The organism is Marinilabilia rubra (assembly GCF_003121985.1).
Taxonomy (GTDB): Bacteria; Bacteroidota; Bacteroidia; order Bacteroidales; family Marinilabiliaceae; genus Marinilabilia; species Marinilabilia rubra.
The window spans coordinates 1-57,671 of sequence record NZ_QEWP01000003.1 but is presented as its reverse complement, the minus strand read 5'-3'; the positions used below and the strand labels follow the sequence as shown (position 1 = coordinate 57,671).

45 protein-coding genes (1 of these 45 running past the window's edge) are annotated in these 57,671 nt (G+C 41.0%); 23 read left to right on the top strand and 22 right to left on the bottom strand.

Features of this window, described 5'->3' with window-relative positions; all coding sequences use genetic code 11:
* Positions 1–436 carry the 5' end (the start) of a MutS-related protein gene (locus DDZ16_RS04910; protein ID WP_109263326.1) on the bottom strand. The gene continues 1,382 nt to the left of window position 1, outside the view, so only the first 436 of its 1,818 coding nucleotides appear in the window; its start codon is at positions 434–436; its stop codon lies beyond the left edge, outside the window.
* Positions 437–691: 255 nt separating this feature from the next.
* Between DDZ16_RS04910 and ric the strand changes: the two genes are divergently transcribed.
* The 5 genes from ric (at position 692) to DDZ16_RS04885 (ending at position 6,591) form a co-directional block, all read left to right on the top strand.
* Positions 692–1,414: an iron-sulfur cluster repair di-iron protein gene (ric, locus tag DDZ16_RS04905; protein ID WP_109263325.1), complete on the top strand. Its 723-nt coding sequence runs from the start codon at positions 692–694 to the stop codon at positions 1,412–1,414.
* Positions 1,415–1,651: 237 nt separating this feature from the next.
* The gene (locus tag DDZ16_RS04900) at positions 1,652–2,095 is read left to right on the top strand and encodes an RrF2 family transcriptional regulator (protein WP_109263324.1); all 444 of its coding nucleotides are present in this window, start codon (positions 1,652–1,654) and stop codon (positions 2,093–2,095) included.
* A 568-nt stretch (positions 2,096–2,663) separates the two neighbouring features.
* Positions 2,664–3,320 carry an HD domain-containing protein gene (locus DDZ16_RS04895; protein WP_109263323.1) on the top strand — a complete coding sequence of 219 codons (657 nt, stop codon included), beginning with the start codon at positions 2,664–2,666 and terminating at the stop codon, positions 3,318–3,320.
* 412 nt (positions 3,321–3,732) lie between these two features.
* Positions 3,733–4,224, top strand: a complete 492-nt coding sequence (locus DDZ16_RS04890) for a hypothetical protein (RefSeq protein WP_232526555.1) — start codon at positions 3,733–3,735, stop codon at positions 4,222–4,224.
* A 231-nt stretch (positions 4,225–4,455) separates the two neighbouring features.
* Positions 4,456–6,591: a glycoside hydrolase family 97 protein gene (locus DDZ16_RS04885; protein WP_232526554.1), complete on the top strand. Its 2,136-nt coding sequence runs from the start codon at positions 4,456–4,458 to the stop codon at positions 6,589–6,591.
* 77 nt (positions 6,592–6,668) lie between these two features.
* Here the strand turns inward: DDZ16_RS04885 and DDZ16_RS04880 are convergent, their stop codons facing one another.
* From DDZ16_RS04880 to DDZ16_RS04870, 3 genes are all read right to left on the bottom strand, one after another.
* A complete protein-coding gene (locus DDZ16_RS04880) occupies positions 6,669–7,565 on the bottom strand; it encodes a polysaccharide deacetylase family protein (protein ID WP_109263321.1) in 897 nt (298 codons plus the stop codon).
* On the bottom strand, positions 7,552–9,438 hold the full coding sequence (locus DDZ16_RS04875; protein ID WP_109263320.1) for an ATP-binding protein: 1,887 nt from the start codon (positions 9,436–9,438) through the stop codon (positions 7,552–7,554). Before DDZ16_RS04875 ends, DDZ16_RS04880 begins: the two co-directional genes overlap by 14 nt.
* Positions 9,439–9,709: 271 nt before the next feature.
* Positions 9,710–10,318, bottom strand: a complete 609-nt coding sequence (locus DDZ16_RS04870) for a riboflavin synthase (protein WP_109263319.1) — start codon at positions 10,316–10,318, stop codon at positions 9,710–9,712.
* Positions 10,319–10,444: 126 nt separating this feature from the next.
* On the opposite strand from DDZ16_RS04870, the gene DDZ16_RS04865 reads away from it, so the two are divergent.
* The 3 genes from DDZ16_RS04865 to DDZ16_RS04855 are packed head-to-tail and all read left to right on the top strand — an operon-like array spanning position 10,445 to position 14,258.
* Positions 10,445–10,852: an OsmC family protein gene (locus DDZ16_RS04865; protein WP_109263318.1), complete on the top strand. Its 408-nt coding sequence runs from the start codon at positions 10,445–10,447 to the stop codon at positions 10,850–10,852.
* An 18-nt stretch (positions 10,853–10,870) separates the two neighbouring features.
* Entirely contained in the window at positions 10,871–11,878 is a 1,008-nt protein-coding gene (locus DDZ16_RS04860) for an NAD-dependent epimerase/dehydratase family protein (protein WP_109263317.1), read from the top strand.
* Between the two features lie 7 nt (positions 11,879–11,885).
* Positions 11,886–14,258 (top strand): penicillin-binding protein 1A, encoded by a 2,373-nt coding sequence (locus DDZ16_RS04855; protein ID WP_109263574.1) that lies wholly within the window; start codon positions 11,886–11,888, stop codon positions 14,256–14,258.
* Here DDZ16_RS04855 and DDZ16_RS04850 read toward each other — a convergent pair.
* The 3 genes from DDZ16_RS04850 to DDZ16_RS04840 all read right to left on the bottom strand — a co-directional run bounded on the left by DDZ16_RS04850 (position 14,242) and on the right by DDZ16_RS04840 (position 16,298).
* On the bottom strand, positions 14,242–14,601 hold the full coding sequence (locus DDZ16_RS04850; protein WP_109263316.1) for an MmcQ/YjbR family DNA-binding protein: 360 nt from the start codon (positions 14,599–14,601) through the stop codon (positions 14,242–14,244). The two genes, DDZ16_RS04855 and DDZ16_RS04850, sit on opposite strands and share 17 nt — an antisense overlap.
* Positions 14,602–14,850: 249 nt before the next feature.
* Complete coding sequence (locus DDZ16_RS04845; protein WP_109263315.1) at positions 14,851–15,219, bottom strand: YraN family protein; 369 nt, start codon at positions 15,217–15,219, stop codon at positions 14,851–14,853.
* A 173-nt stretch (positions 15,220–15,392) separates the two neighbouring features.
* Positions 15,393–16,298 (bottom strand): S66 peptidase family protein, encoded by a 906-nt coding sequence (locus DDZ16_RS04840; protein ID WP_109263314.1) that lies wholly within the window; start codon positions 16,296–16,298, stop codon positions 15,393–15,395.
* Between the two features lie 160 nt (positions 16,299–16,458).
* On the opposite strand from DDZ16_RS04840, the gene metG reads away from it, so the two are divergent.
* Entirely contained in the window at positions 16,459–18,492 is a 2,034-nt protein-coding gene (gene metG / locus DDZ16_RS04835; protein WP_262511935.1) for a methionine--tRNA ligase, read from the top strand.
* A 378-nt stretch (positions 18,493–18,870) separates the two neighbouring features.
* On the opposite strand, the gene DDZ16_RS04830 is transcribed toward metG, so the two are convergent.
* Positions 18,871–19,836, bottom strand: coding sequence for an HU domain-containing protein (locus DDZ16_RS04830; protein ID WP_109263312.1), 966 nt, complete (start codon positions 19,834–19,836; stop codon positions 18,871–18,873).
* Between the two features lie 231 nt (positions 19,837–20,067).
* Between DDZ16_RS04830 and galE the strand changes: the two genes are divergently transcribed.
* On the top strand, positions 20,068–21,096 hold the full coding sequence (gene galE, locus DDZ16_RS04825; protein WP_109263311.1) for a UDP-glucose 4-epimerase GalE: 1,029 nt from the start codon (positions 20,068–20,070) through the stop codon (positions 21,094–21,096).
* 1 nt (position 21,097) lies between these two features.
* The gene (rfbB, locus tag DDZ16_RS04820; protein WP_109263310.1) at positions 21,098–22,153 is read left to right on the top strand and encodes a dTDP-glucose 4,6-dehydratase; all 1,056 of its coding nucleotides are present in this window, start codon (positions 21,098–21,100) and stop codon (positions 22,151–22,153) included.
* A gap of 95 nt (positions 22,154–22,248) precedes the next feature.
* Here the strand turns inward: rfbB and glmS are convergent, their stop codons facing one another.
* The 11 genes from glmS to DDZ16_RS04765 all read right to left on the bottom strand — a co-directional run bounded on the left by glmS (position 22,249) and on the right by DDZ16_RS04765 (position 36,841).
* Positions 22,249–24,087, bottom strand: a complete 1,839-nt coding sequence (glmS, locus tag DDZ16_RS04815; protein WP_109263309.1) for a glutamine--fructose-6-phosphate transaminase (isomerizing) — start codon at positions 24,085–24,087, stop codon at positions 22,249–22,251.
* A 72-nt stretch (positions 24,088–24,159) separates the two neighbouring features.
* On the bottom strand, positions 24,160–26,145 hold the full coding sequence (locus DDZ16_RS04810) for a DUF4954 family protein (protein ID WP_109263308.1): 1,986 nt from the start codon (positions 26,143–26,145) through the stop codon (positions 24,160–24,162).
* Positions 26,146–26,408: 263 nt separating this feature from the next.
* Positions 26,409–26,861 (bottom strand): V-type ATP synthase subunit K, encoded by a 453-nt coding sequence (locus DDZ16_RS04805; RefSeq protein ID WP_109263307.1) that lies wholly within the window; start codon positions 26,859–26,861, stop codon positions 26,409–26,411.
* Between the two features lie 32 nt (positions 26,862–26,893).
* Positions 26,894–28,717, bottom strand: a complete 1,824-nt coding sequence (locus DDZ16_RS04800) for a V-type ATP synthase subunit I (protein ID WP_109263306.1) — start codon at positions 28,715–28,717, stop codon at positions 26,894–26,896.
* Positions 28,714–29,316 (bottom strand): V-type ATP synthase subunit D, encoded by a 603-nt coding sequence (locus DDZ16_RS04795; protein WP_109263305.1) that lies wholly within the window; start codon positions 29,314–29,316, stop codon positions 28,714–28,716. The genes DDZ16_RS04800 and DDZ16_RS04795 overlap by 4 nt, the downstream gene beginning before the upstream one ends.
* Before the next feature lie 36 nt (positions 29,317–29,352).
* Complete coding sequence (locus DDZ16_RS04790; RefSeq protein ID WP_109263304.1) at positions 29,353–30,675, bottom strand: V-type ATP synthase subunit B; 1,323 nt, start codon at positions 30,673–30,675, stop codon at positions 29,353–29,355.
* 27 nt (positions 30,676–30,702) lie between these two features.
* Positions 30,703–32,493 (bottom strand): V-type ATP synthase subunit A, encoded by a 1,791-nt coding sequence (locus DDZ16_RS04785; protein WP_109263303.1) that lies wholly within the window; start codon positions 32,491–32,493, stop codon positions 30,703–30,705.
* Positions 32,477–33,340, bottom strand: a complete 864-nt coding sequence (locus DDZ16_RS04780; protein ID WP_109263302.1) for a DUF2764 family protein — start codon at positions 33,338–33,340, stop codon at positions 32,477–32,479. The genes DDZ16_RS04785 and DDZ16_RS04780 overlap by 17 nt, the downstream gene beginning before the upstream one ends.
* A gap of 2 nt (positions 33,341–33,342) precedes the next feature.
* The gene (locus DDZ16_RS04775) at positions 33,343–33,954 is read right to left on the bottom strand and encodes a V-type ATP synthase subunit E family protein (RefSeq protein WP_109263301.1); all 612 of its coding nucleotides are present in this window, start codon (positions 33,952–33,954) and stop codon (positions 33,343–33,345) included.
* Positions 33,955–34,546: 592 nt separating this feature from the next.
* The gene (locus tag DDZ16_RS04770) at positions 34,547–36,001 is read right to left on the bottom strand and encodes a DUF4270 family protein (protein ID WP_109263300.1); all 1,455 of its coding nucleotides are present in this window, start codon (positions 35,999–36,001) and stop codon (positions 34,547–34,549) included.
* Positions 36,002–36,040: 39 nt separating this feature from the next.
* A complete protein-coding gene (locus DDZ16_RS04765) occupies positions 36,041–36,841 on the bottom strand; it encodes a glycogen/starch synthase (protein WP_109263299.1) in 801 nt (266 codons plus the stop codon).
* A gap of 772 nt (positions 36,842–37,613) precedes the next feature.
* Between DDZ16_RS04765 and panC the strand changes: the two genes are divergently transcribed.
* From panC to radA, 3 genes are all read left to right on the top strand, one after another.
* Positions 37,614–38,462 carry a pantoate--beta-alanine ligase gene (gene panC / locus DDZ16_RS04760; RefSeq protein WP_109263573.1) on the top strand — a complete coding sequence of 283 codons (849 nt, stop codon included), beginning with the start codon at positions 37,614–37,616 and terminating at the stop codon, positions 38,460–38,462.
* A 2-nt stretch (positions 38,463–38,464) separates the two neighbouring features.
* Positions 38,465–38,815, top strand: a complete 351-nt coding sequence (gene panD / locus DDZ16_RS04755; RefSeq protein ID WP_109263298.1) for an aspartate 1-decarboxylase — start codon at positions 38,465–38,467, stop codon at positions 38,813–38,815.
* A gap of 112 nt (positions 38,816–38,927) precedes the next feature.
* Complete coding sequence (gene radA, locus DDZ16_RS04750) at positions 38,928–40,298, top strand: DNA repair protein RadA (RefSeq protein ID WP_109263297.1); 1,371 nt, start codon at positions 38,928–38,930, stop codon at positions 40,296–40,298.
* A gap of 96 nt (positions 40,299–40,394) precedes the next feature.
* Here the strand turns inward: radA and DDZ16_RS04745 are convergent, their stop codons facing one another.
* Entirely contained in the window at positions 40,395–42,755 is a 2,361-nt protein-coding gene (locus DDZ16_RS04745; protein WP_109263296.1) for a transglycosylase domain-containing protein, read from the bottom strand.
* A gap of 292 nt (positions 42,756–43,047) precedes the next feature.
* Between DDZ16_RS04745 and topA the strand changes: the two genes are divergently transcribed.
* Genes topA through porN form a run of 7 tightly spaced genes read left to right on the top strand, consistent with a single transcriptional unit; the run spans position 43,048 to position 52,715 of the window.
* A complete protein-coding gene (gene topA / locus DDZ16_RS04740; protein WP_109263295.1) occupies positions 43,048–45,480 on the top strand; it encodes a type I DNA topoisomerase in 2,433 nt (810 codons plus the stop codon).
* Between the two features lie 30 nt (positions 45,481–45,510).
* Positions 45,511–46,692, top strand: a complete 1,182-nt coding sequence (locus DDZ16_RS04735; RefSeq protein WP_109263294.1) for an arginase family protein — start codon at positions 45,511–45,513, stop codon at positions 46,690–46,692.
* A gap of 50 nt (positions 46,693–46,742) precedes the next feature.
* Entirely contained in the window at positions 46,743–47,813 is a 1,071-nt protein-coding gene (locus tag DDZ16_RS04730) for a PorP/SprF family type IX secretion system membrane protein (protein WP_109263293.1), read from the top strand.
* 34 nt (positions 47,814–47,847) lie between these two features.
* Positions 47,848–49,176: a T9SS ring complex lipoprotein PorK/GldK gene (gene porK / locus DDZ16_RS04725; RefSeq protein ID WP_109263292.1), complete on the top strand. Its 1,329-nt coding sequence runs from the start codon at positions 47,848–47,850 to the stop codon at positions 49,174–49,176.
* A gap of 34 nt (positions 49,177–49,210) precedes the next feature.
* Complete coding sequence (gene porL / locus DDZ16_RS04720) at positions 49,211–50,188, top strand: type IX secretion system motor protein PorL/GldL (protein ID WP_109263291.1); 978 nt, start codon at positions 49,211–49,213, stop codon at positions 50,186–50,188.
* Positions 50,189–50,226: 38 nt separating this feature from the next.
* A complete protein-coding gene (gene porM / locus DDZ16_RS04715) occupies positions 50,227–51,780 on the top strand; it encodes a type IX secretion system motor protein PorM/GldM (RefSeq protein ID WP_109263290.1) in 1,554 nt (517 codons plus the stop codon).
* A 26-nt stretch (positions 51,781–51,806) separates the two neighbouring features.
* A complete protein-coding gene (gene porN, locus DDZ16_RS04710) occupies positions 51,807–52,715 on the top strand; it encodes a type IX secretion system ring subunit PorN/GldN (RefSeq protein ID WP_109263289.1) in 909 nt (302 codons plus the stop codon).
* Positions 52,716–52,953: 238 nt separating this feature from the next.
* On the opposite strand, the gene DDZ16_RS04705 is transcribed toward porN, so the two are convergent.
* Positions 52,954–54,027: a mannose-1-phosphate guanylyltransferase gene (locus DDZ16_RS04705; protein WP_109263288.1), complete on the bottom strand. Its 1,074-nt coding sequence runs from the start codon at positions 54,025–54,027 to the stop codon at positions 52,954–52,956.
* Between the two features lie 121 nt (positions 54,028–54,148).
* Between DDZ16_RS04705 and DDZ16_RS04700 the strand changes: the two genes are divergently transcribed.
* On the top strand, positions 54,149–54,889 hold the full coding sequence (locus DDZ16_RS04700) for an MlaE family ABC transporter permease (protein ID WP_109263287.1): 741 nt from the start codon (positions 54,149–54,151) through the stop codon (positions 54,887–54,889).
* Positions 54,886–55,644: an ABC transporter ATP-binding protein gene (locus DDZ16_RS04695; protein ID WP_109263286.1), complete on the top strand. Its 759-nt coding sequence runs from the start codon at positions 54,886–54,888 to the stop codon at positions 55,642–55,644. Before DDZ16_RS04700 ends, DDZ16_RS04695 begins: the two co-directional genes overlap by 4 nt.
* A gap of 31 nt (positions 55,645–55,675) precedes the next feature.
* On the opposite strand, the gene DDZ16_RS04690 is transcribed toward DDZ16_RS04695, so the two are convergent.
* On the bottom strand, positions 55,676–57,124 hold the full coding sequence (locus DDZ16_RS04690) for a S41 family peptidase (protein WP_109263285.1): 1,449 nt from the start codon (positions 57,122–57,124) through the stop codon (positions 55,676–55,678).
* Positions 57,125–57,671: the final 547 nt, after the last annotated feature.

Sequence of the window (57,671 nt, the reverse complement as noted above, 5' to 3'; positions counted from 1 at the left end):
GCCGGGTGATGGTGCGATTCAAATATTGAAAAAGGGAGCCTTTACCAAACAAATCAAAATCGCCCGATAATTCGGGGTTAAGCTCGGATAAATCTCCTCCGCCATCGAACTTTTTATATTCATGATTCAGGTATTTCAGTTCATCTTCATTGACTTTTAACCGGGCTTTGAGCATTTTTTGTTTGCGTGCCAGTTTTAGGTCCCACACAACTGCCAAAATGAACAGCACAAGAAATAATAACGAAAGCAAAAGGTAAGTGTCATCAAATCTTGATTTTACCAACCACAGTCCCATTGCCACCAGGCCTACAAATGAGAGCAGCCGGGCGGGCGGTGTAAACCTTAAATATTTGTTGAGTTTATTTAGGTGAGAGTTAATTTCCTTTATTCGCTGTTTGTAAAATTGTTTGGTCTCCATCGCCTGTAAATGTTGCATTTTTTGACGCTTGAAAGATACAACAGTTCGTTAGATTAAAGGGAAACAGGAATACAATTTATTCGGAACACAATGGATTTGATTTTCTACCGGCACCTGTTGCGCCATTGTTCCGGTAAGGTTGGCCTATGCCCGGTTTCTGGGAGTATTCTTTTTGAGTCCCATCTTAACACATATTTAAAAGATAAAAAGACCCCCTTGTCCTTTTAAACAAAAACTCTATATTTGCATCATCAATCATTAAAACAAGACGCTATGCAAATAGATGAAAATACCATTGTAGGAGACATTGTAAAGGAGAATTACAAAGCAGCACCTGTTCTTGAGAATCATAATATTGACTTTTGCTGTGGCGGTAACATTACTCTGGATGAAGCTTGCAAAAATGCTTCGGTGGAGGTAGATCAGCTGATTCCCAAACTGGAGACTCTGATGCAGGAGGAGGATTTTGATGCCCGTTTTATTCAAAGTCTGGAGTTGGATCAACTGGCCGATTACATTGAAAAGAGACATCACACGTATGTAAAGGAGAAAATTCCTTTTTTGAAGGCCAAGCTGGAAAAACTGGCCGATGTTCATGGAGAAAATCATCCCGAGCTGGTAGATGTAAAGAAAATGTTTTTCGAGAGTGCAGAGAATTTGAGTATGCACCTGATGAAAGAAGAACTGGTGCTTTTCCCCCAGGTTAGGAAGTTGGTGGCCGCAAAAAAGGGTGAGAAAGTAGATCTTAGTCAGCTCCAGGGAGTAGATTCTCCCATACAAGTGATGTTTGCAGAGCACGATGCAGAGGGTAATCGTTTCAAAACGATTTCTGAAATTACAAAAGGTTATCAGGTTCCGGATGACGGCTGCAATACCTACGAAGTGACCATGCGCACGTTGCAGGAGTTTGAGGAAGACCTGCATCGTCACATTCACCTCGAGAATAATATTCTTTTTCCAGAGGCGGTGAAACTGGAGGTAGCCTATGGTGCATAGAGCACAGTGCATGGAGAGAGTGTATGCTGCAGATAGGATTGCTAAGTGAAGAGTATGAAAGGATATTGGACCAATTATGAACGAAGAAGACGGGGTGTTGAGTTCTGCCTGATTTATCTAAAGCCCCCTGGAGTTTAGCAATATATTCTTTTTGTCTAAAGCTCTCTGCTTACTTGCTCTCTGCTTTTGTCAAAAAGTCCTATCTTTGCACAACTTCATAAACAACACATTAGTTACATGCTTTCAAAGAGTTCGGAATACGCCATAAGAGCAATGGTTTCGGTGCAGTTGCAAAACTGGGAAAATAAAAGGCCCGGAGTAGGTGATGTGGCTGAACACATCGAAGCTCCGGTGGCCTTTACAGCCAAAATTTTGCAAGCGCTTACCAAAAGCAAGTTGCTCCACTCTGCCAAAGGCAGGGGTGGGGGTTTTTTCTTTTCCGGGGAAGATGAGGATGTAACACTTTTCCAAATCATTCAGTGTGTGGAAGGAGAAGGGATTTTTCACCGGTGCGGTTTCGGGATGAAGAGTTGCAGCGATGATAATCCTTGTCCCCTTCATGATCAATATCTGGAAGTCAGGGGTGGTTATGAGAGGATTGTGAAGAATTCGACAATCCAGTCTTTAGCTGCCAAAATCCGGGACGGTAAAGCTGTGCTAAACAGTGTGATGGGGCACTGATTTTAAGCCTGCACTGAACTCATACCTTCTATTTGCTGGGGCAGGGGGCTTTGAAAAGGGCAACATTATTCACTGCGCCCTATAACTATCAACTATATTCTTCCAATGGCTAAAGGAAAACTTTTTAAAAAGCTCCACCGTTGGCCAGGGCTGATATTGTCATTTGTTCTTTTGATTAGCCAATTTCATATAATCAAGTGCAAAGAAATTCGAGTTTATTGTGAAATAACCTTGCACTTAAGTGTTTGTTGAGGTGTATTAAGGTTTCGATAGATAATAATATAAGCGTTTTTCAGCGCTCCCTGTGTAAGTTTATATTTATATTCCATTGGATGAATATCATTTGGGGAATGATCCAAATAAGTTGTATCATTGGGCATTGAAATTCGGAGTAAACCACTTTTTTCAGTCAATATTATTATCAATACTCCGTTGAAATTTCACAACATGCTTGTTCAACTGTTTGCAAGTGCATGTTGGTTTAGGTTAATTTACAGGTTATCAGTGTTTTAGTATTTGTCTTGCATCTAACCTGACAGGTGTCTAAAACTCTAACGATCTATTGATTATGACACAATCTCAACAAAATATTATTGATTCTACAGTTGCATTTGTTAGAGAAACTCTTCAGGGAGCTGAAGGTGGTCACGACTGGTGGCATATTTACCGTGTTTGGAATTTGTGCAAAACCATTGCTGAAAAAGAACCCTGCGATCGGTTTGTGGTAGAGATAGGTGCCTTGCTTCACGATATTGCAGATGCCAAATTCCATGATGGTAACGAAGAATTGGGGCCTCAGGTAGCATGTGAATTTTTGATGAATCTGGGAGTAAAATCCCATATTATTGACCATGTTCGCAACATCATTCTCCACGTGTCTTTCAGAAAAAGAAATAACAATAGCTTTAAGTCCATTGAACTGGATATAATTCAGGATGCCGACCGCCTTGATGCAATGGGGGCTATTGGCATTTCTCGTACATTCAATTTCGGTGGCTACAAAAACCGGGAAATTTACAATCCCGAAATTCCCGCCAAAGTTGGTATGACTAAAGAGCATTATAAGAATAGCACAGCTCCCACGATCAATCATTTCTATGAAAAATTGCTTTTGTTAAAAGATCTCATGAATACCCAAACAGGAAAATCAATAGCTAAAAGGCGGCATCAGTTTATGATTACTTACCTTGATCAGTTTTATGAAGAGTGGCAGGGGCGATCTTAGAATTTGTCGACGCAGTGTATATGTCTTCCATCATCATCGGAAAAATAAATTTTGGGGAATTAAGACAGGAGCTGCTGAAAAAGTCAAAAGGGCAGAATTTACAAGCCGCCCAATCGAAGTATTATTGAGATACTTCGAGATTGTGGTGGTGAATTAAATTTGGTTCTTTTGATTAGCCATTTTCATATAATCAAGTGCAAAGAAATTCGAGTTTATTGTGAAAAAACCTTGCACTTAAGTGTTTGTTGAGGGGGTAATGTTTTAATAGCTAATGATATAGGCGTTTTTTGGTGCTCCCTGAAATATAGTGCAAACAAGAAATCTCAAGTCTGTTTTAAGAACGCTTCATCTTCGAGGCTTGCCAAATAGGAGAAGAATGGAGTTTTCTTGCGGAGGCATAAAAATAATTCTTATGCAGAAATTAAAAAAACAAGGGCTCAACATTCTGAAAATGGTTCACCTTTTATTTGTGGTGATGTGGATAGGGGGTGCCATTGCTTTAACAATCGTTCTTTTTTCAGTTCATCCGGAAACCGGAGACGGGTTGTATATGAAATCACGAATCATTCAAATCATCGATGATTTTATAATTATCCCCGGTGCCATGGGGAATCTTTTGATCGGTATCATTTATGGGGTATGGACAAGGTTCGGATTTTTTAAGTTTCGCTGGATGATCGTAAAGTGGATCTTAACGGTAGCTCAGATTCTGTTTGGAACCTTTTTTCTTGGACCCTGGGTTAATGAAAATGTGAAAATTGCAGATGAACTGGGAAAAGCTGCCTTCTCCAATGATACTTTTCAGCATAATCTGGAAATGAATGCCATTTGGGGTACAGTTCAGTTGTTGTTATTACTTTTTGTACTTGTTGTCTCTGTTCAGAAGCCCTGGAAGAATAGTTAACTTTTCCGAAAACCTTTGCGGAGCTCCGGTGAAAAAATATTATCGTGCTTTTTTACATTTTTTAAGTAGTTGATGGTGTTTTTTACTTGTTGGAAGTCAGGTGTTTGTAAAGATTCTTTGATGTTTGGGGATTGCTTCATCTGGCTATGCAGTAGATATTTGTGTTACCTAGTATGGTATCTTTGTAATAGCACACAATTAAAGTTTTATGTAATCCCTAAAGTATTTAGTATGAAAAAACTTCTTTTTACTATGGTAATCTCTTTTATGGCTGTTTGGGCTCAGGCTGCTGAGCTTAAGTCGCCGGATGGCAGTTTTCATCTTTCATTTGAGGTGAAAGACGGAGTTCCCGTATATAAGTTAGACCTGAATGATCAACCGGTGGTTCTCGAAAGCCGCCTGGGTTTTGAACTAAAAGATGCAGAGAATCTTTTGGATGGATTTAAACTCACCAAAGTAGATGAAAGTTCTTACGATCAGAGCTGGGAACCGGTTTGGGGAGAAGTTAAAGAAATTCGCAATCACTATAACGAGCTGGCTGTAACTCTTGAGCAGGAAAAGACAGGCCGCATTATGATGGTGCGTTTTCGTTTGTTTAACGATGGATTGGGTTTTCGATATGAATTTCCTCAGCAGGATAATCTTACTTACTTTGTAATTACTGATGAGAAAACCCAGTTTGCCATGGCTGGTGATCATACCGCTTACTGGATCCCGGGAGATTATGACACCCAGGAGTATGATTATACGACTTCCAAGCTCTCCGAAATTCGCGGACTGATGGATCAGGCCGTTACCCCCAATGCCTCGCAAACACCTTTTTCTGATACAGGTGTTCAAACCGCATTGATGATGAAAACGGATGAAGGGTTGTATATCAACCTTCACGAAGCTGCATTGATCGAATATTCATGTATGCATCTGGATTTGGATGATAAAAATATGGTGTTTGAATCGCACCTGACACCCGATGCCGTAGGCAATATGGTATACATGCAGGCTCCCAGAACCACTCCCTGGAGAACGGTCATTGCCAGTAAAAATGCAGGTGACATCTTGTTATCTCATATTACCCTTAACCTGAATGAGCCTTGTGTTTATGAAGATGTTTCGTGGATTAAACCTGTTAAATACATTGGTGTTTGGTGGGAGATGATTACCGGCAAGAGTTCCTGGGCTTATACCAATCTTCCTTCGGTAAAACTGGGTGAGACGGATTACTCCACTGTGGAGCCTAATGATAATCATGCAGCAAATACTGCCCATGTAAAAGAGTACATCGACTTTGCTGCCAGGCATGGCTTTGATCAGGTGTTGGTCGAAGGCTGGAATATTGGCTGGGAAGACTGGTTTGGAAAATCCAAAGACTATGTTTTTGATTTTCTGACGCCATACCCTGATTTCGATGTTGTTGAACTTCGTGAATATGCCAAAAGCAAAGACGTAAAACTCATGATGCACCACGAAACTTCAAGTTCCGTTCGCAATTATGAGCGCCATATGGATGAGGCATACCAATTCATGGTTGACAACAATTACAACTCGGTAAAAAGTGGATATGTTGGTGACATCATTCCCCGTGGGGAATACCATTACGGACAATGGATGGTGAACCACTACCTGTATGCTCTCAAAAAAGCAGCAGACTATAAAATCATGATCAATGCTCATGAAGCTGTGCGTCCTACAGGGGTTGCCAGAACTTACCCAAACCTTATAGGAAATGAATCGGCCCGTGGTACTGAGTATGAAGCATTCGGCGGTAGCAATCCTGATCATACCACTATTTTGCCATTTACTCGCTTGATTGGCGGACCAATGGACTACACACCTGGCATCTTTGAACCTGATGTGAGCAAGTATAATCCGAATAATAATTCTCATGTAAATACCACCATCGCCCGTCAGCTGGCATTGTATGTTACCATGTACAGCCCGCTGCAAATGGCTGCTGATTTGCCTGAAACTTACAATAAGCATCTTGAGGCTTTTCAATTTATCAAAGATGTTCCGGTAGATTGGGATGATACCAAAGTGCTGGAAGCTGAACCGGGTGATTTTATTACTTATGCCCGTAAAGAGAAGGGAACCGGCAATTGGTTTGTTGGACGTACCAATGACGAGGAAGTCCGCGTTTCAGAAATCAGTTTCGACTTTTTGGAACCGGGTAAAAAGTATGTGGCGACTATTTACGGAGATCAGAAAAATGCTCATTATAAGACCAATCCTAAGGCATATGAGATCAGAAAATATTTGGTTACCAGTAAGTCTGACTTGAAGCAGCGTTGCGCTCCGGGGGGAGGCTATGCCATAAGTCTGTTGGAAGTTAAAGATAAAAGCGAAACCAAAGGGTTGAAGAAGTTATAAGCAATGAATAGGGCTGATTTTTAGATTTGTTGATTTTGGAGATACCCTCAAGCCAAAGCGGTTTGAGGGTGTTTTATTTATAAGCCGGAATGTCTCCTTGTCCGTTTTTGCCTGCCTAAAAATGTTTTCACAAATGCCCATAAACCGGACGATTTAACCAGTAATTCAGAGATAGACCCTTGGTCTGGCACCGAAATGCGTTTCAGACGATAAAGGTCGCATCCTGATTTGTTGAATCCTACATCTAAAGTTACGGCAGCTTTGTACCCTGCTTTCTGACAGAGTCGAATGTCTCGTTCGCTGTACTCCCCATTAGGGAAAGAAAACAGATTGCATTCAATACCTGTAATGGCTTCAATATTTTCTTTCGAAAGATTAATTTCTCTTGAAGCTTTGGCATCGTTGCATTTAGGCAGAATTGGATGAAACAAGGTGTGTGAACCAAAAGTAACCAATCCACTGGCTTGCATCTCCCGGATCTCATCTTTGTTGAGAATGACTCTTTCACTGAATTCCCTGGTTTCTTCAAAACCTTTATGCTTCAGTTCTGCCATCCGGCCGGAGTCCGATACTTTTTTTAAGGACTCCTTTTTACGGCGGTTATCAACAAATGAAAACCAGGGTAAAAACATAGTATCAATGAGCCCGCTCATCAGAAATATCGCTACCGGAGTCCGGAGTTTTTTTATGACAGGCAGTAAGTCAAAATTACTTTTCCATCCATCATCCAATGTTATAATCATAGATTTTGTTGGCAGATCTTCTGTTTTTCCACCTTGAAAATTCAGGAAATCGTCAAAAGAAATAAAGTTATACCTCTTTCCCAGTTCCAGGATCGCTTTTTCAAAAAAAACCGGATTTGGTTGGTGAAACATTAGGATGGTTACTTTTCTCTTTTGGAGAGTATTTCTTGTAAAGGCTGAAATGCCAGAATAACGAATGTTTTGAAAAAGTAGTTTGTTAAGAATACGCATTAGGTTCGTGTTCGTGTAAAGGAAATGAAACGGTAACGGTTGTGCCTTCTCCCGGTGTGGAGGTTAACTCAATGGTTCCTTCCAGGAGCAACGCCAAGCCGCGGGCATTGGTAAGTCCTATTCCTGCCCCGTCGTAAACGCGGTCGTTGGTTTCTATGGCTTTGCAAAACTTCTTGAATACCAATTCGGTTTTATCACTTGATATGCCAATGCCACTGTCAGAAACACTTATCTGAAAATGGTGGTTCGTTTTTTGGCATAAAAGCGTTATGCCGCCGGAGTCGGTAAACTTAAAAGCATTGTCCAAAAGGTACCTGATAAGTCTTTTTAGCAACGAGGGGTCGCTTGTCAGACTTTGCTCACAAGAGTCCGAAAGGGTTCTGAAAAACAGATGCGGTTTCTCGGTTTTTCGTCTGTTTTCAAATTCCTCATTAAGTTCCCATAAAACCTGTTTGATGTTTACCCTGCTTAACCGAACCGGGGTTTGCCCTTTTTCAAGTTGCGAAAAAAGCAGGGTGTCTTCAATAAAACGTACCAGTTGGTTACTATTGTATGCAATGTGAGAAAAAAACTTTTCCCGCTCATCTGCAGATGAAGCCGGGTCTGCCATAAGTTCCGAAAAACCGACAATGGCCATTAAAGGGGTACGTATTTCATGGCTGAGATTTTCAAGAAAGGAGGATTTTAATCCGTCTGATTCCTGTGCCCGTTCTTTTTCCCTTCGAAGCTTTTGTTGAGTAAGGCTCAATTCCTCAAAGTTTTTCTGCAGGGCATTCATCATTTTGTTAAAATGATTGCCGAGCTCCTCCATTTCATCTTTGGTGTGTATATCTGCTCTTACGCTTAAATCCCCATTAGTGGCTTTTCTGAATTTTATTAATAATTTCTGAACCGGATTGGTAATGTAATTACTAAAGGAAATGGCCAGAATTACAGCAACCGAAAATCCCAGTGCAAAAATGATCATTAGCGTATAAATCAGGTTATCCACACCGGAAAAAAACTCTTCTTCCGAAACAGAAAAAGCTACGGTCCAATTATTGGATAGTCTTTCAGTGGAAATGGCCCATTGGTTGGAGCCGTCTTCCATAAAAGCAAACTCATTCCCGGTTTTAACCACATTCTCTACTGCCTCCCTGTCCTTTAAAGTTACGCCCGGGGAATCATTTGATGCGTAGACAATCTCGCGGTTTTCATTTAAAAGAAAAAGGTGACCTGTTGCAAAAGTATGCACAGAATCCAGTAAAGATCCAAGCTCCGGGAACTTTATATCTGAACCCAGGCATCCAATAAAGACGGAATCGATATTTACGGCTCGTGAATAGGATATCAATTCCATTTCCCATTTTTGCCAGTAATAGGGGTCAGTCCAGGTTTGCCCTTTAGCCCGGGCATTTGTCCACCAGTCCATGGTGGGGTGTTGTAAGTCTTTTTGATTTATATCATACTCTTTAATTCTTGAATAAACCCCGTTTTGGTTTTTATCCACAAAGCTTATGGTATGAGCTCCCGGCACTTTTTCTGAATCAAAAACAATCCAAAGACTCATAGGTCTTAAAAGATGAAGGATTTCAGAAACCTGAGGGATAAACTTTTCTTTAAACTGGTTTAAAGATTGCGGATCTTTGAAGTCTTCCTGCAGATTAAAAGAACTTCGTAATGCTGCTTCAAGGGCTTTTGATGTAGCTTGCGTTTCGGAGATTTGATTTTCAATGCTTTCAGATGCCAGCTGAGTGAGTTGACGCATTTGAGTGACTGCATCATTCTGGGCTTTGTGTTGTGCAAAGTAAATTCCCGGTAAGCCTGCCAAAAGAATGGCTACGGCGACCAGAACAACCATTAGCACTATCAGTTTTCGTCGATATCCATACATTATCAGCACCCGGTTTTTTGTTAGGGAAGAATATCCAATTTAGAAAAAAATGTTCAGAGGTGCTAATAATGTATGTTAATATTTGATCGGGGACTAAGAAACTGTTTAAATTTTGTTTTTGGAGGATGTTTTTGAAGAATTGAGTTCTTAGACAAGTCAAAATTGACACGAATAGCAACGCTATTTAAGGAGATTTTGACGAAGTATAAGAGCTCAAGACCAGGAAACATCCCAAAGGATAAAACTTAAACAGTTTCTAAATCCGATTGGTTTATTGTTGCCGGAAATGCATGATTCGACTGATGTATTTTCCTAATATATCAAACTCAAGGTTTATTACTGTGCCCTCTTTTATTTGATGGAAGTTGGTGTATTCGTAGGTATAGGGAATAATCGCCACGGAAAATTTGTTATCACGGCTGTTTACGACTGTCAGACTTACTCCATTCACACAAACGGAGCCTTTTTCCACAGTCATGTATCCCTGGGATGCCATTTCCTTATTGATGTCGTACTGAAAAGTAAAATACCAGCTTCCGTCGGCTTCTTTGACTTCAGTGCATCTTGCTGTTTGATCCACGTGCCCTTGAACGATATGTCCGTCAAGCCTTCCATTCATGGGCATGCTACGCTCGAGATTTACTTTATCTCCGGGTTGTAAAAGCCCCAAATTCGATTTTTCTAGTGTTTCACCAATGGCGGTAACGGTATAGTTGTCGCCCTCTTTTTTTACCACTGTCAGACAAACACCATTGTGCGAAATACTTTGATCAATCTTCAGTTCGCTGGTGAACGAACACTTAAGGGTCAAATCCACATTTCCCTTGTCTTTTTCAACCGCAACCACAGTAGCAGCTTCTTCTACTATTCCTGAAAACATAATGAAATATTGTTGGTTTTACATCGTTTTTAACACAGAAAAGCAGTTTTCCCGCTTTTTGTATTTACAGATTCGCTAAATTAGAAACAATTTTCGTAGAACACCAATTGCTAAATCAACAACTTTATGTCTGTAACAATAAAAAGCCGTTATTTGGGCAACCTGAGAGTTGAAAGCACTCATTTGCAGTCGGGCAATCAACTTATTACCGATGCGCCTTTGGATAACAGGGGAAAGGGTGAGGCCTTTTCTCCCACCGATCTTCTGGCCACTTCTTTAGGCAGTTGTATTATGACTATAATGGGGATTACTGCTATGGACAATAACATCGATATTGAAGGCACTGAAGTGGATGTCACAAAAATAATGGCAAGTGACCCCCGGCGAGTTTCAGAGATTGTAGTAGAATTTTATTTTCCGGACAGAGGATATACTGCTGACCAAGAGCAGATTATCGAAAAAGTGGCCGGAATAAGTCCGGTGCCTCTTAGTCTGGCTCCGAAATTAAAACAGACTATTCGATTTCACTGGTAAAAAATTACCTTTGTATTTATGATATTACTTACAGGAGCAACCGGATTAGTGGGATCACATATCCTCTACACCCTCGTATCCCGAGGTGAAAAAGTTAAAGCCACAAGAAGAGAGAACAGCAACGTTGAAGAAGTAAGGAAGCTTTTTCGTTTTTACGCAGGAAAGGAGGCTGATGATTTATTTAACTCGGTTGACTGGATTTATGCCGATCTCTCGGATTACGGGGCATTAGAAGAGGGCCTTGAGGGAGTGAATTATGTTATTCACTCTGCTGCAAAAGTATCCTTCAATCCTCGTGAAGCCCAAAGTATGTTAAGGGTAAATGCAGAGGGAACAGCCAATTTGGTTAACGCTTGTCTGGAGAAAGGTGTTTCAAAATTTTGTTACGTAAGCTCCATTTCTTCATTGGGAAGGCATCCCGAAGGAAAAGCTGTTGATGAAAAAGTGGAATGGCAACCCGATGATAACAGGTCGGCATATTCTCATAGCAAATTCAGAGCCGAGATGGAAGTCTGGCGGGCATCAAAAGAGGGACTTCCGGTGATTATTCTCAATCCTTCTTTGGTGATTGGACCTATTGACTGGAAACGCAGCAGTGGTCGCCTTTTCTATTCTGTGCGCAAAGGAATGCCTTTTTATACTACGGGGATTACCGGATTTGTTGATGTTCGTGATGTTTCGGAAGCTGTGGTAAAGTTAATTCACAGCGATGTGGTGAACGAGCGTTTTATTCTTAATGGAGAGAATCTGAGTTTTAAGGATTTCTTTTCAATGGTGGCAAAATCACTTGATAAACGACCTCCTTTTTTTAAAGCCACTAATTGGATGACAGAGATTGGTTGGCGTGCCAATCATCTTCTGTGTTCGATTGCAGGCAAGGTTCCTGCTCTTACAAGTGATACTGCCAGAGCTGCTCATAGCAAAGCTTACTATTCCAACCAGAAATTTTCAAAGGCTTTCAATTTTCAATTTAGGCCAATAAAGGAAGCCGTTGAGAATGCGGCCCAATGGTATTCAGAAAATTAATTTCTTGATGAAGCATAAGACAAAACCGGGAAAAACATCTAAGAACCCGAGAAAATCGGGGGGAGTTCGTTTTCGAAATTGGCTGCTCAAATCTTTGTTAAAGCTTTTTATTGCCGGCGTTGCGTTTCTGGCAATATTTCTTTCATTGGTTTACATCGGCCTTTTTGGAAAGATACCGGATACTTACCAATTGAGTAAGATCAGGAATCATTCGGCTTCAGAAGTTTATTCCTCCGACGGGGAAATGATTGGTAAGTTTTATGTTGAGAATCGCAGAAGCATCGAGAATAGCAATATTTCCGAGCATGTTATTAATGCTTTGGTGGCCACAGAGGACAGTCGCTTCTTTGAGCATAAGGGACTTGACTACATAAGCATGGGCCGGGTTCTTGTGCATTCTGTTTTACTGGGCGACAGGGCTCAGGGTGGTGGAAGTACAATAAGTCAACAATTGGCTAAAAACCTTTATCCCAGGAAGGATTACAAGTTTCTTTCTCTTCCCGTAAATAAAGCACGGGAAATGTTTACAGCTGCCAGACTTGAGGATATTTACACAAAAGCGGAAATTCTTAACCTGTATCTTAATACGGTTCCTTTTGGAGAAAATATCTATGGAATAGAGGTGGCAGCAAACCGCTTTTTCAGCAAATCTTCATCCCGACTTCAGCCGCATGAAGCTGCAACCTTAATCGGTATGCTGGCCGCAAATACTTATTACAATCCACGCCTTCATCCCGATCATAGCCAGAAACGGAGGAATATTGTCCTGGACAGAATGGTGGACCAGCAGTTTCTCACGAGAGAACAGGGGGAGAGCTATAAGAATAAACCGTTAGGGCTTAATTACCGGGTTCTGGATCATAACAATGGTCCGGCTCCTTATTTTATGGAGCATGTAAGGCTTCAGGCAGAACGAATTTTGGAGGAGCAGTATGGAGATTCTGTCAGTTTGTTTGAAGATGGTTTGAAGCTTTATACAACAATAGATTCCAGACTCCAGAATTTTGCTAATGAGGCTATGCATTCTCATATGATTAACCTTCAGTCTGAGTTTGATAAACATTGGCGCGGAAGGAAACCCTGGGAGGGGCATCCGGAAATATATGTTTCAGCTCTTAAGAAAACCAAGCGTTACCGTGCGATGCAAAAGAAGGGCATCAGTGAGGCTGAAATAATCAAAAAACTTGAGCAGCCGGTTCAAATGTCAATCATTAAGAATGGAAAAGAACAAAAGGTTGAGATGTCACCCGCCGATTCAGTGGCTTGGGCATTAAAACAACTGCATTCAGGGTTTTTTGCGGTAGATCCTTCCGATGGTCAGGTTTTAGCCTGGGTTGGTGGCACCAATTTTAAATTTTTTCAGTATGATCACGTTTTGTCCAGGAGACAGGTAGGAAGTACTTTCAAACCCTTCGTTTATGCCACAGCACTTGAGGAGGGATACGAGCCTTGCGAATACATAAGCAATGAAAAAAGAACTTATAAAAGGTACGATGACTGGTCGCCTTCAAACAGCGATGGAGAGCATGATGGTTTTTATTCCCTGCAGGGGGCTCTCATAAATTCGGTAAATACAGTTACTGCTGAACTTACTATTGAAACAGGTCCGCATGATGTAGCTGATCTTGCTCACGTTGCCGGAATAGAAAGTGATATTCCTGATGTGCCTTCTATCGGACTGGGAACTGCTAATTTGTCACTTTATGAGATGGTAAGTGCTTACACTGCCTTTGCCAATTATGGCAATGGGATAGAGCTTAAAAGTCTCACAAAAATTGTTGATGCGAAGGGGAAAGTGCTTTATGAAGCCAAACCTGCTAAATTGCGGGAGGCTGCTTTTGAGGAGAGAACTGCCAGGTTTATGGTGCATATGTTGAAAGGGGTGGTAGAAAGAGGGACCGGAAAAACACTGCGCACTGTTTACGGGCTTAAAACAGAATTGGCCGGAAAAACCGGGACAACCCAGAACAATGCCGATGGTTGGTTTATAGGCTTTACCCCAGGACTTGTCGCGGGAGCATGGGTGGGGGCAGACAGCCCCGGTATCCGATTCCGGTCCACGGCACTGGGACAAGGTGCTCATATGGCTTTGCCCATATTTGCCCGCTTTATGCAAAAAGTGGAAGCATCAGGCCCTTCTTATGGTATCGGGCGAAGATCTTTTTACCCGCTGCCGGAAGAGCTTCTTTCAGATGTCGAATGCCCTGATTTTTCTGAAGAGGATCCTGACCTGAATTTCTTCGAAAGGCTGTTCAGGAGTAAAAAAGAAAAAGCCAGGGAGAGTAACAAAAAAGAAGAGGATAAAAAGGAAGAAAAGAAGAAAGATAAAGGTAAATCACTCCTCGAAAAGATGAAAGATATTTTCAGGAAAAAAGATTAGCCAATTCTTCCTGCTCTTTCCGGGTCATTCCTTTTATTACAAGGTCGTAAGAGTCTCGAATCCATTCATGTATTAGTTTGTCGGTAATCGAACCGTCAATGTGTATCGTGTTCCAGTGTTTTTTGTGCATGTGATGGCCCGGCTTTACGGCAGGATGTTGTTCTCTTAGTTCAATCGCCTTTCCCGGGTCACATTTCAAATTGACAAAAAGTGACTCTTCCAGGTCTGTAAGGGCAAACATTTTCTTGCCCACCTTAAAAACCAATGTAGTTTCATTAAATGGGAGACATTCTGATGTGCCCGGCAGAGACAGACAATATTCCCGGAGTTCTTCAATATTCATGTTGGTTTATTTTGGTATGTGTATCCTTAATCGGTTTCCTTATTCACTATTTCAACTCATTATCTTTAAGCAATAGATAGTTAGTCCCGATGCTTCGGGATAGATATTAGATGAAAGAAAAATCATAAACAATTGATAATCCGAGCATTAAACTAAAAAGTCAATTGCCCATAAACAATTGATCCAAAGCTCATTGCAATCCCGAACCATCGGGGTAACGGACTATTATTTAAGTATAAAGATCTGATTTTATGCCATTGGGTAAAAAGCTTCAACAATATGCTCCAGTTCCCACTCATCATCGTCGCGATGAGGAACCCAGCAAATAAGATCAAAACGTGTTTCGCAATCCAATTCATTCTCCAGTATATAAGCCTCGGCAGCATAGGCGATGGCATTTATCTTAGCCGGGGTAATGCTCTCCCTGGGATGTTCATGGTATTCTGAATCTCTGGTACGCACTTCAACTATGACCAGCTGATCATCGTCCCAGGCTATGATGTCAATCTCCTTTCGGTCAAACCGATAATTTCGTGAGGCAATCCTGTAGCCCTGATCTAAAAGATAAGTGGCAGCTTTATCTTCTCCTTTCTTGCCAAGTTCGTTGTGTTGAGCCATAATTTAAGGTGGATTTTAATAACTGTAAATAAGAATGTAAGTCTTTTGGAAATTACATTTCTTAGTTAATTGATTTTAAAATGGTTATTTTGAAAGTTTTGGTATTGAATGGATTTTAGTTTTAGTCAGCTTACTATCAACTATAACTAATGACTATATCTAACCACTAACGACTATACATAAACCATCATGCCCCCTTCATCATTGACCTGTATGTGAGCCTGGGCTCCCAAAAGAAGTGGTTCGTTAGGTGAACTGTGCCCTGAGGGAAAATCAAAAATAACCGGATAGGCATAGTGTTGAACTGCTTCATAAATTATTTCATTGGCAGACTTGCCAAATGGGGTGAGATTGTCCTTCATGTTAGTAAACTGTCCCACTACCAGCCCGGTAAGATGCTCCAGTTTTCCACTTAGCTTGAGGTTGTGCATCATGCGATCGAGGTGGTATAATTGTTCTCCTACCTCTTCGATAAAGAGAATTTTTCCGGCAGGATCAAAATCATATTTGGAACCACTTAAATTACAAAGCAAAGATAAATTACCTCCAATTAATTGTCCACCCGCAGTGCCTTTGCGGTTAAGGTGGGAAGGTTGGGTCTTGTAATCCACATCATGCCCCAGAAGCAGATCAATTAAATGTTCGCGGTCCTGGCTCTTTTCATGATCCAGATTTACGGGCATTGGACCGTGGATGGAAGCTACATTATAGATATTTTGCAGTGCCGAATGAAAAACAGTTATGTCGCTAAAACCAACAAGCCACTTGGGGTTCTCCGGCATATTTGAAAAATCCAGATTTTCAAGAATCCTGATGGCTCCGTATCCACCCCGGCAGCACCAGATGACATCTACTTCAGGATCGTCTATCATGGTTTGCAAATCCCGGGTTCTTTGATCATCCGTCCCTGAAAACTGATAATATTCCTTATCAGGATACGCCCCTCTTTTACTTCTGAATCCATTGGCCTCTATAAACTTTTCAGCCAGATCGATGTATTTTGTATCTAACTTTCCTGCGGGAGCAACCAAGCCGAAAAGAGCTCCTTTCTTTAAAAATGGCGGTAAAGCTATTGACATATCTTATTGCTTTGGGGACAAGATTTTAACATCTTTGGTTATCTTTGTGAAGTTAAACAAAACCTGGCTTTTTTGCCTGGTTTTTTATGTTTTTTAAAACCAATGGGTTTTAATGTTTTTATAGCCAGAATAATAAATTGATCAGATCTCAAAGAGTATTATGAGTAAATTTAAAAGAACACTTGTTACCACAGCCCTCCCATATGCCAACGGACCGGTGCACATTGGCCACCTGGCAGGGGTATATGTCCCGGCAGATATCTATGTCAGATACCTTAGGATGAAAGGTGAGGATATTTTGCACATTGGAGGATCTGATGAGCATGGGGTGCCTATTACTCTTAAGGCCAGAAACGAAGGTGTTACACCTCAGGATATAGTAGATAAATACCATAATCTCATTAAAGATTCCTTCGAGAAGTTTGGAATTACGTTTGACGTTTATTCACGTACATCAAGCGAGATGCATCATAAAACGGCTTCCGAATTTTTTAAGAAGCTTTACGATAATGGTGCCTTTATTGAGAAGGAAACCGATCAATATTATGATGAAGAGGCAGGTCAGTTTTTGGCCGACCGTTATATTACCGGAACATGTCCACAGTGCAATAGCGCCGGAGCTTATGGCGACCAATGTGAAAGTTGCGGAACTTCCTTGAATGCCACAGATCTGATCAATCCAAAATCTATGGTTTCGGGCAGTACGCCTGTTATGAAAAAAACCAAGCACTGGTATCTTCCTTTGGACCAGCATCAGGAGTTTCTTGAAAAGTGGATATTGAAAGACCATAAGGAATGGAAACCCAATGTTTATGGGCAATGTAAGTCCTGGTTGGATCTTGGGTTACAACCCAGAGCGGTTAGCCGTGATCTGAACTGGGGAGTGCCTGTCCCTCTTGATGGTGCTGAAGGCAAAGTTTTGTATGTTTGGTTTGATGCGCCGATTGGTTACATATCTGCTACCAGGGAATTGACTGATGACTGGGAAAAATACTGGAAGGATCCTGAAACCCGTCTGATTCACTTTATCGGGAAAGACAACATTGTTTTTCATTGTATTGTGTTCCCTTCCATGCTGAAAGCGGAAGGATCTTTTAATTTACCTGATAACGTACCTGCCAATGAGTTTTTGAATCTGGAAGGAGATAAGATTTCAACATCGAGAAATTGGGCCGTATGGCTTCATGAATACCTTGATGACTTTAAAGATAAGCAGGATGTATTGCGGTATGTACTAACAGCGAATGCCCCTGAGACGAAGGATAACGATTTTACCTGGCGCGATTTCCAGGCAAGAAATAATAATGAGTTGGTCGCCATTCTGGGTAATTTTGTGAATCGTGCTGTAGTACTTACTCATAAGTATTACGATGGAGAAGTGCCTTTGATGGGTGAAACAGATCCCTTTGATATCGAAACTCTGGAGGCGATTCCGGCATTGGTAACTCGAATTGAATCGAACCTTGATCAGTTTAAATTCAGAGAGGCTGTTCGTGAGGCGATGAATCTTGCCCGTTTGGGAAATAAATACCTGGCTGATACAGAGCCCTGGAAGTTGAAAAAGACCAATCCTGAACGTGTAAAAACCATCCTTAATATCTCCTTACAGATTACTGCCAACCTGGCACTGGTTATGGAACCATTCTTGCCTTTTACAGCTAAAAAGATGCGCGATATGCTGGCGATGGATGAAATGAATTGGGGCGAATGCGGTAAAACTGAACTATTAAGAGCCGCTCATAAAATCAATGAGGGCCAACTTCTTTTTGAGAAAATTGAAGACGAAAAAATTCAGGAACAATTAGATCGTTTGGCTCAGACCAAAATCAGCAATGAAACTGATAATAAGGAGGCTGCTCCGGCTAAAGAAGACATCGCTTTTGATGACTTCACCAAAATGGATATGCGGGTCGGTACCATTCTGGAAGCAGAGAAAGTAGCCAAAACAAAGAAACTCCTGAAAATTAAGGTGGATACCGGAATTGATAAGCGCACTGTTGTTTCGGGCATTGCAGAGTTTTTCGAGCCTGAAACAATTGTTGGTCAGCAGGTTTGTATTCTGGTGAATCTCGCCCCCAGGAAAATTCGTGGTATCGAATCTCAGGGAATGATTTTAATGGCTGAGGATGCAGATGGAAGATTGGATTTTGTGGCACCCGGATCGAAGATAAAACCTGGATCTGAGATAAGATAGGATCTGCTGAAAAAGTCAAAAGAGCAGAATTTACAAGCGCACAATCGAAGAAGTGTTGAAATGCTTGGAGATTGAGGCGGTTTAGTAAATTTTGTTCTTTTGATTAGCCATTTTCATATAATCAAGTGCAAATAAATTCGAGTATATTGTGAAATAACCTTGCACTTAAGTATTTTTTGAGATGGTTTAAAGCTTTAATAGCTAATGAAATATGCGTTTTTTAGTGCTCTCTGAGAAAAGCAGATTATGGTAACGTACTCGCAAAAAAAACCGCCTGACTAAGGCGGTTTTTTTAAATATCAGTATGTGGTTTTTGATATTGTGCGGAAGAGGCGGGAAATTTGATTTCGCTAATATCGAATGGCTATAACCATAAATTTACTGCTCCTCTGCCAATAACCACACATTTTTTAATGCATCATCTTTTCTGACAGCATAGAGCTTATTAACGGCTTCATCTCTGTTTTCAAAAGAGAAAAGTGCAACACGAAAACGACTGTTGCTGCTTTTTAATAAATGAGCCTCACCAAAACCTTCATTTTTATATTGATCCAATGTTTGTTGTGCCGGAGCTTTGTGTTTAAAGCTACCCGCAATTAGATGATATGGTTTAATAATAGGGGAGGAGGTAGCAATATTTGATGCTTTATTTTCCGGTATTTCTGAACCGGTATTGATGAAGGCAGGATTTTCTTTAGATTCAGAGCGATCATTAGCGACCGTACCTGAAGTAATATTTTCCTTCTCTGATAGGGCAGATATCATGCTGGATGTGTCAATCTGCTGATGCTCCGGCATTTTTAAGTCTGGAGAGAAAAACAATAATCCTGCAATCATCGCTGCAACTGATCCCCAGTATTTTGGTGACCGGCTGCGCAATAAACGACGTACCGGTTCTTCTTGTTTTTCCAATTGAATAGCGTGGTGAAGAGGTTCAAAATGATATTCATCCAGTCCAAATGAATCCGGACGCAGATCATTTCGTTCTTTCGGGGAGAATTGGATGTTTCCTAAAGCATCTTTTCTCAAAGTCCCAATCCTTTGAAGGGCAATGCTCTCTCCCTGATTGATTCGGTCCTTTGTTGAAGAAACAAACTCTTCAATCAAACCTAGACTTTGATCCCATGAAGTTTTTTCCCGGGTGCAAATATGATTGGCCAATAAACCATCATTGTGTGCAAGACTTCGGTTAAATCCAATCTCTTTTTTGGGAGGTTGGAAAAGATTCCGTTCTTCAATAATCACAGCTGATTTGTAATTTGCCACAAAACCACCCAGCCCCGGCACAATTACACAATCGTGGAGGCACAATAAATCTGATATGTGTTTCTCGATGCTTGTCATATTGCAAATTTAAACAATTTATACGCTAAGTGCACATTTTTGTTTTGAACACCTGTTAATAAAATGTTGAAAAGTAAACCAAGAGAAATGATAATCCGGTTTCACTTTTTTAATATTCATTTGTTCCAGAATAATTTGTGTTACTTATCACCTGAATCATTACCCTTGTTTGATTTCCTTTTCTTAATTTTACCAGCTTAAATAATTGACTAATCTAAAAATACTTTTCTTATGAGCAAACAAATTCTGGTGACCGGTGGTACCGGTTATATTGGTTCACATACAGTAGTTGAGCTGCAAAATGAGGGATTTGAGGTAGTTATTATTGACGACTTGTCAAATTCGGGCATTGAGGTGCTTGATGCGATTGAAAAAATTACCGGAAAGCGTCCCGGGTTTGAACAATTTAACCTTACCGACAGGGAAAAAACCGATGCATTCTTTGAAAAGTATAAGAATGTAGAAGCCATTATTCATTTTGCTGCTTATAAGGCCGTTGGCGAGTCTGTACAAAAGCCATTGGAATATTACCGAAATAACCTGGTTTCTCTGATGAATCTTCTCGAGAATATGAAAAAGCACCAGGTTCCGAATATGGTTTTTAGTTCCAGCTGCACTGTGTATGGTCAACCGGATAAATTGCCTGTAACAGAATCAACACCCCGGAAACCTGCAGAATCTCCATACGGTAATACAAAAGCCATTTCCGAGGACATTATGCGCGATTTCAGCGCGGTAAATGAGGGTGTCAATTGTATTGCTTTACGCTACTTTAACCCTATTGGAGCACATCCCTCTGCATTAATCGGGGAATTGCCCGTTGGAGTTCCCAATAATCTGGTGCCTTTTATTACTCAGACGGCTGCCGGACTCAGAGATGAGCTTAAAATTTTTGGAGAGGATTACGATACTGAAGATGGAACAGCTATTCGCGATTACATCAATGTTGTGGATTTAGCCAAAGCCCATGTTGTTGCGATTAACCGTTTGTTGGAAGATAATAATAAAGCTTCTTACGAATTTTTTAATGTAGGAACCGGTAACGGGTATTCGGTTATGCAACTGGTAAAATCATTCATTAAAGTGAACGGGGTTGATTTACCATACCAGATTGTTGATCGTCGTGCCGGAGATATCGAGAAAATTTGGGCAGATACTACATATGCCAACGAGGAGCTAGGGTGGAAAGCAGAGAAAACGTTGGATGAAACCCTGAAGAGTGCCTGGGAGTGGGAAAAGAAAGTTCGAAATATTAAGTAATATGGAAAGAACCATCTTAATAACCGGAGGCGCCGGCTTCATTGGCTCACATGTTGTCCGGCTGATGGTCAATAAATACCCCGATTATAAGATCATCAATCTGGATGCATTGACCTATGCCGGTAACCTGGAAAACCTAAAGGATGTTGAGAATGCTTTAAACTACACCTTTATTAAAGCCGATATTGCAGATGAAGAAAAAATCCGCAAAGTGTTTACTGAGTTTCAACCAGACGGAGTTATCCATTTGGCTGCTGAATCGCATGTGGACCGGTCGATAAGTGATCCTCTGGCATTTGTTAAAGCCAATGTTCTGGGAACGGTTAATTTGTTGAATGCTGCCCGTGATTTGTGGGGAGATAACCTGGCAGGAAAAAGGTTTTACCATATTTCCACCGATGAAGTTTATGGTTCTTTGGGAGCTGCAGGACTCTTTACAGAAGAAACATCCTATGATCCCCGAAGCCCTTATTCTGCCTCCAAAGCAAGCAGTGATCATATGGTAAGGGCATGGCATCATACCTATAATTTGCCGGTGGTGATCTCTAATTGTTCCAATAATTACGGGCCCAATCAGTTTCCTGAGAAACTCATCCCATTAGCTGTAAATAATATCAAACACAAGAAGGATATTCCGATTTACGGAAAGGGAGAGAATGTTCGTGATTGGTTGTTTGTTGAAGATCATGCTTCCGCTATAGACCTGATTTTTCATGAGGGTAAAGATGGTGAAACCTATAATATCGGAGGTAATAATGAGTGGACAAACATTGATCTAATCCGGAAACTTTGCGAAGTTATGGATAAAGCTCTTGGACGTAAAAATGGGGAATCTGCTCAGTTAATTACTTTTGTGAAGGACAGAGCAGGTCATGATAAGCGCTATGCCATTGACTCCGGCAAATTAATGAATGAGCTTGGTTGGAAACCATCTCTTCAATTTGAGGAGGGTATTGAGAAGACTGTTAATTGGTATCTTAACAATGAAGAATGGTTGAATAATGTTATTTCAGGAGATTATACAGATTATTATTCCAATCAATACGATTACAGGTGAGAAATACTGATGAAGTAATAGAAAGAGCCGTTCCTGCTAAAAAGGAACGGCTCTTTCATTATTTAGGGATTGGATGGTTGTGGAATGATTGACTGTTATTCAACTGTTACAGACTTTGCCAGGTTCCGGGGCTGATCAACATTACATCCGCGCATTACCGCAATCTGATAGGATATTATCTGCAAAGGCACCACTGCCAGCAAAGGTGATAACGATTTGTGACAAGCCGGAATTTCAATTACGTCATCGGCCATGTTACGCAAGGTTTTCTCGCCTTCAGTTACAATTGCTACAACTTTCCCGTTTCTGGCTTTTACCTCCTGTATATTACTGGTAATTTTTTCGTATGAATCATCCTTTACAGCCAAAACAAAAACCGGCATGTTTTCGTCAATTAAGGCAATTGGCCCGTGTTTCATTTCAGCTGCCGGATAGCCCTCAGCATGAATGTATGAGATCTCTTTGAGTTTTAATGCACCTTCTAATGCTACGGGGTAAAGAACGCCGCGGCCCAGATAAAGTGAATTGGTGACGTTGGTATATTTATTGGCTACATCTTTGATAAAACCTTCGTGATTTAAGATTTCCCTCATTTTACCGGGGATTTCGGTCAAAGCATTTACCAATTTCACATAGTCAGAATCGGAGATTTTCTTTTTGCGGTGACCGAGAAGGAAAGCCATCATTGTCAGCACAGTTATCTGAGCTGTAAAAGCTTTGGTGGAAGCTACTCCAATCTCTATACCAGCGTGGGTGTATACGCCTGCATCTGTTTCTCTTGAGATGGACGAACCTGCTACATTGCAAATGCCCAGAATTGTTGCTTCGGATTGCTCACGAACCATCCGGATGGCAGCAAGGGTATCTGCAGTCTCGCCACTCTGAGATATTGCAATAACAACATCATCCGGATATAGAATGGGTTTTCTGTATCTGAATTCAGAAGCATATTCTACTTCTACCGGAACGCGGGCATATTCTTCAAAAAGATACTCACTCACCAGTCCTGCATGCCACGAAGTGCCGCAGGCCAAAATAATAATGCGGCGTGCATTTATTAGGGATGGTAATACATCCAGAATTCCACCCAAAAATATTTTACTGTGGTCCATTGATATGCGTCCTCGAAACGTGTCCTCTATAGAAGAGGGTTGATCGTGAATCTCTTTCAGCATAAAGTGCTCATAATCTCCTTTGTCTATCTCATCTATGCTGAGCTCCACTTTTTGCACCTGAGGGGTTTTGATGTCATTTTTCAGGTTTTTAAGATCGAAGTGTTCATTATCGACAACAGCCACTTCTTCGTCATTGAGGTATACTACCTGATCGGTATATTCAATGATAGGCGTTGCATCAGAAGCCATGAAATACTCATTTTCTCCAATGCCAATTACCAAAGGACTGCCTTTGCGGGCAGCGATTAACCGGCCGGGCTCATCGGAACAATATATTACCAGACCGTAAGCGCCAACTACTTTGGTGAGCGCAAGTCTTACTGCCAACTCTGCCGATACCTTTTGCTCCAGATAGATGTTCTCGATTAAATTGGCCAGCACCTCAGTATCAGTATCACTCTTGAATTCGTAACCCCTGTTGGAGAGTTCTTTTTTCAGATGGTCATAGTTCTCAATAATTCCGTTATGAACAACTGTGAATTTGTTATTCATTGACTGGTGGGGGTGAGCGTTGATGTCATTGGGTTCTCCATGAGTCGCCCAGCGTGTATGGCCGATGCCAATGGAACCTGAAATTTCTTTGCCTTTTACAAGCAATTCAAGGTCCTTTACTTTTCCTTTGCATTTATACAAATGCGTTTCTTCATTCATAAGAGCGATTCCAGCTGAATCATACCCTCGATATTCAAGTCGCTGAAGTCCTTTTATTAAAATTGGAAAGGCTGTCCGCTCTCCTACATAAGCTACAATTCCACACATATGATGTTCTTCTTTAGTTTCTTTTCCTGTTAACTGTTTCTCTAGCCTGATTCGTGTCGAATATGGCGTTATCTATAATCGATTTAATTTTTCTGATACTTTGGCAGCAAGTTCCTTCTTTTTTTGTGAATGTTCAAGGATGTCACAAACGGCAGGGTGTTTTTCAAATGCTCCACGCACCTGCTCAAAATCGGTATTTCGAATCTCATCTTCTCCATCCATACCAAAGCCTGTCTGAGCTTTTAAAGTGAATTCTTTTCGTGCATCTTCAAACATCATCTGGTCAAGAGAGAGCACTGCATGTTCCCACCTGGAAATAAAATCCAGTAATTCGCCTCTGGTAATGGAGTTAATGTCAATATCCAACTCATCTTTAAAAACTTTAACACTCCAGTTCCATACCCACTGGTAATAACTGTTTTGCCAGGATTGAAAAATATTGTCAATCTCCCTGAGGGTGTTTATTTTTCCTTTCTCAACGTCTTCAACTAGTTCCAATACCTTTTCTTTTGGAACGATCATGCCGGCCATATCAATCCATTGTCCGGTACCTTCATCCGATGAAGGTTTTAGAGCTTTTCTTAGTTCTTCGATGGAATCATATTCCTTAGATTCCAGGATTTTTAAAAGCCCGTTTCCCAAAAACTTACTGATTCCGGTCTCATAAAGTCGAATGCCTCGTTCCAAAGCATTGGCTTCAATTTTTACACTGTTATACATGAAATACTCCGAGGTTGCCCCCGAAGTTTCCTTGAGCTTCAAGAGCGTGTGTTTACCGGAGATGATTTTCTCAACGGAATAGGGGCTGAGCAGGTTAAAGGTGATGTAATCCAGTTTTTTGGGGTCTTTTCGTTTGTCCCTGTTGGGCCATTTTCTTGCATCCCTTATGGTTCCGATGCTTCGGAGGTTGACTCCCGGAGCCAGGTAGCTCTCATCTTTATTTTCTATAAGGTAAGAAAAGGGGAAGCATGAAGTATCTGGATTACGGTAATGGCGGCCCATAACCAGTGAAAAAGGCCCTATTTTGGCCGGCCATAAAAGATAGGAATCACTGGTGGTTTTACTGCCTCTTTCCACTACCCCCTGGTGAACCGGTCCCAGTTTATACATATGATTGCTCTGGTTGGACCCACTTCCGGCATTCAGAAAGGAATAATACCCTGCAATGAGTAAAGTGGACTTGTGATGCGAAACAGTATAGGGACCTGCAAAGATACTGCAGGCCTCACCATGAAATCCCTGGCAATTGGCAAAAAAGGCCGAATTTTCAGCTGAATAATGCTTCCCAAGAACGCAACCCTGCCCGATAAAGCATTTGGAAATCAAAGTGGCATCTGTAACTTCAGCGCCACTTGCGGCAATGAAATCTTCGGCTATAACCCCCGGACCGAAATAGGTTGGATGATCCGGAGAACTGTTAATTGTGCCATTGACCAGCCGGTAAATACCCTCAACTTTTGCTGAAGGGCCAATGTTGACATTCAGCAGGGTACGGGAGTTTATGAGTTTTGCTCCTTTTTTGATGCTTCCTGCAGTTGAACAGACATTAGAGCAATATTCATCTACAAGAGAATATAGTTTTTCAATGAGTTTGGGCCGATGGCGATAAAATGCCATCAGATAAGCAGTATGGGCTGATAATTCGTTGAAGATAGGCACTTCCCTGCCTCCGGCCTCATTAAGGACCGCAATCTTTTCGCCGTTTCCAAAACAAGACTCTCCTTCAGTAGTCAGAGAATCTACATTTTCAATGATTACTTCATCTTCTATGTGATAGTTTGCTATTTGATTCCGCACCTGGCTGATATATACATTATCACCGATGCTCGAATTATGAATGGTTGCAAAAGAGATTCCGGAATGTTTTTTAACCCCTCCCGGAAAATCAAATTCTTTACTGAAACAACCGATTCGAACCTCCCCGCTAAAAGTACTGTGACGTACGTGTTTAGTTTCAAAACCATCTTTTACATGTACTTTACTCCAGTCGTTGCACATGCATCCCTGCTCTTCGAGCTTTTCCGTTTCTTCGGTTGTTAAAGCTCTGAAATCTTTCATAGTTGATTTGCTTAAAATTATTCCTGAATTGATCTTTTGCTATTTTTTTTAAAAAGCCAGTTATTTTGTTTTAAAAATTATCCATCAATTCACTTGAAAGACGAATTTATAGATGATCATACGTCTTACATTAATATTAATAACTGCCTCTGAATGGTGAAGTTATGAATATTATTTGATAATTTCATTTAAAAAATTGTTTCCATAAAAAAGGCCTGCTCCGAAAACCGGAACAGGCCTTTTTTAATAAGTTGTTAAAATGCTTACAGTGTTCCACTTATCATAAATGTGGCAGCAAATGCAAGGATCGCATAAAGCTCGGGAAATACAGCCAATACCAGTGTGCTGCCAAATACATCATGTCCCGATCCAATGCCGGCAATACCATTGGCACAAACTTGCCCCTGACGTATTCCTGACAATAAACCAACTATTCCAAGTGCAATTCCGGCGCCTAAAACGGCAGCACCTTGAACAGCTGTGATTTCCGGACTAAGAACTCCGGTGCCTGAAATAACAAAGTAACCTGCAAATCCATAAAGCCCCTGCGTCCCCGGGAGGGCACTAAGAACAAGGTAATTACCGAATGCGTCACTATTTTTCTTCATTGCTCCCAATGCGGCATTTCCACCATACGAAACACCATATGCACTTCCGGCTCCTGCCAGCGCAATCATTAATCCAATGCCTAAATAGGCCAATACAATTGGAGTCATATTATTCTAATTTTAAGGTTATTAATTTTTAGTTACTGTGCTTTCTGAAAAGGTTTATACTCTTTGCCGCCTCCAATGAAGCCGGCATTTTTGTAAAACTCAACAAAGGTCAGACGTAAGGGGTGAACAAAAGATCCAAGCCCTGACATGAAAATGTTAATGCCATGCCCGGCTAAAAGGATGATCAGTGTAATTAAGATTCCTAATAAAGGTACATCCGGGGCCAGATCAAATGCCAACTGGTTAAAAACCCGTCCTAATATGGCACTTGCCAATCCCAGTGCAAAAAGACGGATGTATGACAAAAGGTCGCCCACTACACCGGTTACCATGTTGTAGGCATCCCATAGTCCTGCCCCGATATTGACAAATATATTGCGCTTGGGATGGTTGAAAACCAAAATGCCCAGGGCTGCAAAAATAACAAAAGCCATGTGAGTAGGGCCAAAGAACAGACCTGAATTCGGATTCTTTTGATCCAGATAATAAAATACCAGAGACGAAACTATCAAAATGAACCATCCCCAGGTTGCAAAAGAATAGCCTATTCCATGTTGTCGAATCTGGTTGATCGCTTTCAGAATCATTCCGAAAAGAATCTGGATTCCACCAAAAATTAACGCAAGGTTGAACATCTGATCATTGTCCAGAAACATGTTCTTAACATCAGTCATAAAAGTCGGAGGATTTTCCATCATATTAATCCCGAAGAATGTACCTGTGATGGCTCCGAATATGACGGTAGCTAAACCAAGAAACTGAACCAGTGTTAATATGGGGCGGAGGTTCTTTTGGGCTTTTGGTTTGTAAAGGGTTGCAGCTAAAACAAGAAGCAATCCGTAGCCTGCATCTCCCAGACAAAATCCAAAGAACATCATGAAAAAGGGTGCAAAAAACGGAGTCATATCCAGCTCTACGTAAGCGGGCAGTGAGAAAAGTTTGCTCACCGGCTCAAACAATCTGGCAAAACGATTGTTTTTAAGCATGATGGGAGGTTTCTCATGGTTCTTTGCGGGTTCTTTTATAAAGTAAATTTCCTCATTATCTACCCGTTTCTCCAGTTCCTGCGCTTTAACTTCAGGTACCCAGGCTTCAATTAACCTTACTTTACCTTCAACCTCGTCAACAGTCTGAAATCGCACATTTAAGTCTGAAAGCTTTTCTTCCTGCTTGCTTTTATAATTTTCCAGCAAATTTATTCCTTTCAAAGCTATAAGATCAAGTTGCTTGTTCAGGGAATCAATTTCCTCCCGGGTTGAAGATATCTCCTTTTGCACATCTTCCAGGTTATCTTCGGGAAGTGTTACTTCATCAACCTCTGTCAATTCCTCAGGCAACTCGCTGGATTTTGACTCTAAAACAAGAACAAAATAGCTGTAACCTTCGCTCTCAGAAATAAGTTCTACAGGAAATTTTTCTTTCCAGTAGGGGTCGAATTTTGACTCGGAACACATTAAATACCTGAAAGTAAGCCCGGCTTTTCCCAGCTTTTGGACATCCTCTTTCGAGAAATACCCCCAGGGGGCCAGCTGTTTTTCTTCTTTTTGTAAAGAAGCCAGATGCTGTCGGGCCTGCTCGAGCTGACTTTCGATGTCACGAATCTTTTCATTTAAGGTCTCCCCGGTGGTTTCGTGAAGTTGCTCTGAGGTTTCTTCAGCATGCTTTTTGCGACTCTCAAGATTTTTAATGGTTTTTGATATGTCACTTACCTCCCGGTAGAGATCCTGCATCTCCGTTGTTGGTTCTTCCTGATGTTCCACTATATGTGCCACCCCAAGGTCCTTCAGGTGTTCCAGAAAGTGGTCATAATCGGCATGAAATACCAGAAAGGAATATTTAAACATGGGTACTATCATGACTCTGCCTCCGCATTTTGTTGCCGGTTCTTTACAATTTTCTGAGCTGCTTTGGAGAGGTTTTCTTCATCTTCCAGGAATCGCTTTATTTTTCTGATGGCGTCCTGAAAACCGGGAATCTGCACTTTTTCGTAAAGATTTACTTTTTGGGTAGTTTTTTTACGGGCAAAATCCAGAAGTTCCATTTTTCTTTCAAAAACAGCCCTTTCAATGGCAATTTTGGCTAATTTTTCTAAAATAGCAATGCCATCGGGGAACCATGACGGTTTATCAAACATATTGTAATCACGTACTTCAAAGTGGACCTTCTCCAGAATAGGTGTTTGTACTCCCGCGATCTTCTTTGAAGTTAGCTCTACGTCATTGATTTCAACCAGAGAGGGATCAAATTCACTCCAAAGTTGCATCATATCTTCGTAGAGACTGAGCTCTTTCTTCAGTGCCTCATCCAACACAGCTGCTTTATCCTTGGCTTTTTTTACTTCCACACGCAATGCCGATTCTTTGTTTTTAAGAGTTGGCAAAGCGCGTTCCCGTATTTTTAGCTGTTTGGCGAGGCCCTGTTGTGAGGTTTTATTATATTGAAATTTTATTGCCACGTTACGATTTCTTTCGTTTCAATTAACAGACAGCCACTAATTATTATTCCAATACTTGTCAACCATCTCTTTCTTGATACCTACCTCTGCTTTTGAGAAATATTTTCCAAATAGTTCCCATCCGATATCAAGCATCGTGTCTGTATCAACATTGACATCTATGGCTAGAAGCTTTTCTGAGTAGGCCTTGGCAAAATCAAGTGTTCGCTCATCATAATCAGTAAGGTCAAAACCGTTGTCAAGCTTGGTTTTGGCATTTGCGGCATCAGCATAAAGACGCACTGCTGCGTTCATTACCTGTGGATGGTCTTCACGGGTCTGCTCTCCAATTACGAGTTGCTTCAAGCGGGACAATGAACGGAACGGATCGACAATAACTTTTCCGATGTCGGTGTCGCGGCGGAGAAAGAGCTGACCCTCGGTAATATATCCTGTGTTATCAGGAATGGCGTGGGTAATATCTCCACCTGAAAGGGTGGTTACAGCTACAATGGTAATTGAACCTCCGGAGGGAAACTGAACCGCTTTTTCATAAATCCTGGCCAGATCGGAATAGAGAGATCCGGGCATACTGTCTTTTGAAGGAATCTGATCCATCCTGTTGGATACAATACTTAAGGCATCGGCAAAAAGTGTCATATCTGTAAGCAGCACCAGTACACTTTCATTCTTGTCAACTGCAAAATATTCGGCAGCAGTAAGGGCCATGTCAGGAACCAATAAGCGCTCAACAGGCGGGTTTTCAGTGGTGTTTACAAAACTCACAATTCGGTCGAGTGCTCCCGCATTGTCGAAAACCTGCTTAAAAAAGAGGTAGTCATCATTAGAAAGCCCCATGCCTCCTAGAATAATTTTGTCGGCTTTGGCACGCAACGCAACATTGGCCATTACCTGGTTGTAGGGCTGATCACTGTCGGCAAAAAATGGAATCTTCTGACCGGAAACAAGGCTGTTGTTTAGGTCGATACCTGCGATACCGGTGGAGATCAATTGTGATGGTTGCTCCCGACGCACAGGATTTACTGATGGTCCACCGATTTCCCTGATCTCGCCTTCAATCTCAGGGCCTCCGTCGATTGGCTGGCCGTAAGCGTTGAAAAAACGGCCTGATAGTTCATCACTAACTTTTATTTGTGGTGGATTGCCCAGAAAGGTTACTTCTGCATTGGTTGGAATTCCTTCTGTGCCTGAGAATACCTGCAGTACCACTTCGTCTCCCACAATTTTTACTACCTGGGCCATACGTCCGTTGACTACGGCCATTTCGTCGTAACCCACATCCTCAGCTATCAGGGATACAGTGGCTTTGGTGATGTTTTTCAGTTTGGTATATACTTTTTGAAATGCCTGACTTTTCATAGTCTTTATTTTTTCTGAATTTTTTGATTAGACAGCTTCTTCCTGCTTTACTTCAACAGCGTGTTCCTGGAGCATTTCCCCAAGCTCTTTTTCGAATCCATTGAATTTATCAGACTGGAATTCTGAGTAATTCATCTGTTTAAGCTGGTTGATGAGACGTTTGAAGAAGTCACCTACTTGCTCAAAATTCTTAAACTCAAATTCAGTATCCACAATGCTGAGAACTTTCTCCAGCATGTATTTCTGACGTTCCAGTGGTGTCGAGGCATCAATATCATCGAAAGCATCCTGCTGCAATACAACAAAATCAATCAACTCGGCTTTCCAGAATTTGTCGTGGAAATCAATGGGTACACCATCATCTCCAAGAATATTAATTTGCTCATTGGCTTCTTTACCACTCAGAAGAACATCTTTTGCTTTAATAACATTGTCAAGCCAATGCTCGCCCATATTTTTCTCAAGCGATTTCTGAAGTTCCGGATACTCAAGATATTTTGAGTAACTGTCTATCGGATCAATTGCGGGGTAACGTTTACTATCTGCTCTGTCCTGAGAAAGGCCGTAAAAACAACGGGCAGCTTTCCTGGTATTTTCAGTAACCGGTTCTTTTAGGTTACCACCGGCAGGGGATACTGTTCCTATAAAAGTAATTGAACCTGATTTCTCGTTTTTTAAATGCACATATCCAGCCCTGGAGTAAAAGTTTGAGATGATGGCTGACAAGTCCATCGGGAAGGCGTCAGGACCGGGAAGCTCTTCAAGACGGTTTGACATCTCACGCAATGCCTGTGCCCAGCGAGAGGTTGAGTCGGCCATAAGAAGTACTTTCAAGCCCATTGAACGGTAATACTCCCCTAATGTCATTGCTGTGTATACCGAGGCTTCACGGGCAGCTACCGGCATGTTGGAAGTGTTGGCAATGATAGTGGTACGCTCGATCAATTTCTTTCCGGTACGGGGGTCATCCAGTTCGGGAAACTCTTTGAAGATTTCAACAACCTCATTGGCACGCTCACCACAGGCTGCAATAATTACAATATCTGCCTCGGCTTGCTTTGAAATAGCGTGCTGAAGAACTGTTTTTCCTGTTCCAAATGGTCCGGGAATAAAGCCGGTTCCTCCTTCAGTAATAGGATTGAGGGTATCGATACAACGAACGCCTGTTTCCAATAACCTGAAAGGACGTGGCTTTTCTTGAAAAGCTTTTATAGGAACTTTAACCGGCCACTTTTGAACCATAGTAACCGAAATCGTTTCTCCATCTTTGCTTTCAATGACAGCGATTTCGTCGTCAACTGTGTAGTCGCCTTCTTTGACCAAAGACTTCACTGTATAAGTTTCTTCCAGTTTGAAGGGAACCATTATCCTGTGGGGCATGCCGTTTTCTTCAACTTCACCCAGCCAGTCTCCGGCAACCACTTCGTCACCTTTGGAAGCCAATGGTTTAAAGCTCCATTTCTTTTCACGGTTAAGAGGGTCTGTGTAATCTCCCCGTTTCAAAAAAACGCCTTCCATTTTGTCAAGGTCATTCTGAAGGCCGTCATAATTTCGGGAAAGCATTCCCGGTCCCAGGGTAACTTCCAAAAGGTGACCTCTGAAATCAACTTTGCTTCCCGGTTTTAACCCTCTGGTGCTTTCAAAAACCTGCACATAGGCTTGATTTCCGGTCACTTTTATTACCTCTGCCATTAGGCTTTCTTCCCCATGGGCAATGAAGCAGATCTCGTTCTGTCCCACCGGGCCATCTACATCTACCACCACCAGGTTGGCAATGATTCCGGATACCGTTCCGGTTGTGTTATCGTTTTTTTCCATAGGTCAATGTATATTCTTCGGGGAATTCAAAACCCGACTTCAATTCACTAAATAATTTTTCAAACATTTCCCGGCCCTTTTCAGGATCCAGGTTAATCCAGCGTTCTGCAATGAATAGTTTTTGTAAAAATGCCAGTACTTTCTCAATTGTGAAGTAATTAAAAAACGTCGCATCTTCGACAAAATGCCATTTATGAACATCCAGCTTCAGCTCCCGGTCTTTTAAATTTTCAATCTCAAATATCTGAAGAAGATCTTCTATGTGGTCCACCTCCGATTTCAATCCGAAATCCCTCGCTCTGCTTTTTCTGAGGGAATCGCTGACATCGTCGTCCCCAATTAAGGCTTTTTCAAAATTCAGATCGTATTTTCGTCCGTTAAGGGCTGTCAAAACATTGGCCGTGTCACGCTGGTATTTAGCCAGCTTTTTAACAAATTCATTGGGGTGAGCATCTAAATGCATATAGTAATCGGCACTGAGCCGACGGGCAGCTTCTACTCTTTTGTCGGCGGCTTCTTCGGTGTGCATTTCGTAAGCAAAGTCGGAGAAATAGGCAGGGAACATTGAATGCTCTGCAGTATGTACCAGTTTTCGGTCAGTCAGGGGCTCCAATTCTTCTTTGCTGAAATTTCCACGTTCGTCCCACTCCTTATCTTCCTCAAAAAACAGGCTCAATAAATTTTCATGGTCCGACGGGAGATAAAATAATTTTAGCAAATTGTAGTCCCCGGGATCCAATTCGTCCTCCATCATATCCCTGAATCCTGCCGAGGAAAAGGATAATTTCTTTTCTTCGGGCACAAGATCAGGTAATCCTGCAACAAGACAATAATATCCTTTTGACATGTTTATTTCTTTTCAAAAAGTAATTCGGTTGATTTGGGGCGAAGATAAGTCTTGAAGAAGTTGTTAAAGTCTTCATCGGTAAAACTAATCACATAACTTCCACTTGCAGGCCCTACTTTAAATCCGGATTTTACATTTTTTGAAAAGGATAACTTCAGTCCTTTGTTCAGATGATGAGCAAGTTGCTTTTTCATATGGTCTTCCATCTCTTTGCGGTCTTGCTCCGAAAGAATCACTTCAAGATCCATGCTATCTTTCTGAATCCATCCGTCGATGGTTTTTTCGATCAGGGTGCCAAGGTATTTCTTGTCTGAGAACAACTCTTTTGTTGTTGGTTCAACGGCTTCCATGGTAACCAGATTGGCAATATCCTGTTTAAGGGCTGCCATTGATTGGTCGAGAGCCATTTTCATTTCAGATTCTACATGCTGCTTGGTTTCTTCGGCTTTCTTTTCCGCATCAGCAACTGTTTCCTTGGCTTTCTTTTTGGCGTCACTTTCAATTTTTGAAGCTTTTTCCTGAGCTTCCTTTATAATGGCGTCAGCCTCATCTTTTGCTTTCTGAACCCCCTCATTGTATATTTTTTCGGTAAGGTCCTGAAGTTTCTTTGTCATAGTTTCAATTTTTATACGGTAGAAAACGGCTTTTTTTCAATTGTTTCTGGGAATTTAGACCCTCTAAAATAGTTTTTTTAGATATATCAGGCAAACATTTTATCAGCGGCCTAAGGCTAAACCTGATTTTGGTTTTATCGCAGGCAGGCTACAGCTGCCTGTTTATAGACATCTCCGGATAAAGTTTTGTTCAAAACGGGGTGAAATGGATTTTTCCCGGGATGTTATTTTTTAGGGATGAATCGTTTCCCGGGATGATTAATTCTCGATATTATCGTGCAAAAATGGGAGGGGCTGCCCCAAAAAACTTAACATGAAATCAATTGGGGTAAGTGCAAGTAGTTCCGGTCTATAAAGTCGGCTTTGAAACTGAGTAGTCCTGTGTCTGGTCAGAAAGTTTCAGTTGTAAGTCCGAGGCTTTCGGGAGCAAGCGTAACGCAGCAAATGGGACTTTATGAACAGACACTAAGCAGGGACCAGGTTGTTGAAATGGTTTGCTTATGAAAGGGACTGTAAAAGAAAAGGAGACTTAAAATACTAAAAAGCCCTGTGTGAAATCCTCACACAGGGCTTTTTCTATTTTTTTTAATGTCTAATTCTGAATTTTCACATACTTGATCCTGAACCTTGGGGTGTTTGGTTCACCGGTTTGGTTATTCAAAAGTATGGCTCGCCAGGGGAAGACGTTAAATTCATAGTTCTCTGGATTTGCTATTGACAGATAGTAAGGCCCCCGTAATTCGGGTTGTTCCACCATCATTTCAAATATTTCCTTCTCCATGCGAAACTGATACTCCTGAGTGTCCTTGTTGCGAAATCCTCCTATAAAAAAGGACACCCATGTGTTCGGATCGTCAGGGATCGGTTTGTAAAATGGAACTTCTAATTCATTGTCCTCATTGAGTTTAAATAAATTCAGTTTGTCCGGGGCTGAGGAGATAAACTTTTCATCCTGTTGGTACAATAATGTATCAGTTTCGAAAAACACATCTACGGCACTTACTCCATAAAACTGATCCTCTTCTCCATCTGCAGATTTTGATTCCCAGAAATCAAAAAGATAATGGGATTGACCATTTTCGTCTACAAACTCAACATTGTTGAAATCAATCTTAACCAGACTGCCTGCCATTCCCTGGGCAATGAGGTGGTCGGCTTCAGTATTGCCAATATCAATGGTATTGGTATTATCGTGTTCAAAACGGTTGATTCTCAAACACTCAATATTGATGGGGAAGGTGTAGTCTAATGCAACAGTGGTGTCTTCCTCCAAAGATTCCCTGGAATAATGAAGGGTCATGTTGGTGGAATTCGCCAAAAGATCAAGGGCAATGAGTGACCCCCGGGTTTCAGTATCTACAAGTTCAGAAGTTATATAGAGGGGGTTAAACGCCCCTCTAAAGGTTTCTCTGTCAGTCATGGTATCTTCTTCGAAATTGAAGATTTCTTCCGCCAGTTGATGGTCCAGTTTGATCTGGAACTGGGGAACATAGATAGTCTCTGACTGATTAATGAATGGAACAGTATCCCGGGCATAGCCAAGTTTTTCCCCTAATGGCTCCTCGGGAAGAAGACCGTCGACTGAAAAGTCTGAATAATACTTCTGAGATGGACTAAGGGGTGTGTTAAGCTGATATACCTGCAGGTTGTGGTATGCTGTTGTGTCTCCAAACCACCATCCTTTATAAAAAGAAAGATTTAAAACCAGAGAATCCACGGTATAATTATACTGGTTGTCTGATTTGTTTAACTTTCCAAAATTGGTGGTTTCAAGGGTGACTTCAGTGACAATAGATGCTTTTGTGGTTCCGCCATAAGGGTCGGTGACTGTACCGATTTTTGCAAAACGTACGTCATCGGTCCTTACACGAACTGGATTTTCATTTTGAGCGGGGAGGTGCGACTCTGTGTTAGTTCCCGAAAAGAGATCGTCTGAGGGCAAAACATCTAATCCCAAAGTTCCTGTCTCGTCTTTACAGCTTGCAAAAAATGCAAAAGCGGCTACAATAATGGGCACGAATTGCCGGAGACTTCTTTTTTTCAACATAAAAAATCCAATCAGTTTTTGGTCGTTCGAAATATGGTTTTACAATTTGTCGTAAAACTCGTTGTAGGCATCCATGTACGTTTCTTCGGGTTGATATTCCAAAAACGGTTTCCCCGAATCCTTGATATACTGTTCAATGTCAGGGTGTATTTTGTCTGACCCCTGAATGATCCCGTCAGAATTGTCGATGGCCAGCTTGGTGAGATTAACAAATGAGGCCGGATCCAATACTTTTAGATCTTCCTCTGAAACGCCATCAAGCAAAGCCTTTTCTTTGATTCTTGGGTCTAAGTCGTTTTTGAAATCATCGTCGAAAACAGAATATACAACTTTAGAACCCGAAAAATAGGGGTCGTCGGCCATGGTTTTTTTGATGTAGAGCGGAGACAGTGCTGTAAACCAACCCTGGCAGTGCACAACATCAGGTGCCCACCTCAATTTCTTAGTGGTTTCTAAAACCCCTCTTGCGAAAAAGATAATGCGCTCGTCATTGTCTTCAAATTCCTTGCCATCATTATCAATGATGGTGTTTTTTCTTGAGAAATAATCCTCATTGTCGATAAAATACACCTGCATCCTGGCTGCCTGAATGGAGGCCACCTTGATAATAAGCGGATGGTCTGTGTCATCAATGATTAAGTTCATACCCGAAAGTCGAATGACTTCGTGCAATTGATTCCGGCGCTCATTTATGTTGCCGAATCGTGGCATGAAAGTTCTGATTTGTTTGCCTCTTTCCTGGATGCCCTGTGGTAAATTCCTGCAGAGCGCGGACATTGTGTTTTCGGGCAGATAAGGTGTAATTTCCTGCGAAATGAATAAGACCTTGTTATTTTCCATTTTTCAAGGATATATTAAGATAAATATTTCACAAAAGTACAAAAAATATGCTATCCCCCCAAAGTGGTTTGATCTACTATGTTTGCATTGGGGTTATCGATGCCAGGATGTCGGGAGTTACTCGCTAAATTGTGCCCGTCTATAAAGTCAGCTTTTAAGCTTTGTAGTCATGTGTCTGGTCAGAAGGTTCAGTTGCAATCCCTTCGGGAGAGAAGCTCCCAAAAACGGAGTCCCGAATGCTTCGGGGTGAGTATTTTGGGAGCAAGCGTAACGACGCAAATGGTACTTTATGGACCGACACTAAATAGGGTGCGTTGAAAGACGCATATTCAATTAAATATTAGACACTTAAGGTATGTCGACGAATAACTGGGTGCAAGGTTATTCCACAGCATACTCTTATACCTTAGCACTTGTAAATAAGAAAACTGCTAATCCAAAGAAAAAAATTTACTTCACCGGCCCAATCTCGAAGTATTTCAATACTCCTTCGATTGGGCCGGCTTGTAAATTCTCCTCTTTTGACTTTTTCAGCAGACCTTAAATAGTAATTTTTTTATTTTTCTGATAGGTTATTAGTGGTTTGATGTTTTACACCCTCGTATTCTTTATCATAAATGAAATCAGATACTGATGAAAGGTTCTTTTCGATATGAGATTTATTTTCTTACTTTGTCCCGTTTTTTAAACTTTGTTGTTAAGCCTTTTTGGATATAGTTTTGGCGGTGACACTGTTTTTAATGTTTTACCGGATTGCCTTGAAAGTTTGAACATGGAATTGATAAAAACTTCAAATGAATTGAACCAGCGGCTTTCAGCTGCAAGGGGAAAAGGAAAGTCGATAGGATTTGTACCTACCATGGGGGCTTTACATCAGGGGCATCTGTCTCTTGTTGAAGAAGCCGGCAGGGGATGCGACCTGGTTGTGGTGAGTGTATTTGTAAATCCCACACAATTTAATGACCCCAAAGATCTGGACCGCTATCCGCGTGATTTGGATGCAGATATGGAAATGTTGGCTAAATCCCCCTGTGAACTTGTTTTTGCTCCATCTGTTGAAGAGGTATACCCTAAACCTGACACAAGGGTTTTCGATTTTGGCCAGTTGGAAGAAGTGATGGAGGGGAAGCATCGGCCGGGGCATTTTAACGGAGTGGCTCAGGTGGTAAGCCGACTTTTTGACATGGTAAAGCCGGATAAAGCTTTCTTCGGACAAAAAGATTTTCAACAAATGGCAATTGTCAGGGATATGGTGCAACAATTAAATCTTGGAACAGATATTGTTGCATGTCCTATAGTTAGAGAGTCCGATGGACTTGCCATGAGCTCAAGGAACAGGTTGTTGACGAAAAAACATCGAAAAAGTGCCCCGTTGATAGCCAAAACTTTATCGGAATCTTGTAATTTTGTGCAGTCAAAAAAGGTGGCAGATGCAAAAACGTTTGTTGAGAATGTCATAAATTCTGATGATAACCTTGAATTGGAGTATTTTGAAATTGTGGACGGTCAAACCCTTCAGCCGGTTGACAACTGGGCCGAAAGCAATTATATTGTTGGATGTATTGCTGTTTTTGCCGGTGAAATCCGGCTTATTGATAATGTAATTTACAAAATTGCGTAGTAATGAACATTGAGGTTGTAAAATCTAAATTACACAATGTTACGGTCACTGAAGCCAATCTTAATTATGTGGGTAGTATTACCATTGATGAGGAATTAATGAATGCTGCCAATATTCTTGAGAATGAAAAGGTGCAGGTGGTTAATAACAACAATGGAGAGCGCCTGGAAACCTATGTGATTAAGGGAGAACCCGGTTCAGGAGTGATTTGCCTGAATGGGGCCGCTGCTCGCAAGGTAGCTGTAGGTGATGTTGTTATTATCATTACCTATGCCTCTATGTCGCTTGAAGAGGCCAAAGCTTATAAACCGGTGTTTGTTTTTCCTGACACCCCAACGAATAAGCTTGTTTAAATTTTGAGTTTAATTTTTTAAAAAAATAAGCCCCGGTTAACCGGGGTTTTTTATTTTTGAATGATTAGTGAAAAGAAAATCATAATAGATTAGGTTCTTAAAGCAAAATTCCATGGCCAAGACAAAAACCGTTTTTGTATGTCAAAATTGTGGTGCCGAGTCTCCCAAGTGGGTGGGTAAGTGTTATGCCTGCGGGGAGTGGAATACATATGTGGAAGAGGTAGCTATCACCGGAAAGACCAAAGATAAAAGATTAACACTTTCTCTTGGAAGCGAGAAACAAAAGCCTCAGACAGTATCTTCGGTGAAAGTCAGCGATATTCCCCGTATTGACACCAGGGTAGGAGAGCTCAACAGGGTTTTGGGAGGTGGTATTGTACCTGGTTCCCTGGTTTTGCTCGGAGGAGAACCCGGAATTGGGAAATCTACCCTGGTGCTGCAAATGGCCATGAAATTAACTTCTCAGAAAATTCTTTACATTTCAGGAGAGGAGAGTCCCCAGCAAATTAAACTTCGCGCCGATAGGTTGAGTGACCTTGATGGCGAACACTGTTTGTTGGTTGGGGAAACTTCGCTGGAACAGATTTTGGTGCACATTGAAAATGAGAATCCCGGTTTTGTGGTGATTGACAGTATTCAAACCATGGAGCGGGAAGCGATTGAATCAGCACCTGGAAGTGTCTCGCAGATAAGGGAATGTACCGCTGCTGTTTTAAAAGTGGCTAAAGAGAAGAATATACCTGTTCTGTTAATAGGGCATATCAATAAAGAGGGTAATCTTGCAGGGCCAAAAGTGCTTGAACACATTGTGGATGTGGTTCTTCAATTTGAAGGCGACCGCCATTACATGTACCGTATTTTGCGTTCCATAAAAAACCGTTTTGGATCGACTTCGGAGATCGGCATTTTTGAGATGCAAAGCGATGGATTGCGCGAGGTGAGCAATCCTTCTGAAATGTTGATGGCGCATCATGAAGAAGAAATGAGCGGGATAGCTATTGCTGCAACGATGGAGGGAATTCGGCCATTTATGATTGAAGTGCAGGCCCTTGCAAGTACAGCGGCTTACGGAACGCCTCAGCGTTCTTCGACAGGATTTGATTTGCGGAGATTAAATATGTTGTTGGCTGTTTTGGAAAAAAGGGCAGGATTTAAATTGGCAGCAAAAGATGTCTTTCTGAATATTGCCGGAGGACTTAAAGTGAGTGATCCCGCTATTGATTTGGCTGTGGTTGCTGCTATTCTTTCTTCAAATACCGATTTGAATGTTCCGGGAGATGTTTGTCTGACCGGGGAAGTAGGCCTCTCCGGAGAAATCAGACCGGTGACCAGAATAGAACAACGAGTTAGCGAGGCTGAGAAATTAGGGTTTAAGTCAATCGTAGTGCCCAGGTATAACCGGGGAATCAACTTTGAGGATTACAATATTAAAGTTGTTCAGGCGTCAAAAATAGAGGAGGCATTTCGTTTTCTTTTTGCTTAACTAAAAGGGGTATGAGAATATGAATCTGTTAATCAGGTAGAATGTCAGGTGAGTGATTACAAAAAAGGAGAGCGTTTGGCTCTCCTTTTTTGGGTGCTAGAAAAATTCTTCTTCTGTTTGAATGGTATCTGAATGGCCATTTTCCCCAAAATCATCTTCACTGGCAGAAACATCTTCATCGGGACAAACCAGGCTTATGTTGAAGTTTACCGGCTCGTAAAACTCATCTTCCTGGGTGACCGGTATTTCTTCATCTTCATAAATTTTTTGCATGTACAAAGCCCATATGGGAAGTGCCATATTGGCACCCTGACCAAGTCCGATGTTGTCGAAGTGGATGTCTCTGTCTTCGCCACCAACCCAAACACCCGAAACCAGGTTGGGAGTTACCCCCATGAACCACCCGTCGGAGTGATTCTGTGTTGTTCCGGTTTTGGCTCCAATTTGTGCGTCAAATTGATATCTGTATCTTAGTCTGATTCCTGTTCCCTGATTGACAACCCCTTCAAGCAGGTTGAGCATTAAGAATGCCGTTTCTTCGCTCAAGACCTCTTTTTTTCTCGGGTTGAAATTAGATATCACATTTCCGTATCTGTCTTCTATACGGGTTACCATCAATGGCTCAACATGTACTCCTTTATTGGCATACGTACAGTATGCTGAAACCATTTCGTCCAGGCCGAATTCGGGAACTCCCAATACAATCGAAGGAACCGGATCCATCGGGCTTTTGATTCCCATATCCTGAATAAGGTTAACGACTGCTTCTGGATTGAATTGCTTAAGTACCCAAGCGGTAATATTGTTGTTGGAATTGGCCAGCCCCCATTTTAAAGAAACCATTTCTCCTGCTCTTTTTGAGCCTGAATTTCTGGGTGTCCAGGTTTTTCCGGTTATCAGATTGAATGTTTGAGGTATGTTTGGTACCATGTCGCATGGCGTCAACCCTTCCTGCATCGCCAGAGTGTATACAAATGGCTTGATTGTGGAGCCCACCTGCCGTTTACCCATGGATACCATGTCATATTTAAAATGTTGATAGTTGGGGCCGCCAACGTATGCCCTTACATGCCCTGAGTGCGGATCCATGGAAAGCATGCTGGCACGCAGGAATGACTTGTAGTAATGGATAGAGTCCAACGGGCTCATGATGGTATCAATATTTCCCTGCCAACTGAAAACTTCCATTTCCACCGGCTTCTCAAAATTGGCCATAATAGAATCCTTCTCCATGCCTTCGCTCCTGAGGTGTCGGTAACGGTCTGAATTGCGCATGGCCCTGGAAATGATACTTTCGTACTGTTCTTCGGTGATATTTCTTGTAAATGGTGCTCTGGTTCGCCCTTCCTTTTCGTTGAAAAACAGTGGTTGCAAATCTTCCCCCAGGTGTTCGGCCATTGCCTTCTCGGCATACTGCTGCATGCGGCTGTCGATGGTGCTGAAAATTCTTAAGCCATCACTGTATATATCATATTTGGTCCCATCAGCCTTGAGGGTCTTGTTTACCCACCCAAAAAGCGGATCATTAATCCAGGCAATACTATCTTCAAGAAACGTTTGCTCTTGCCATGAGGCATAATCTTCTCTTTCGGGTTTGTCGGCAGTAAGTGTTAACCTTATGTACTCCCGGAAATAAGGGGCCAAACCATGAATGTGGTCGTCTCTTTGAAAACGGATATCAAGAGGCAGAATTTTTAAGCTGTCGTATTCTTCAGAATTAATGTGCCCGGCCTTTTGCATCTGATTTAAAACTACATTTCGTCTGGCCTGTGTGAGGTCAGGTCGCCGTATTGGATTAAACAGAGACGGGTTTTTGAGCATGCCTATCATGGTGGCAGCTTCTTCAATATGAATAGAATCAAGGGGCTTGCTGAAGAATGTATGGGAAGCAGATTCAATGCCATAAGCGCCATAAATGAAAGGGGCTTTATTTAGGTACATGGTCAGAATTTCCTGTTTGGTATAACTGCGTTCAAGCTTAACAGCAATCACCCATTCTTTAAGTTTTTGCAGACTTCTTTCCCAAAGGTTCTGAGCCGGATCATGAAATAGAAGCTTTGCCAATTGCTGAGTTATGGTACTTCCACCACCGGAACTCTCTTCTCCCATGATAATGGTCCTGAAAAGTACCCTGGCAAGTCCCCGCGCATCAATTCCCGAATGCTTGTAAAATCTAACATCTTCTGTTGAAATTAAAGCATCAATGACATGTTGGTTCAATTCATCGTATTCAACATTGGTCCGGTTTTCGTGGAAGAATTTGCCAAGAGTTTCACTGTTTGATGAGTAAAGGATGGTCGCTAGATTGCTTTTGGGGTTTTCCAATTCCTCGAAGCTGGGCATAAATCCCAATGTGCCCTTAGAAATGAGGAAAAACAAGAGAATTGAAAAAAACAATAAAGCAATGAACAGGCCGTAAAGCCAGCGTAAGTATTTTTTCAAACGAGATTGTTCCATCGGACGTCTTTAATTAAAAGTTTAGCAAAGCTTTAAACGAAAACCTGACTCCTTTGTTCTGCATTTTACCACAAAAAGTGAACCAGTTTAAGAGGGGCTAAAATTACAAAAAAAACCATGAATTACTGATGATTCAAATTATTCTCAAATATATGTTTTCATTAAGCTGAATGGTTGTTTATACAAATTTATAAACGACGAGAAAAGAATATATTTGATTGCTGTTAACAATATTTTATAAATTTGGCCCCAAATAAGAAAGAGCCTCCGGGTTAATATCAAAATTTAGAAGATGGCGAAAAAAGAGAAGGCAACAGAAGAGAATCTGGTTATTGTGGAGTCCCCCGCAAAGGCCAAAACGATCGAAAAATTTCTGGGAAAGAACTATTTGGTCAAGTCCAGCTTTGGTCACATTCGTGATTTGGCAAAGAAGGATTTTGGAATCGATTTAGCGCATAACTATCAGCCACAATATGTAGTTTCCGATGATAAAAAGGAGGTGGTAAATGAGTTGAAATCTCTTTCAAAAAATGCGCAAACTGTATGGCTGGCTTCCGATGAAGACCGTGAAGGAGAGGCCATCGCCTGGCACCTGAGCGAGACGCTTGAGCTTCATTCAGATAAGACTAAGAGGATTGTTTTTCATGAAATTACCAAAGATGCTATTCTTCGAGCTATTGAAACTCCTCGTGATATAGACAGCAACCTTGTAAATGCTCAGCAGGCCCGTCGTGTATTGGATCGTCTGGTGGGTTTCGAGCTTTCTCCGGTTCTCTGGAAAAAAGTAAAACCTTCACTATCTGCAGGTCGGGTTCAGTCTGTTGCAGTGCGTTTATTGGTTGAACGGGAGCGGGAGATATTTGATTTCAAGGCGGAGTCAGCTTTTCGGGTATCTGCCATTTTTTCTGTTGAAGAAAAGGGAAAAAAGAATGAATTCAAAGCTGATCTCAATCATCGGTTTAAAACTGCAGAAGAAGCTCACGCTTTTCTTGAATCTTGCTCGGATGCCAACTTTAAAGTGGCTTCTGTTACAAAAAAGCCATCAACCAAAACACCCGCCGCGCCATTTACTACTTCTACTTTACAGCAGGAAGCAGCCCGTAAACTTGGGTTTAGCGTAGGACAAACCATGTCGGTGGCTCAGAAACTTTACGAAGCAGGTAAGATTACCTACATGAGAACGGACTCGGTCAATCTGGCTAAGTCAGCAGTCAACGCAGTAGTCTCCTCCATTAAATCCGAAATGGGTGATAAATATGTAAAAGTAAGGCAGTACAAAACCAAATCAAAAGGTGCCCAGGAAGCTCACGAAGCCATCCGGCCTACCTATCCCGAAATAGACTCTGTGGGAGGAACTGCAACAGAGAAAAAGCTGTACGATCTTATATACAAACGTACCATGGCATCTCAAATGAGTGATGCTGTTATAGAGAAGACTACTATCAATATTGATGTGGACGGACAAAAGCATCACTTCGTAGCTTCCGGAGAGGTAGTTAAGTTTGATGGATTTTTGAGGGTTTATATTGAATCTACCGATCAGGAAGAGGATGAGGAGTCAGCCTCATTTCTGCCTCCTATGCAGCAAAATGACTTGCTGGATCTGAAAAAACTTGAAGCCCGACAGAGATTTTCACAAAAGCCATACAGGTATTCAGAGGCGAGCCTGGTTCGAAAACTGGAAGAATTAGGTATTGGACGTCCCTCAACCTATGCTCCTACAATCAGCACTATTCAGCAAAGAGGCTACGTGGTGAAAGAGGATCGTCAGGGAAGTCCGCGCCCATATCAATATCTATGGTTGGAAAACGGGACCGTGAAGCAGGAGGAAAAAACTGAAATGGCCAATGCCGAAAGAAATAAGTTGTTCCCCACAGATATTGCCATGGTTGTTAATGACTTTTTAGTTAATTATTTCCCCAATGTGGTCAGCTATGACTTTACTGCGAAGGTGGAGCAGGAGTTTGACGAAATAGCATTGGGGAAAGTAGAGTGGCAAAAAGCGATTGACGATTTTTATAAGCCATTTCACCATCAGGTGGAGGAAACTTTGGAGAAATCGGAAAGAAAAACCGGCGAACGTATATTGGGGAATGATCCTAAAACCGGCAAGCCGGTAAGTGTGCGAATTGGTCGATTTGGGCCAATGGCTCAGTTAGGGAGCTCTGAAGATGAGGAAAAACCCAGATATGCTCCTTTGACCAGAGAACAGCATCTGGAGACCATAACTTTTGAGGAAGCACTTAAGCTGTTTGATTTGCCACGGGATCTTGGAACTTATGAAGACAAAAAAGTGGTAGTTGGTATTGGTCGTTTTGGCCCTTATGTAAGACATGATGGGAAATTTGCCTCCTTGAAAAAGGGTATTGATGATCCGATGACCATTGATTTGCCGAGGGCAATAGAGCTGATTGAAGAGAAGCGTGAACGTGATAATAAAAAGACTATTAAAACGTTTGAAGAGGACAAGGATCTTCAGGTACTTAATGGACGATGGGGGCCTTACATTAGTTATAAAAAGAAGAATTACAAGATTCCAAAAGACAAAGAAGCTGCCAGTTTAAGTTACGATGAGTGTCTCAAGCTGGTTGAAGAAGGAGATAAAACCAAAAAAACCAAGAGTACAAAAGGGAAAAAGAAGGCAGCTTCCACCAAATCGACAACCAAGTCCGGCACAAAAACTAAAAAGAAACCAGAAGCAAAATCAACATCTAAAAGCAAATAATTTATGCTTTCTAATTTTTAAAATTTCGTTGTGGAATTATTTCATTACCTTCAGCCTCCTAAGAAAAACTGGATAGCTTATCCGGGGATTCCCAATCAACAATCCCTTGGAGGAGAAGTCGATTTTTTCGATGGAACCGAGGGGTGGTTTCAACGGGCAAAGATAGATGTTGCTATTTTAGGAGTTCCTGAAGGTCGCAACAGTGATTTTAAAGATTCTGAAAATGTCCCTTCTGAGGTGAGACGATGGCTTTATGGGATGCGAAATGTATCATCAGATGTCAGAATAGCTGATTTGGGTGATGTACTCGGAAATACTTTGAATGATCGTTATCAGGCATTAGGGGATGTGGTTTCAGCCCTTGTTCGTGAAAATATTCAGGTATTATTGATAGGTGGTTCGCAGGATTTAAGCCTGCCTGCCAGTAGATTTGTAAGTAATTATCCGGGAAAATATAATATCGCTGTATTCGACACGTTTTTAGATGTAGATGTGTTGAGCCAGGATTTTTCCGCTTCCTCATTCATACCAAAACTTGTTGAGGATTTAGGTGAAAGTCTGGAGGAAATTAGTTTTCTTGGGAATCAATTGTATTACTGCTCAAAGGAGCAGGAAGAATATTTGAGGAATCATTATTTCCCTGTATACAGGCTCAGACAACTTAGAGGTGAAAAGATTGATCAATGCGAAGTGGTATTGAGAGATTCCACTGTAATGAGCTTTGATATGACATCAGTAAAGGGGGAGCCCGGCCCAGTAGAAGGAATGTTAATGCCCAATGGGTTTTCGCATGAAGAAGCCTGCCGGATTTTTTGGTATGCAGGAGCTAGTGATAACTTAAAGTTAGCAGCTTTATTTAACCTCACTTCCCTTGCAAGAGGAGATGGAAATTCGCATTCCGGGCCTCTCGGAGCGCAAATGCTTTGGCATTTTCTTGAAGGTTATGGAGCCAGATGGCGGGATTTTCCATTCCGACCGTTAGAGGATTATGAACTGAAGGTTGTTTATTTCGAGGAATTTGATGAAAATTTAAGTTTTTATTATAATTCAGAAAATGAACGGTGGTGGATTAAAGTGCCAGATTCATCTTGCGAAAAGATAGTAGCATGTCATTCTGATGATTATCGGTTGGCGCTTGAAAAAGAGTTACCTGAGGTTTGGTGGCGTTACTTCTTGAAAACCAATGAGAGTGTAGACTTGAATAAGCGATAATTAGGAGTTTCTGAATAAAAAACGAAACCTTTACCTGTCAAAATTAGTATATGGATTTAGCTTTTTGCGTGAAATATATACGTTCTTATTGTTGTTGCAAGGGTCTGTTTGAGAAAATGATAAAGGTTTTGCAAGTTGAGGGAACCAATAGCATTTCACCTATTTTTAACAAAATAAAAAGTAGGAGTTTTGTTTTTTTTCTTTTATTTTGCATTTCTTCTGGTCTTTATGGACAGTTTGATCCAATGTTCAGCCAGAATATGTTTAATCCTCTTAATGGGAATCCGGGATATGCAGGAAGCAGCGGCCGGATGAATGTTGTTCTGATGAACAGAAATCAGTGGGTTGGATATGAAGGAGCCCCGGTTACAACGGTTGCCGGAGCTGATGCAGCAATTAATGTTTTTGGGAAAAGAGCAGGTGTTGGTTTGGAGGTTATGAACGACGAAATTGGAGCATTCAATAACCTCACGATAAGAGCTTCCCTGGCCAGACGATTTTTGTTTCCCGGTGGAGAGTTAGGACTAGGAATCTCAACCGGAATCATAAGTCAGAGTTTTGATGGTTCAGGAATGTTTATTCCGGAAAGTGATTATCATCAACAAAATGATCCATCGGTGCCAACAGAAAAATTGAGTGGTTTTACGCCTGATTTTGGCGTTGGAGCGTTTTTTCAAAGCCACGAATGGTATGCAGGAGTGGGTGTTCAGCATTTATTTGCTCCGGAACCAAACTTTAAAGAAGATTTTTACGTATATGTGCACCGTTCCTTATTCCTAGCGGCTGGTTACACATTTGATATGGAAGAAAGAATCTTTGATATTGAGCCTTCCATCTATATTAGGCAGGGAGGAGGAAGTTGGCAGGTTGATTTAAATACCAACTTTCTGTTCAGAGATAAATATTGGGCCGGATTAACATACAGGTATCAGGATGCAATTGTTGTATTGGCTGGCTTAAAATTAAGGAATGGAATTAGAGCAGGTTATAGTTATGATATAACAACTTCTCAGTTGTCAAATGCCCAAACAAACGGCTCGCACGAGATTGTGATAGGTTATTCGTTTGATTTGAATATTGACAAGCAGAAGAAACGATATAAAAGTGTCAGGTTTTTGTAAATAAATACGAACATAATAGATTATCCGAAATACTATGAAGAAAGTACTTGCCCTGAGTGTCATCGTAGTCACAATTTTAAGCGGATGCGGCAAATCCGGCGGTGGAGAACTGGTCGGTGTGTCTCGAAAAGCAGCCTTTTATGAACCGGATCCTTACGGAATGATTTTTATTCCACAAGGAAGTTTTAATATGGGCCCTGCTGATGAAGACATTGCTTACACAATGAATTCTCAAAAGAGGACTATTTCAGTGCCTTCCTTCTGGATGGATGAAACTGAAATTACAAACTCTGAGTATCGTCAGTTTGTATACTGGGTACGTGATTCTATTGCCCGCAGACTACTTGGAGAACAATTTGAAGAATTTGTTATTGCTGAAGATCAGTTTGGAAATCCGATTGATCCTCCTTATCTCGACTGGAGTGTCCCAATTGAATGGGACGATGAAGAGTACTCAGCTATTTTGGAAGAAATGTTCCTCCCCGAAAATGAGCGGTTCTTCAGACGAAAAGAGGTTGATACAAGAAAATTGGTCTATGATTACCAATGGGTTGACTTGCAGCAAGCTGCCAAAAAAACCAATCGGTACAACTACGAAACAAAGGAATACGAAGGTATTGCATACGATCAGTACGGAGAGGAAAGAGAAATTACCGACCGCTCAGCGTTTATTATGAGTGACCAGGTATTGGTTTATCCCGATACACTTTGCTGGATTTCTGATTTTACTTACTCTTTTAATGAGCCTCTTACAGAAAAGTATTTCTGGCATCCCGGATTTGATGAATATCCTGTAGTCGGTGTCACCTGGAAACAAGCTTCAGCATTTGCAATTTGGCGTACTCAGCTCTTGAACAATTATCTGGCGAGCAAGGGAGAGCCTGTTGTTATGAATTACCGCTTGCCAAGTGAAGCTGAATGGGAGTATGCTGCCCGTGGAGGATTAGATCAGAATAAATATCCTTGGGGAGGTTATTATACCAGGAACAATCAGGGCTGTTTCTTAGCAAACTTTAAACCATTGCGTGGTCGTTATGGCGACGATGGTGGAATGTATACCATTTCTGTAGCAAATTATGCTCCTAATGATTTCGGATTATTCGATATGTCAGGAAATGTTGCAGAATGGACTTCAAGTGCTTACGATGAATCATCTTATGGTTTTATGCACGATATGAGCCCAACATATAAATACAATGCTCGGCCTGATGATCCTGAAGTAATGAAGAGAAAGGTGATTCGTGGAGGCTCCTGGAAGGATATTGGATACTTTTTGCAGAATGGCATTCGTACTTATGAGTATCAGGATTCATCCAAGTCTTACATCGGATTTCGTTGTGTGAGAGATTTTATTGGAAGTTAGTTTTTAAGGACAGGAAAAGAAAAAAGTTAAGATTATGGGTCTTTCGGAATTTGTTCAGAGCCCGGCCTATAAGAAGGTGATGGGTAAGGTTTACGGTTTTGGTGCCGCATTGGTGCTTGCTGGGGCCTTGTTTAAAATACAACACTATCCCGGGGCTGGACTTATGTTGTTGATTGGTATGGGAACGGAGATTGTTATTTTTGCTCTCTCTGCTTTTGAGCCTCCGCATGAAATGCCTGACTGGAGTTTAGTGTATCCGGAGTTGGTAGGTCTTGATCCAAAGGAAGAAGGTCGTCACCAGGGTGGCGGTGGTACTGGTGGTGGAAGCGATCTGGCTGCATTAATTGAAAGCGGAACACTCGAACCAGAGGTTGTGGAGAAGTTGAGCCAGGGGATTAAGAAACTTACCGCTACAACCGGCCAACTTTCTGATTTAAGTGATGCTTCCTTTGCCACCGAAAGTTATCTTCAAAGTATGAAGATGGCCTCTGAATCGGTAAACAAGCTATCAAATTCTCAAAGCAAAAGTGTTCAGGAGGTTGAGGCATTGAGCAATAGCTATAAAGAGACTGCTCAAAAAGTATCAGAAGGAGGTGCTAAACTCGCTGAAAATATGGTGAATGCCGGCAGTAGTATTTCCAAAGATATTCAAAACTCAGGACAGGAATTAGCCAACTCATATAAAAGTCTGAGTCAGTTGATGGCAGGCAATGCAGATCAATTGGCCAGTCATTCTGAAAATTATAACCAAAATTTAGGTGAAGCTAATAAGCAGTTGTCGGCCATAAATTCAGTTTATGAAATGCAGCTGAAAAGTTTCTCGGCTCAAATGGAAGCGTCCAAAAATGTTACTGGACAGTTAAATGCCATTCATGAGGAACTTGGTAAGTCCGTTGATGATGCTAAGGCCTATAAAGAAGAAGTAGGAAAGCTTAATCAGACCATAGGCGAGTTGAATACAATATATGGAAACATGCTCAGTGCAATGAACATGGGGAGCAGTAAGTCGTAAACCACGGGAAGTAATAACCTTAAACAAATTTTTTTGATATGAGTGGTGGAAACTGTCCTGAAACGCCAAGGCAAAAGATGATCGGAATGATGTATCTTTTTCTCACGGCGATGTTAGCTCTCAATGTTTCCGGAGAATTGCTGAAGGCTTTTCAATTAGTGGATGAGAGTATCCAAAAGACCATCGAAACGATGGAGCAAAAAACAGATATGCTTTACAGTGAATTCCGAAGTGCATATGAGTTTAATGAGGATAAGGTTGAGGAAAAATATTTAGATGCCATGACTGTGCAGCAAGAAGCAGATAGTCTGGTAAAGCACATTGAAGATATAAAGTATTTAATTGTTCGTGCCGTTGATAATCCCGAAGCCACGCCCGATAATTACAGTGGTATAGATAACCAGGATATTGCAGCACAGAAAATGATTACTGAGAAAGGTGGAGCCCGAAGCGAGGAATTGAAGAATCATTTGAAACATTACCGTGATACCTTATTGTCCATGGTGGCTGAGGAAGATACAACTTTGATGGATGCTATTAACAGCACATTGACCCCGAAGGATCCACCAGCGGAAGAGGGTGTTGAAAAAAGTTGGGAGAGTGAGAAATTCGAGCATCTTCCTGTTTCTGCTTCATTGGCGTTAATGAGTCAGCTTCAAAGTGAAGTTCGAAATGTGGAATCGGATGTTGTACGATATCTTTATGGTAAAATTGATGAAGGAGCTTTTGTTTTTAATAAAATTGAAGCAATAGTTATTCCAAGATCAGAATATGTGATTAGAGGAGATGAGTATTATGCAGAAATAATGTTGGCTGCAAGGGATACTACTCAGCCTCCCGTTGTTACAGTAAATGGGAAAGAATTGCCTATTGAAAACGGTCGCGGAATTTTGAGGATTCCTGCAAACAGCACTGGCGAAAAGGAGTGGAGTGGTGAAATAGCTGTGATGGGACCAGATGGGACCTACAAACGGAGAGATGTTTCAGGAGAATTTCTTGTATCGCAGCCAAGTGTAGTTATTTCTCCCACCAAAATGAATGTATTTTATGTTGGTGTTGAGAATCCGGTTGAAGTATCTGTTCCGGGAGTACCAAGTGAAGATCTTGATGTTAGAATTACAAATGCCCGGATGACCAAAAAAGGAAGTAATCAATACGCTGTAATGCCGAACTCTAATGCCATTGGACGTGAGGCTGTTATTTCGGTTAGGGCCAATATCAATGATCAGAGCCAAAGCCTTGGAAGTCAGAAATTTCGCGTGAAACGCGTGCCTGACCCGGTTGCAACAGTTGCAGGCATGCGCGGTGGTTCAATAAACAAGAATTTGTTGCTTGCCCAGAGGGCGGTAATTGCCAAAATGGATAATTTCGATTTTGACCTTACTTTTAGGGTCGTAAGTTTTACGGTCTCTACCATAAAAAGTGGTTATTTGCAATCAGTCAGCAGTGAAAGTGCAGTAATTACAACGGAACAAAAAGAACTGATCCGTAATTCCGGTGTTGGAAGTGCTGTCATGATCAACAACATAATGGCTAAAGGGCCTGATGGATCTACCCGGGATTTGGGATCGATCAGCTTTACATTGAATTAAAATTTTGAATTGAAAAATATCTTACGATGAGAAAACAACTTCTTATTCTTTTTTTGATTTCTGTTTTAGGGGCAGGAGCCTTTGATTCAGTTGCGCAGGAGACCAATTCCGACAATCTCCCTATTGATGGCTTGTTTGAAAAGAAACATGTTGTGAATCGCGAACCTGTGCCTTATCCCAGTATTAGGGAAGCCGATGTCTTATGGGCAAAAAAGGTCTGGCGGGTTATCGACTTAAGAGAAAAAATGAATCTCCCTCTTTATTATCCGACTACTCCGATGGATGATCGTTACAGTTTAATTGATCTTATACTTAAAGGGGTTCTTGGAAAACAAGGCGATGGCGTTTTAGGAGATGTTACTGCTTATTCAGCTCTATCTGATGACGAATTTAAAATTCCTTTAGAGTCAGAGGATGATGTTCTGGAAACTATGGGAGCCGGTACTGAAACTGTTCTGATTGAACAGGAAGATGGCCCCCCAATCGAACAGGAAGTTGTAAAAGGAGCTCAGACTCTCCAGGTTAAACAGGTAATGGTTAAAGAGATTTGGTACTTTGACCGGAACTATTCACGATTGGATGTTCGAATTGTTGGGTTATGTCCTATTAGAGAGTATGTTGAAGAAGGAATGGAGAACGTTGAAGGCGCCGGAGATGGTGGAGTTGTTAAGAGACAAGCGTTTTGGGTCTATTTCCCTGAAGTTAGAGACCTTTTTGCTCAGCATGAGGTGTTTAACCCAATGAACGACTCTCAAAGAAGAAGCTTTGATGATATTTTTATCAAAAGATATTTCGGAAGTTACATTGTAAAAGAAGCCAATGTCTTTGATAATCGAACTATTGAAGACTACACTGTAGGCAAAGAAGCTATTTTGGAGTCTAAAAGAATTGAACAGGAAATTTTCCAATGGGAACATGACCTTTGGAAGTTCTAGGTAATGATATAAAAGATGTTATCTCATCATAATAAAAAAACCCCGGCTTTCTTGCCGGGGTTTTTTTATTGTAGAGTTTTTGTGACAATACTCCGTTGAAATTTTACAATAGATTTGTAATCAATTGATTACAAGAACATCCTCTTTCCTGGTAATGTAAAGAATTTCAGCATGATACGAATGATCTTACATCTAATATCTATAAATCTAACGATCTATTGTGTGAATAATCAGAATATTATTCTTTGCCAAATTCGGTTTTGATATCTGTGGTGAATTGACGAATTTGTTGCTCATTTTGTTTAGGACAGATCAATAGAGCATCACCCGAATCGACTACAATGTAATCGGTCAGTCCCTGAACCACCGCCACTTTGTCCTCCGGAACATTCACAATAGAACCGTCAGTATCATAAAGCAATGTTTTACCATTAATTACAGCATTGCCGGCTTTATCCTGGGCAGAGTATTCGTAAAGAGAAGACCATGTACCCAGATCCGACCATCCAAAATTAACGGTTTCTACAAAAACATTTTCTGCTTTTTCCATTACACCGTAATCGATGGAAATATTTTTGCATTCGGCGTATACATCACTAATTTGAGCATCATCTGTATCAGGGGCTGTTGAAATTGGGTCAAACAGCTGTTTTACTTCTTTAAGATGTACGTCAAATGCATTGTTAATTGACTTTAATGACCAGATAAAGATTCCTGAATTCCAATAAAACTCGCCACTCTCATAAAAAACTTTAGCCAAGTCCGCATTTGGTTTTTCTGTAAACGTTTTTACCTTATTAAATGGGCTGCCTTCATTTACTGATTGGCCTGCCTGAATGTATCCATAGCCAGTCTCAGGTCTGTGCGGCTTAATGCCAAGTGTCAACAAAGCCTCATTTTCATTTACAAAGTCTAACCCTTGTTGAATGGCTTTATGGAATTCAGACTCATTGATGATAAGGTGGTCTGCAGGTGTCACAACTATGTTCGCGTCCGGATTTCGGTCTTCAATCCATTTGTTTGCAAAAGCAATGCAAGGAGCCGTATTTCTCCTGAAAGGTTCGGTTAAGACTTGTTCGGGTTTTAGTTCCGGTAGTTGATCTAGTACCATTTCTTTGTAATCGCTGCTGGTAACAACAATTACATTTTCATCAGGGCATAATGGAGAAAATCTTTCGTATGTTTGGCGAAGAAGACTTTTCCCTGTTCCAAGAATATCAAGAAATTGTTTTGGACTATCGGTTTTACTCAAAGGCCAAAAACGGCTTCCTATACCTCCGGCCATGATGACACAAAATGTGTTGCTTTTCATGTTATTATCTCTTTGTTGTTATTATTTGATTAACAATGGTTAGCGGAAAATGGTTGTTTCTTTTGCCTCATTCCGGTTTAATTGCACTAAATTAGTCACAATTTTAAGAAAAAATTGGATAATGAGATTTTTGTTTCATACTGGTCGTTATTTTCTTTTCCTGAAAAGAGTATTTGGACGCCCCGTCAAACATCGGATTTTTTTTCGACAAATTATCGATGAAATCGATGACCTTGGAGTTGGATCATTGGGGATTGTTGGTATAATATCTGTGTTTATTGGTGCTGTTATTACTTTGCAAACTGCATACAATATTGAATTACCCATAATTCCCAGGTATACCGTAGGTTTAGCTGCCCGGGATACTATTTTGCTGGAGTTTTCATCCACCATTGTGTCATTGATTTTGGCCGGGAAAGTGGGATCACACATTGCCTCCGAGATAGGTACCATGCGTGTTACCGAACAAATAGATGCTTTGGATGTAATGGGGATCAATTCTGCAGGATATCTGGTGCTTCCTAAAGTTGTTGCCATGGTGTTTATCAATCCTTTTTTGGTTATGATCAGTATGGGGATTGGTATTTTTGGCGGTTGGATGGCCTGTGTTACCACCGGTGTGGTTCCTTCTGCCGAGTTTATTTACGGTATACAATATGCTTTTATTCCATTTTATGTTTTGTATTCTTTGATCAAATCCCTGGTTTTTGGATTTTTGATAGCTTCTATTTCCGGATATTGGGGGTACTACACCTCAGGAGGAGCACTCGAAGTAGGGCGTTCCAGTACAAGAGCTGTTGTTGTGAGCAGTATTCAGATTTTATTGTTTAATCTTATTCTAACTCAACTTTTATTGGCATGATTGAAGTACACGGAGTTTATAAAGCATTTGAAGGGGTCAGAGTATTGAAAGATGTTTCAGCAACATTTGAGACAGGAAAAACTAATTTAATTATTGGGCAAAGTGGTTCCGGAAAAACAGTGCTGCTAAAATCTATTGTCGGGCTTCATCAGGTTGATGAGGGCGAAATTTTTTATGACAATCGAAGCTTTACCGGGATGCATGATAAAGCCAGAAAAGGTATTCGTAAGGAAATGGGGATGCTTTTTCAGGGATCTGCACTGTTTGATTCAAAGACTGTTGAAGAAAATGTAAGGTTTCCCTTAGATGTTTTTTCTGATATGTCTTTCTCAGATAGAAGGGATCGTGCAAATTTTTGTCTTCAACGGGTTCACCTGGAAAACGTCAATAATTTGTTCCCTTCAGAATTAAGCGGGGGGATGCAAAAGCGGGTGGCAATTGCCAGGGCTATATCTTTAAACCCAAAATACCTTTTTTGTGATGAGCCTAACTCCGGGCTTGATCCCCGAACTTCTATCGTGATTGATAATCTGATTTATGAAATTACTAAAGAGTTTAATATGACTACGATCGTCAATACTCATGACATGAACTCTGTGATGGGCATCGGTGAAAAAGTGGTTTTTATTGCCCAGGGAGAGAAAGGTTGGGAAGGAACAAAGGATGATATATTGAAGTCCGACAATGAAAGGTTGAATGATTTTATATATGCCTCAAAGTTTCTAAAAAAACTAAGGGCTGAAGTCAATAAATGACTAAGCCCTTAGGTGTAAATTAATATCGGTGTTATTCTTGGATATTCATGATTTCAGATGGATTAACCCACATTCTTGATCGGTTTGGATATAATTTTTGTTTTAGCTTTTGGGATTGATCAAACCTTACATTAGCTGATTTAAGACTCCCCATTTCATCTTCATAGATAAACGGTTCTCCGGTTATTTCCGAAATAGCTTTTGCCATGAATAGTTCTTTTGGATCTCCCAATTCATAGGGAAAGAGGTAAAAATAATCATCTAATTCAATATCAGGGCTAAGGCCCTCGCTGTAATTAATGCTATTTGTAGCATTGATTGATCTTAAAATAATTGGTTGGATGGCCCAGTTGTGGTTAGCCTGATCTGAAAAGGTAGTTGAAGCATAATATTTTCCATGAGTTGTTGTTCCTATTTGAATGACATCCATGTAAGGCTCCAGCCCATAAATAATCATTTCGCTCGCCGATGCTGTGGATGCTGTAGTTAAAACATAAAACTTTTCCAGCCCCAGGTTGAAACCGTTTTCTTCAAATTTTATTTTTAAATCATCTGTAGAAAAACCTGGGTCTCTTTTGAATTCATTGGTTAGAAAATTATTGAAAACCCTTTCAATAAAAGTATTTCTTGCATTTCCCGGAGAAACAATCATGTCGCCTAATAATGCGGCTGTTGAAACGGCGCCGCCTCCGTTATATCGCAGATCAAATACCAGATCAGTTACGCCTGCGGTTTTAAACTCAGAAAAAGCACTTACAAGAGCCGTGTCATAATTAGCGACAAAAGAGGAATAAGCAAGATATCCAATTTTATGACCCAACGTATCAATAACTGTTGACTCAATTACGGGATGGAGGTTCGTTTCAATAGCCTCAATATTTACTTTGGAAACTTCAATAATCTCATTATTGGCGTTAAACTCACCGAGAGTAGCTTCAAATATATCCCTGCTAAGTAAATCGGAAAAATTTTGGTCGTCGATTATTTCTCCATCAATCTTGTATATCATATCCCCCCTTTTCAATCCAGCCTCTTCAGCAGGAGTATCTCTATGTACATATTCAATAAAGGCAATTACCTGATTGCTTGTTGAATTGAGGTATATCGGCATTAGAGAATACCCTGTGCTTTTTTGAACTCCGGCAAAGTAGTTGATTAAGGCACCATAGTCGTCCGTTATAAACGACCATCTGTCATCTGGCTTTTTCAGCAGGCTGTCAAAATACAATTCTGAGTCTTCAATCTCTTTTGGTCCAAGTTCCGGCATCTCTTCATTCCAAAAATAGTATATTGACATGGTATCTTCAACAAAGCTGTTTACCAATAGGGTTTCATTGTCAATCGTCACTTCATCTTCTTCTTCCTCGTCTGGTTTTTCTTTGTTTTTAACAAGTTCCTCATCTTCTGAGCAGGCAGCCAGTAATGAAATTGATAAAAGAGTAGTACCAAGTAAAAATAAATACTTAAAAGCGTTTTTCATACGGTTTTTCTTTTTGGTTCGTTTCTTCAAAGGTAATAATTAAATAAAAATGGATTAGTTTGACTTTGCGGTCTAATTTCTCTAAAGTTATTCTTTGTTGCTTTTTTAAATGTTCAAAAACTGTACCTGAAAATAAGCGACTTAAACAAAAAGCTCAAAAAAGATTGCAAAAGGGTTTGGAGAAACGAAATAATATCTGTTATCTTTGCACCCGCTTTGCGAGAGAGACCAACGGGTTTCGGGGGCAGATAAGCTGAAATACTGACAATATTTGATAGTTAATTTTGAGAGTCGGAAGCGACACTAAAAAAACTTGAAAAATAAATTTGGCAGATTAAAAAACTTCACTTATCTTTGCACTCGCTTTTGAAAAATCTGACGGTCGCCGAAAGAGGCGCTAAGACAAGAAAGACAAAGCAAGGAGGGAGGTTAAGAGTGGAGTCAGGCATTGACTAAAACTATTAACTAACCACTAAATAAAAAAAAGATCTTTGACATTATTAATGCAAAACCAAAAAGCAAGGTAAAAGCGGATCCTAACAAGTCA

Bases quoted from the DNA above. Each gene is read 5' to 3' on its own strand.
- DDZ16_RS04830 (WP_109263312.1), bottom strand. From the start codon at position 19,836: ATGACAAGCATCGAGAAACACATATCAGATTTATTGTGCCTCCACGAT.
- DDZ16_RS04695 (WP_109263286.1), top strand. From the start codon at position 54,886: ATGATTGAAGTACACGGAGTTTATAAAGCATTTGAAGGGGTCAGAGTA.
- DDZ16_RS04855 (WP_109263574.1), top strand. From the start codon at position 11,886: ATGAAGCATAAGACAAAACCGGGAAAAACATCTAAGAACCCGAGAAAA.
- panD (WP_109263298.1), top strand. From the start codon at position 38,465: ATGAACATTGAGGTTGTAAAATCTAAATTACACAATGTTACGGTCACT.
- DDZ16_RS04865 (WP_109263318.1), top strand. From the start codon at position 10,445: ATGTCTGTAACAATAAAAAGCCGTTATTTGGGCAACCTGAGAGTTGAA.
- DDZ16_RS04700 (WP_109263287.1), top strand. From the start codon at position 54,149: ATGAGATTTTTGTTTCATACTGGTCGTTATTTTCTTTTCCTGAAAAGA.
- porK (WP_109263292.1), top strand. From the start codon at position 47,848: ATGAAGAAAGTACTTGCCCTGAGTGTCATCGTAGTCACAATTTTAAGC.
- DDZ16_RS04870 (WP_109263319.1), bottom strand. From the start codon at position 10,318: ATGTTTTCAGGAATAGTAGAAGAAGCTGCTACTGTGGTTGCGGTTGAA.
- galE (WP_109263311.1), top strand. From the start codon at position 20,068: ATGAGCAAACAAATTCTGGTGACCGGTGGTACCGGTTATATTGGTTCA.
- panC (WP_109263573.1), top strand. From the start codon at position 37,614: ATGGAATTGATAAAAACTTCAAATGAATTGAACCAGCGGCTTTCAGCT.
- porN (WP_109263289.1), top strand. From the start codon at position 51,807: ATGAGAAAACAACTTCTTATTCTTTTTTTGATTTCTGTTTTAGGGGCA.
- DDZ16_RS04730 (WP_109263293.1), top strand. From the start codon at position 46,743: ATGGATTTAGCTTTTTGCGTGAAATATATACGTTCTTATTGTTGTTGC.
- DDZ16_RS04705 (WP_109263288.1), bottom strand. From the start codon at position 54,027: ATGAAAAGCAACACATTTTGTGTCATCATGGCCGGAGGTATAGGAAGC.
- rfbB (WP_109263310.1), top strand. From the start codon at position 21,098: ATGGAAAGAACCATCTTAATAACCGGAGGCGCCGGCTTCATTGGCTCA.
- DDZ16_RS04800 (WP_109263306.1), bottom strand. From the start codon at position 28,717: ATGATAGTACCCATGTTTAAATATTCCTTTCTGGTATTTCATGCCGAT.
- DDZ16_RS04850 (WP_109263316.1), bottom strand. From the start codon at position 14,601: ATGAATATTGAAGAACTCCGGGAATATTGTCTGTCTCTGCCGGGCACA.
- glmS (WP_109263309.1), bottom strand. From the start codon at position 24,087: ATGTGTGGAATTGTAGCTTATGTAGGAGAGCGGACAGCCTTTCCAATT.
- radA (WP_109263297.1), top strand. From the start codon at position 38,928: ATGGCCAAGACAAAAACCGTTTTTGTATGTCAAAATTGTGGTGCCGAG.
- ric (WP_109263325.1), top strand. From the start codon at position 692: ATGCAAATAGATGAAAATACCATTGTAGGAGACATTGTAAAGGAGAAT.
- DDZ16_RS04810 (WP_109263308.1), bottom strand. From the start codon at position 26,145: ATGAAAGATTTCAGAGCTTTAACAACCGAAGAAACGGAAAAGCTCGAA.
- DDZ16_RS04785 (WP_109263303.1), bottom strand. From the start codon at position 32,493: ATGGAAAAAAACGATAACACAACCGGAACGGTATCCGGAATCATTGCC.
- DDZ16_RS04890 (WP_232526555.1), top strand. From the start codon at position 3,733: ATGCAGAAATTAAAAAAACAAGGGCTCAACATTCTGAAAATGGTTCAC.
- DDZ16_RS04765 (WP_109263299.1), bottom strand. From the start codon at position 36,841: ATGGAAAATAACAAGGTCTTATTCATTTCGCAGGAAATTACACCTTAT.
- metG (WP_262511935.1), top strand. From the start codon at position 16,459: ATGAGTAAATTTAAAAGAACACTTGTTACCACAGCCCTCCCATATGCC.
- DDZ16_RS04770 (WP_109263300.1), bottom strand. From the start codon at position 36,001: ATGTTGAAAAAAAGAAGTCTCCGGCAATTCGTGCCCATTATTGTAGCC.
- DDZ16_RS04840 (WP_109263314.1), bottom strand. From the start codon at position 16,298: ATGTCAATAGCTTTACCGCCATTTTTAAAGAAAGGAGCTCTTTTCGGC.
- DDZ16_RS04780 (WP_109263302.1), bottom strand. From the start codon at position 33,340: ATGTCAAAAGGATATTATTGTCTTGTTGCAGGATTACCTGATCTTGTG.
- DDZ16_RS04885 (WP_232526554.1), top strand. From the start codon at position 4,456: ATGAAAAAACTTCTTTTTACTATGGTAATCTCTTTTATGGCTGTTTGG.
- porM (WP_109263290.1), top strand. From the start codon at position 50,227: ATGAGTGGTGGAAACTGTCCTGAAACGCCAAGGCAAAAGATGATCGGA.
- DDZ16_RS04775 (WP_109263301.1), bottom strand. From the start codon at position 33,954: ATGACAAAGAAACTTCAGGACCTTACCGAAAAAATATACAATGAGGGG.
- topA (WP_109263295.1), top strand. From the start codon at position 43,048: ATGGCGAAAAAAGAGAAGGCAACAGAAGAGAATCTGGTTATTGTGGAG.
- DDZ16_RS04805 (WP_109263307.1), bottom strand. From the start codon at position 26,861: ATGACTCCAATTGTATTGGCCTATTTAGGCATTGGATTAATGATTGCG.
- DDZ16_RS04745 (WP_109263296.1), bottom strand. From the start codon at position 42,755: ATGGAACAATCTCGTTTGAAAAAATACTTACGCTGGCTTTACGGCCTG.
- DDZ16_RS04900 (WP_109263324.1), top strand. From the start codon at position 1,652: ATGCTTTCAAAGAGTTCGGAATACGCCATAAGAGCAATGGTTTCGGTG.
- DDZ16_RS04690 (WP_109263285.1), bottom strand. From the start codon at position 57,124: ATGAAAAACGCTTTTAAGTATTTATTTTTACTTGGTACTACTCTTTTA.
- DDZ16_RS04875 (WP_109263320.1), bottom strand. From the start codon at position 9,438: ATGTATGGATATCGACGAAAACTGATAGTGCTAATGGTTGTTCTGGTC.
- DDZ16_RS04880 (WP_109263321.1), bottom strand. From the start codon at position 7,565: ATGCGTATTCTTAACAAACTACTTTTTCAAAACATTCGTTATTCTGGC.
- DDZ16_RS04895 (WP_109263323.1), top strand. From the start codon at position 2,664: ATGACACAATCTCAACAAAATATTATTGATTCTACAGTTGCATTTGTT.
- DDZ16_RS04790 (WP_109263304.1), bottom strand. From the start codon at position 30,675: ATGAAAAGTCAGGCATTTCAAAAAGTATATACCAAACTGAAAAACATC.
- porL (WP_109263291.1), top strand. From the start codon at position 49,211: ATGGGTCTTTCGGAATTTGTTCAGAGCCCGGCCTATAAGAAGGTGATG.
- DDZ16_RS04860 (WP_109263317.1), top strand. From the start codon at position 10,871: ATGATATTACTTACAGGAGCAACCGGATTAGTGGGATCACATATCCTC.
- DDZ16_RS04845 (WP_109263315.1), bottom strand. From the start codon at position 15,219: ATGGCTCAACACAACGAACTTGGCAAGAAAGGAGAAGATAAAGCTGCC.